The organism is Bacillus cereus group sp. BfR-BA-01524, assembly GCF_022662595.1.
Taxonomy (GTDB): Bacteria; Bacillota; Bacilli; order Bacillales; family Bacillaceae_G; genus Bacillus_A; species Bacillus_A thuringiensis_S.
Window position 1 is genome coordinate 1 of sequence record NZ_JAKUDW010000028.1, and the last position, 57,671, is coordinate 57,671.

Consider the following 57,671-nt stretch of genomic DNA (forward strand, 5'->3'; position numbering starts at 1 on the left):
ACCATCTAAATATCGTTTCACCGCTTGGATTTTTTCTTTTGAAGAAAATTTAGCTATAAAAAATGCACCTCCAATTGTTAGACTGTGTCTAACAATTGGGGTGCACTTCAACTGGAAGTGGCTTTTTGGAATATTTATTGCAATTATTTCTTTTCCATTATCATTTTTCATTACAACTTCTTTATTTTCATTATGTTCATCAACAATGCTCTTTATCTTAAACAATTCCCAACCTAAATAAATCACTTCCACCCCAAGAGATACAAGAGAAGGACCTTTCATCGTGTAATCCTTCATAAATTTCAAGAAAAGTATTACCTGAACTTCTTGTAATATCAACATCCAATATTAATTTACATCACATAAATACTTCTTTTCTCCATTTTCCCACCGACAAATTCAACTTAATATCGTAAGATTCTGCGCTTTTTTAGTCTAAAAAGAGTATTAATATCTTCTTCTTTTAACTCACCGTCCTCAAGTAATTTCTGATGAATACTAAACACTTCTGGCTCATTTGCCAATGATATAATTGGATGATATTCAGTCCCAATAAAATAATATTGCGGTAAAAGGTTTCTAATTCGATGTTCTGCCGCTCCCTCTAATAACACGCTTTCCCCATCAATATTAGCAACCCCATCGTCGTACTCAGCGTCTGTGATGTATCTATCCCTAAACCATGCCGCTTCTTCCATAGTATCATCTTCCCTTTCTTCATAAATTCCAAAGCGTGGCATTGTCTTCGTCTTTATCAATAAACATTGTTTATCAATTGAGCCAGAATATTTTAATGCCCATAATTTATCAATCTGAATTTCAATCCCATCCATTATCCACGTTTCATCATCCAGCTTAGATAAATTAGAATGAATTTGTGAACTGCTAAAACCTTGCGTCCACCAAAGATTTATATTATCCCTTACAGCAATTAACTGATTCATAACAAAATCAATCCGTTCTTGATTCCCCGCTTCTACTAAACCATTCTTTCCAGGGAAAGAGACTCTTAATAATTTATCAAATACACTTAAATTATTATTTAATATATCTATTTCATCCTCAACACTATTCGGTTTCTTCAACCCTTCAATCAATGCCCTCTCTATTTCTTCGATTGTTTGAAAACGCTCTTTAGGAGAATGGCTTAACATTTTCTTTACTATCGGTTCAATAACTTCATAAGATGAATCTTGAGCCGTAAGAGAAGCTCTATCTCCTCTAGCAGCACTTCCTATAATAATCCATGTAATAATTTGTCCTAAAGCAAATATATCCATTGTACAATGCGGAGTATTTTCTTTTTGAAACTGTTCTGGTGCTGAAAAATCAAAATTAGCCATTCTGTCACCTTTTTTTGTTTGGGCATGTCTTTCATAAAATTCAGGGTCAAACCACGAAATGCCAAAATCCGCTAAAACCATCTTCCCATCAGTAGCAACCAAAATATTTTCTGGTTTCAAATCCCTGTGCACTATGTTTCGCTTATGGATAACTGATACAATTTTAAAAAGATTATATAATATAGGGTTTAAGGTATTGAAATTATTAATTTCCACGGTTTTTAGCCATGATTTTAATGTATAAGGATACTTTTTCATCAATATGTATGGAAATTGTTTTTCCTCAATTGTCAAATGACCATAATAATATATTGGGACTACCGCTCTAGTTTCAGCTAACTGTACAATTTCTTTAAATTCCGTTAAAAACCGTCTATATTTTGTAGAGTTTTCTCCCACTTCTTCTGCCAATATTTTTATAGCTACTTCATTTTTTCCGAAGTCGGCAGTATGAACAATTGCGTTTCCTCCTTCACCAATTTCTCTCTTTACTTTTATATCTCCCATAGGCGTTTCAATTTTCCTCTCGGCCTTCAAAAAACTTCTAATTACTTTTTTATTTTTATCAATCATATTTTATCCTCTACCCCATTTGTCTATTAATTCTTAGATATACATTATTGTTTTAAATCTGCTATTTCTTTATGTTCATCAACAATTCTTTTCTTCTTAGAAAATTCTATTCCTAGCAAAAAAACCGTATCTTCCATAACTCTCATCCTTGGTAAATTCAATATAATTAATTTTCTCTTTAATTTTCCCATTAGGTTCTTTGTTTTCAAATATAATTACCTGCATATCTTTCTTTATTGAAGATAAATCCTTAAAGAACGCTGATTGAATATCCATTTTAACTTCTTCACTCAATTCATCATTTTTAGTCAACTTTTTCCCCTGATAAGGAGTTAATGGCGAATCTAGAACAACAAAACCAGGGTGTGGTTTATTATTTTCCTTACAAAATTCCATTAGAGAAATGGCAAACGCACTATAAATAATAGAACGATATCCTTTTCCATAATCTTTAGCTGGTTTTGAATCTACATAAAAATGGCCTTTTTCATAAGTAACAATTGGTTTCTTAGAGAATTTCCATCTTTTCAAGGTATTAGACATATACTCACAAAAATCTTTGAGAGCCTCTAATATTAAGCCTTCGTTCTCATCATTCGTTACTGTTTGCGATGGCTTTTTGAGTTTATCTTCAATTATTTTCTTTTCTTTATTCATATCGGCTACTTTAGCTACTCTTACTTCATAATTAGCTAACAAGTCTCGTTCAAGTATATAGTTATTAAGAAGCTCTTTAAGATTCGTTTCTCGCGGTTCTAGCATCAAATTAATTCTATCATTAGTTTGATTGTACCTATACTTCTTCTCTTCTATTTTGTTATATAACTCCCCCTGCTCACTTTCAGTTTCCTTAATTGTAGACTGTAAATCCGATAAATAAAGTTTTATTTTATTCATTTCTGCTTCTATAGATTCGGCTAAATTTGTATCTGTTTGATTAAAATCATGCTTTCCACCATTACAATAGGTATTCTCCACTCTCTGATTACAAAAAGGGCATACCGCAAAGTTCAACTGAGAGAAGTAGTAGTTCCCTTCTCTAACAAAAATAAGTCTTTCTAAATCCGAATTATATTGTTCTTCCAGTAGCTGAAATCTCTTTATTAATTCAGACACAGCGATATATTTCGACTTATCTTCCTCAATTTCATTCCAGCTACTTCTTCTAAGCGTAGTCTGATTATTTATTTCTTCATTAATGCTATTTAGCTCATCCTGAATTTCCCGCATTTTATTATCCAATACAAACTCTGTACCTAAATGCCCAATAGAAAAATCTAATAACTCTTTTTCCTCTTGATGTATAAGCCTCTCTAATAATTCCTTTTGTCCTTGTAATTTAGTTTTAGACGAAATATCTTCTTTTTGAATACCTTCTTGGTCACTATCGTCTAAACCAGAAATCATTAGCTTAAAAATAGACTGTTCTACCGTAGTTTTCGTGTATTGTCCCGATAAAATAGGCGAGACCTCTTTAATAATTTTCCCCTCACTAATAGCAATATAAGTAGGAAAATCTCTAAAACTTAAAGTTCTTATTTCCCCACTTTTCTTCTCTTTAACATAACTTGGATGATTAAATCCCGATTTTTTTAATAGAAAAGCAGATATGTTATCTTTTTTTTCCTTATGGTGTTTGCACTTTAGAGAAATTGGAGTAGCTTTTTTAATATCACAAATGGCTGTTTTATATACATTCACTTCATTCTTCCCAACGACTCTTTTAAGAGTATATGTATCCCCACTATATGTTTCAATCTCCATAAACACCGAGGAATAACCTATACTCTCATCAATTTCCTTTGGCTTATCTGATGAACCTAACATATAGTTTATGCATTGAAAAATGTAAGACTTACCTGTATCAGAAGGTCCTGAAATAATGTTGAGCCCTTTTTCAAAATCTACAGCAGCGGCCTCCATATTCTCTCCATATACCATTATCTTTTTAATATAAAAACCTACATTATTCACTAAATCCACCCCTTACCAATGATTCTTTGGTAAATTCGCTACCCCATTTACTAATATTTCTATTAATATATTCATATAGCTCCATTTCTGAATATCGTTTAAACTGTTCACTTATCTTTTGTGCATTTTGAATTACATTTTGTGCATAAGTAGAAGCTAAGTGTTTAATGAAGTATACAGTTAATTCATTAGCTTTATAGTAAACACCGTTTTTCGTATATTCGATATCCAGCAACTCTCTAGAATACATTAAATTAATTCCTTCCTGCATAACCTTTCTTTTTATAACAATTTCACCAGAGCGACTTGGAATAGAAGGGTGCAAACTTTCCGTACTATCATCTACATCATTACTATGAGTTACCATATAATCATAGATAACCAATTGATTTAAATCCATAGGCTTTCCGGATAACTCATTTAGTATTATCAAAGCCCTTAATCCAACCTCAATGGGCGTATTAAATACATCTACATTTCGTTTAGAAACAAATTTATTCTTCATCATCCATCACCCAAACTATTTCTTCTTCTAAATTTTCTTCATTAGCAAGATGATGACAAATTCCATTTTTATCATTTCCATTAATAAGACTACTAAAAATGTTCTCTCCGCTAATGATAAGATTTCTAGCTTGTTGCGTTGCCGCTTTTATTCTCTCAAATCCATCTTGATAATTGGTATATACAGTGTCGACGATTCCATGAAATACTTCCGTTTTTAATTCATCAAATGCATTAATTCCATTAGGCATGGAATCCCTCTCGAATACCTTTAAAGATTCAGCTTGATAAAAATAAATGCGTTGCCTGTTAAAATGATTCAATAAAAAATTATATGATTTTAAATCCTCTAAACTAGTTATTTTCTTTTTTTTGTGATTGGCATAAGCATCAAAGAGTTTCCGAACATATAGTATTTCTTCTTGCTTTATCTCGCTAGGAGCCTGTTTAGGACGTTCAGGCATTTTTTTCAGTCCCCCACCGAATCTAAGCGGAAAATAATTTGTTTGTTGGTATTGTTCAATTAACTTAATTGGGTCAATTACATCCACGATTGAAAAATCGAAATTTTCAACATATTTATAGAAATCTCCTATCAGCTTAACCTCTTTTGTACTTGTAATCTTTTTTAAACAATGCCTATCCCATTCTTTTATTAGTTCTTTTCTTAAAGTTTTTGGCTTCATAATAAAATCATATAATTTCCCGCCAACTCCCTGAGGAGCTACAAGGTAATATCTTCTGGGGATGTTATATGCATTTATATATGTATAATAGCAAAGCTTTCCAAATTCTACCCATATTTGACTTGGCGCTAGAGGTGCATTATAGTGCTTACATTGATAATTATCCCATACTTCATTTCCATCTTTTGAATATTTTTCAAATGCTATTACATCTCTACCTTTATCTCCAGCCCCACCCACACGTACTACCTTCTCATATTTCGTACGAAGATAGCCATATATCCATTCTTCTATCAATTCTTCAAAATCATTCGGAGAAATAATTTTCAACCTATCAATTGGGGCAATGTAGTTTCCTACCAATAATTGATAATTTGTAGCCCTTGTATTATATGTAGGTTCCTCAATTTCTACCAATTCTTCATTTTTTATATTATCCATTTTAAAATCACCTATTATAGTTTGGTTTATTGTTCCATATTACCAAAAAACCAGGTCTGTTTTTGTCGAAAAAAGAGGAACTCAGCAAACTTTTTATTTTAAATAATGGCTATGTTAAAGTGTTAATTTTTTGTAAGAAATAAAGAACCTCTTTTAAAGGTCCATTTTTGTTTGTAAAAAGTATATTAATCCAGCAATTCCTAAGGAAATTAATCCATTCAACTCAAATAAATTAGAGTGTTGTATTTGGTTTTGTTGGGGAAAATACATACCAAGAAAAGGTAGGTGAGCTTATTTGAAAAAATATTATGTATTATTTTCAGTATTTTATTTTTAATGACTACTTCTACTGTTTTTGCAAAGAAAGAAGCGCCGAGCCAAGAATTTATCAATAAGTATTATTTCGATACTGATTTAAAAGGGGTTAAAGATATCTACTTCTTCAGGGAATTTCCCTTCTATAAAATGATAAAGAAGAAGTTTCACCTTTAGGTAAGGAGCTTTTATCTGTATTACAGGATGATATATGGACATGGGTTAGGGAACCAAGGATTTATGTTAAAGAAAACATTGCTTATATACACGCAGTCAAATTAGATGGATTAAATCTGTTATATACACTAAAAAAAGAAAGTGACATCTGGAAAGTCGCAAAAATTGAGAAGAAGAAACTTCCTACGGGCGGTAGTGCAACTATACTCGAACAGGCATTTTTGAGGGCTATCGAACTAGAGATACTCAAAGCAACAAGAACGTATTATCCTCATGGAAGACTCTATACTTCCCCAAGGATTATAGATATTATTCGAGATGAATTTAATGATACATACAAAATAACTGTTCAAATTGTAACTTTTGAGAGTGCACATAACTCACCATATGGTTTTGATACAATCACTTTAGAAATTCCTGACTTTAAAGTGATTAAATATGAACATGTGGGTGTTTCGGATATTGGGAAGATACCATTAGAAACACATTGAAATATAAAGCTGGTTCTTTAATTCTTATGGTAGAACGCCCCCCCTAATTTATGGTGCCGCGTGTGAAATAGGTGATTAGCGGGTTCGTTGAACAAGAAAAAAAGTAAGTATATATTATACATGACTAATATGTACTTACCTTTTTTAAGGATTTTTAGTTTTTAGGTCTTGGTAAATAAATGAATTGCATTGTTTTTTATGAGAATCTGGAAGAATACCTAAGTTGATTGTTTTTTTCAATGGAAATCAAAATTTGCACATTCCCCTAATTTTGGTATACGAAACAATATGTTTCTAACTAGTCGAATGAGAAAGATTCTTTTTATTACATACTTGATACATTTCTTTCCAAAATATTGATGGATAGTGTCTAAAAGTGAATGTTCCTTTTGATGTGTCTTTTGTATAATTTTTTGACATCAATAAATAACATTCTCGCTTCGCTCTTGTAATACACACATAAAAAACTCTACGCTCTTCATTGAGCTTTTCTGTATCTTGTAAATTTCTGAAATCTGGAAATACCTTTTGCTCCATTCCTAGTATTACTATAACCTCGAACTCTAAACCTTTAGAACTATGTCTGGTCGATATTGTAACTTGATTTTCAGGCTTACCAATCTGAGAAAACTGTTTAATACTGTACGATTTAAATTCACCATTAGTGGCGAATTGTAGTAGTTTTTCTAAAATATGAGCTTCTTCAAAGAACTTTTCAGATTGTTTTAAAACACAATGTAAATTTAATCGAGCCACTATAAACGTTAACCAGTTATTTAATGAATCATTAGATTGTTTACTCACAATTAAAGTATCATACAATTTCTTCTTTTCTTTTATTTTTTCGTTTTCAGACAATATTCCTAGATGGCTCTCTAGTAATTGAATCCAAAAATCTGAAATACTAGTAAAGAAACCTGAAAAGTTATTTACTAACCAGATTGCACAATCTTTTAACCATAATACAATTTCACTCTTAGAAAATTCAAATTTTGCAATATAGTAAGGAATGCTCTTTTCTTCCATTACTTTACGTAAACCTTCAACCACATATTTATCTTTTACTATAATACATATTTCTTCTAAAGGGATTCCTTGTTTTTGAGAATTAGGAATTATAGTATCTACAACATATTTATATTGTTCATCAAGTTCATTTTCACATTGAATAAAATGAAAAATACCTTTTTCCTCTATTCTAGCACCTGCTTTATACTCACGGTCATCAATATTTAATGTTATAGAAGAAGCATCTATTATGTCTTGATTACTTCTGTAGTTTGTTTTCAAGTCTATAGATAGCAGCTTAGTAGAATCATAAAGTTCAAGGAAATAAGATGGATGAGCACCATTAAATCCGTATATGCTCTGGTCGGGGTCTCCGACTGCAAATATTTTAATATTAGTTAAATTAATAAGAGATAGAACCATTTCATGAAGGGGTTTTCCAAAATCTTGATATTCATCGATGAGAATCCAAGGGAATTTGGCTTCAAGGCATTTACGGACATATTCCTCTCTAATAATTAATTGGTTTGAATATTTAACAATTTCAATGAAATCTGTTTTCCCTAACTGTTTAAGCCGTTTTTCATATTCGATTGCCACTTTTTCCGCTATGTGATTCTTATCTATTTTTACTTTACTAAAGCCCGTGACAGAATGACTTCTCTCTGATTCCATTTCTTGAAATTTTAAGTTGTTTGGATTAATATTAAAATCCTCTAAAATAGAGAGAAATAACTTATATTTATCACTATCTGCAATTAAGTCTATAGGTAAAGGAAAATCATCTTTAAAAAGATGAGCATATGGCATAATGATTTGAGAAATGCAAAATGCATGAACAGTACCCAAGCTTACATTTGCTCTTTTTTGATATCCCATCTTTTTTAATCGACTAGTAAATTCCTTTGCTGCTTCTTTACTATATGTGATGCAACCTAAGCCTCTCGGTACATGTATTCTTTCGTTTAGCAACTTAAGTATTTTTAGTGTTAATACAGTTGTTTTACCACTACCAGGTCCAGCTTTTACAACTGTGCTAATATTGGAATTGAATGCTGCTAGCTGGTCTGGGTCTTCTTGTATCTGCGTTATTTTTTGTAGATATAAGTCCATTAGAGTTCATCCACTCTTTTATAAATTGATTCTATTGCTAACCGTATATAGTCGGGTATATGGTTTTCAGTACATTCAATAGATAAATGTTGTGCAAATCTTCCTTTACCAATCGCAGAATGGCTACTTTCAATTTTCTTTAAGCAATCAACATACTTTCCTTGTTCTAATTCAAGCTTGAAGTTTTGCTGCTGTCTTTCTCCTCCTGATGTAAGTTCACAAAAGATTGTATTTATAATATCCCTTTCAGGTTTTAAATTTTTAATTTGGGACATAATGTCAATTTCCATAGTATGATATCCTACAAAAAAGCCAAATGAAGAAAACAGGGTACCTTGGTCAGCATAGTCTTCTGGAATTTGTTCCTCACTAAGTTTATTTAAATCAATTAGCAATTCTTGCATTCTATCATAGCCATCAAAACCAAAACTTTCATGGCTATCCTCTTGTAGTTTACCAAAATCTTTTTCAACCTTTTCTACTTTTTCAACCTTTTCTCCTTTTTGCACTTCTTTTACCGTTTTCACGTTTACATAGTAATCTCCATCGGTTATAACGACAAAAGGAATATCTAAAGCGTCAAGAAATTTAACGTATGGCTTAAAGTTTGTTGAATTAACGTTACAACAAATGATTCCTTTTTTATCTAAAGGCATGCCCATTTTGTTTGCAAAACTCGGAATTAAATATTCTTCTGCAACACCTTCTATTAAAATTACACCCCTGCCAAAATATATTTCTCCTCTTTTAATATCTATATAACGTTCTAAATCTTTTCTATCCCTTGTTTCAAGTTTTAAGGAAGCAGTAGTATTTATACTAGTCCCCTCACTGGTATGGCGTAAATGTACCATAGAATCTATAGGCGCAACCGACGTTATGTGAGGAGAATGAGTTGTCATTAGAATAGATGTATCTTTATTTATTACATCTTTATAAATAACTCTTTGAAGTGCAGGATGTAAATGAGATTCCGGTTCTTCAATTGCCAAGATTGTACAGCCATTATTAGAAGAATAATAAGTATCCATAAAAGTATAAAGTTCTGCCTGCATTTCATCGGATAGTTCTGTTTTTAATATGTAATTTTGCTTTTGATTTTGTTCATAGCAATCTTTTAAAATTGTACTACTTTCTTCTATTAATAATTGCTGAAATTTATCTGCTTTGATAATTGAGGGAATAGTATTATCCTCTAAGCTTAATAATATTAGAGAAATATAAAGGATATTGTTAATTCCTAAACTTGTATCACCTGTATGTCGTTTTTTTTCTCCAATCATTAATTTTAATGTATTTAAGATTCTGTTAGGATTAAAATCTATAGTTTCTAAAGAAACTGTTGAATCAACTTGATTACCGATAATGCTTGAAAATCTTGAACTTATTTTATTTGTTAAATCTGTTAGCTCATCAATTGAAAGCACCTCGTCACTTTTTTGCTTAAGTGCAGAGGCTATTTCTGCTAGTTCTTCTTTTCTGATATCGTATTGTTTTAATAACTGGTTAACAGGGGACTTTCTTATATGTTTCATTTCAGATTCAACATCACGCATTGCATGTATAACATTTATATTTAAAAATCTCCGGTGATAATGTGTGAATGGTATCTCTTCTTTTTCACCTTGGAAAATAATAAATTGATAGTCATGTGTTCCATCTTCTTTTACCTTTGGAAAATACCTATATGTTAGCCTAAGAGTTTTTGGAGATATTGAAACTGTAGCTGCATCTAAGGTAGATAAAATTGTTTTTTTGCGGTCATACCCTTGAATTTCTATTGAGATTTCAATCTGTTCACGATTTTTCATTGGTTCTGACAATCCATCAAAAAAATCTGTATCTAATAAAAAACGGTCTTCATCAGAGAGTTTAGGGTCTAAAATTATTTGTATGGCTCTTAAAAAATTTGTTTTTCCTATATTATTTTCACCAATAATAATTTGTTTATGATTTAAATTAACATCAATGTCTTTGAAGTTTCTAAAATTTGTTATTTTGACTCTTGAGATATACGGAGATTTTGAATTGTGCATAAGACCACCCTTTTATAATATTTTCATATAGTTATCTTAAGGTATATTTTATGAATTTACAATGTTTAACAACGTTCATTCATTACATAAACGTTATATACAGGATTATTATATCGAGGTGATAGATATGTACATATTTAGTATAGAATAGCTTTTTATGTACAATTGTTAAATATGTCCTGATATACTTACAAAAAATATATTTTAACAACCTAAAATTAATTTTTTAATTGATATATTCATTTGTCACCATCTTATAATTTACTTAAGTTTAGATAAGCAAGGTTAGTTTCTTATCTCAATCTTGAATCTTTGATGCATTGCATTTTCACAAAAAAATATTGTCTCAAACTTAGCAAAAGATGATAACCAAAGAAAAAGAACCCATTCAGAGTTCTTCCTTAGGCACCTTATTCCCCTAACGCCCTATTTCTTTAATTAGCTTTCCAGTTTTTTTGTTTCAGTCATTTTGGAGATGTTTGGGTTCCAAATACCCATCCATGAGCACCTCCATTAAAAAGTGTTTCACTTTATAAAACCCAGTTCTAATGATTCTTTCATAGCTGTTAAAGCGGCAAATCCGTTGAATTAACAATATGAATTCCATATGTTAGTTTTAATTGCTCAAATGCTTTTTTTGTTTCCTCTTCATAACTAGGAATAGAGCTCATACAATCATCTAATAGATAAATATTGGAGGTTACAGAACGGTCATCTGTATAATGTTCCACAATTTGCTTTACTGATTCTAAGACACAGTGAGATTTGGCTTCTCCTGCAATAATAATTTTTTGGTAAGATTTTAATGAATTTAAAAATTCATAATTCCCTTCATCGCCTACTGCATATTCAGGCTTAATCATTCCATACATTTCACTTAAAGGATTTTGTCCCTTTACGATTTTTTCTATTTTAGTGTTTCGAGCAATAGAGTGGAAATGAATCATATTAGAAAATTGGCCTTCTAATGCCGCCCCATTAGTTCCTTCAATGCAGTGATACGTCCAAATACACAGTTGCTTCTTACCTATTTTTTCGAGATTACGCAGATAGTCTAAGCTTTCTTTTTGCTTTTCCACCGCTATCCAAATTCCCTTCTCTACATCATCTGTTGTAATAATAGTAAATGGGACTGGGTGATTCCCTTCTCTATCCACCCACCAACTAGGGTGAAAAATTTGATGTAAGTCATGGGTATCTAATGACACTGCGATAGTGGTAATTTTATTTAAGTTCTTATAGATAAAATTTGTGATATTTCGAATATCCCGATGAGAATTTGGAACCCCTAATTCTCCGTTTTCCATAAAATCATTTTGAAAGTCAATCCCAATAACCATTACTCGTTCCTTATCTTCGCTCGCAGGAACTAATTCCTCTGCCTTTGCCAAAACAAGTAATTCATTTAGTTTCATTCTGTTTGTTCTACCAATTTCACCAATCCTAACAATGTCTTCAAATCTTGTCTTCAACTTAATTCATCTCCTATCTCAATGTTTTTTAATTTGCAATTTAGGATACTACTACTGTGTAAAAAAGAAATGGTTTCACCGAATGAACATACGTTCTGTTTAACTACGAAAAAAATAGCTCATTCTAGAGTCTGTTTTTATGCATATAATATCAAGATTTTGTCACGCCCCATTAAACTACAACAAGATACAAAATACTAATTAGTTGTTCTAAAGAATCTTTTCAGATTCTGTTATTAGCTAAATAATTTCTTTGCTTTCACATACATATTTTAACATTAGTGATTAATAAATGCTAACCATATCCTTCAATTGCAAACAGATAGTTAATTGAAGGATTATTATGAGATATTACTGTAATAATAAGCTTTAAACGGAAAGTGGATTCCTAATATTCATAAACAAATATCAGTACAAACACCTACAAGATGAACTTCTTCTATTCCTCTTTCTCTTAACTTCATTTCTAAGTCGGTTCCTGCAAATGCACTATATCGTGTTTTATCCATGTAATATACATTTTCAGCATTTTTATATGTTTCGTATACATCTTGTAATTCCCCAAACAAATCTCTTCCACTTGTACCAGCTATATTATGGGGTGGGAATAATTTTGATTCTGGATGATATACATCATTTTTTTCATGTTTATCAATCGCAAAGACAACGTAATCTCCATTTTCAATATATTGCGTCGTTATATGTACAATTTCCTTCTCAATTTCTTGGCCTGGTTTTCCGCAAGTTAAAGCACCTTTTTCCGCTACAAAATCATATGTATAATCAATATTAATAAGAGCTCGTTTCATAACTACTATCTCTCCTTCTTCTGTTTCACAGTAAACAATAGAAAATTTGTTATTACGACATCGTATGTACTATTCGACATTTCAAATGAAATACCTACATTTTTCTTGTAAAACTTACCTTAATTCGAGTTTATCATAAAGTGAAACTTTAATCATTGGAGAGTTTGTTCATCTCCAATGATTATTAGTTAAACCAATCGGACAGTTGATCTCCCACCTAATCTCCTCACATATACCCCGAGTTTTAAGGCGAGGTCTTACTGCCCATTAATGCGGGATATAATAGATACACAATGGTAAAACAACTAGCTCCTATTACGAAATCACAAACTCGATAATTAAGCATAATTTGAATAACTTCTTGGATCGTAAACTACATTACTTACAGTATTATACTAATCACGAAGAAAAGAACACACCGATTCACATCTTCAACCTCTTTCTCTGTGATAGTAGAAACAAGTGATTTCTTCCTTCTTAATCGTATTAGAAAACGAAACAAGTTAGTCACTCTTGCACACTCTAGTCCAAACAAAAAAGCACATTACTTTTTGAGTAATGTACTTTTTATTCATATTAAGACGCTGGTTTTGTTTCAAACGTCGCTTGATTAAAACTAATAACTTTTCCTTTCGGATCATTATTTTCATACTGAACTGCAGTAATTGTATGACTACCTGTTTCTAGCGTCTTTTCTTTTAATTGTACTGTTGTCTGCGTTGTACTAGTTACTTGATGTTTATCTGTATACATTTGATCTACAAATATGAATGTTTCTTTATCACCTTGAAAATTAGAAAGTTCTAATTCAACTTGCTGAATTAAAGTATCCTTTTTGATGAATACAGTCGGTATATTGCCATTTTCAGAAGTACCATCTGGAGTAATAACTTTTACTTTCCCTTCTCCAATTGACATTGCACCTTCAGGAAATACAACCATATTCTCATCACTTGCGTTTACAACTTGTTCTTCCTGTTTTGATTGCGCGTCCTCTTTTTCCTGTGGAGCACCGCAACCTACTAATAACAATACAGACAATCCAGTGATTATGAATTTTTTCAAAATCCATCCCCCCTGTCATTTGATTATAATTTATTATACAAAAATAACTTTTAAATTTTAAGACAACATTTAAAACTTTTATGAACATATAGAAGCTTGCTCACGATTAATGTATCATACTTTCCTTAATAGAACATTAATTTTTTTTATGAAATAAATAGTAATTCCTTCTTATTTATCATTTTAGCCCAACAAATCGATATAATACCCGCTCAAAAATAAAAAGACATTGATATGTCCAATGTCTTTTCTATGTAGCACTTTAAAAAACAAATGTTGTGATTTCTTCTACTTCTTTTCTTGGAAGCTTTTTTGGCTTATCTTTCGGAAATCCGAGTGAAATAACCATATTTATTTGTTTTTCAGGCTCAATTTGTAAATATTGGCGCAGTTCATCTTGAGCTAACAATACTGGCCCTGTCATTGGACAAGTACCAAGTCCCTTTGCATGTGCAGCTAACATTAAGTTTTGTGCAGCTAAACAGCTACTCTTAATCCCTTCTTCTTCCCAGACTGAATCTGGAACAAAAGCAATTGGATCAAATATCTTTTCACGAAACTTTGATTCATATGGTGTTGCCAAACATACGATTAATACTGGTGCCTCAGAGAAAGCTGTCGCATATGGTCCGAAAGAACGTGTAAGTAATTTCCCTGCTTTCTCTTCTCCATTTTCTGCTGCTTTTGTCGCAAGTTTATGTAATGCACCCCATGTCATTTGTTCAATTTCTTTAATCTTCTCTCGATTCATAATAACCAAGAATTCCCACGTTTGTGAATTCGTATCACTCGGTGCGTAACGAGCACAATCAATTATTTCTTTTATATCATTAATAGATACTTCTTGATCTGTAAACTTTCTAACACTTCGTCTTCCGTGAATTACTTCTTTAAAATCTTCATAATTCATATATTAAATCCCCTTTTTACAGCGTTTTCAAAACTTGTCCTACGCTTGAATTATATCATGAAAAAAAGCCGGAAGAATACCAGCTTTTTTCTTCATGATTAATTTGTCACTTTAAACAAACGAATACTCTCTTCATATGCAACTTGTAATTTTTTCGTAATTGGTCCTCTTTCACCAGCTCCAAACTGTTCATCACCAATTTGAACGACTGGGAATATTTCAAGTGGCGTCGCTGTAAAGAAGTACTCATCAGCTTCATATACTTCTTGTAATGAAAACTCTCGTTCTTCTACTTCGATATGTAACTCTTTCGCTAATGTAATCACGTAGTGACGTGTAATACCATGTAAAATTAAATGATCCGCTGGATGTGTAATTAACTTATTATTTTTCACGATAAAGAAATTGGAATGACACCCTTCAGTCACAATGCCATCCCGTACTAATATTGCTTCTTGATACCCTTGTTCATTTATTTTATTTTTGATCATAATATTAGGAAGCAAATTTAAAGATTTTATATGGCAAAACTTCCACCTAATGTCCTCTTCTACTGTTACCTTAATCCCTGCCTCCATTGAAGCCACTGGTCTTGGGAACGAAACAAGATTTGCAAAATATGTCGGTTGTAAATCTGATTCATATACATGATTGCGTGGTTGTGCACCTCTTGATATTTGTAAATATACATTCCCATCTTCTTGAAATTGATTTTTTTCAATCATTTGATGTAACTCTTCCACTAATTCTTCCTTCGTAAATGGTGGAATTAGTTTTATTTCTGCCATAGAGTTAAAGAATCGTTCCAAATGTAAATCTAATAAATGAGGCTTTCCATCGTATAGTCTAAATACTTCATAAATACCATCACCAAATTGGAAACCACGCTCTTCTAATGCGACCATCGGCTGTTCTTCCTTCGTATTAATTATTCTTCCATTAAACAAGATCCAATCTTTGTGAGTAGCTTTCATTCTTCCCCACTCCTTTATCACATGATTGATTTTATTGTACAACTTATGTCACCCTGAAAGAAGGAATTTTCTGTATTTTCACAAACAAAAAATACATCACTTCGTAAAAGTGATGTATTTAATCATTTATTTAAGGAAATATTTTTCAATGTCATCTAACATAAGGTTCGCAGCTTTAATACCGCCTGCTGTATTCCAGATTACCTCATCTACTTGGAATACTTTATTATTTTTAGAAGCCTGAAGTTGCTTAAAGAGTGGATCTTCTGTCCATTCCTTTGCTAACGAATTTCCTTCATTATTCTTATCTGCATCTTTATCAGACGTGAAATAGAATAAGTAGTCTCCGTCCATATTTGGAATTTGCTCTTTTGTAATTCCTTTTATCGCAAAATCATCTTTATCTTGTAATGGTGGTCGTTTAAATCCAATATCATTTAAAACAACTCCCGAGAATGAGTTTTTTTGATAAATACGAACATCACCTGGCACGAAACGAATAATAGAAACTTTAGAATTCAATTTATCGCCTAACTTCTCTTTCATTCCTTCAATACGTTTTTTATAATCATCAAGAGCTTTTTGCCCTTCTTTTTCTTTATTTACAGCTTTTGTATAAAGCGTAAAGTTTTCTTTCCAATCACCGCGTAATGTTTCTGCATAAACAGTTGGTGCGATTTCTTTTAGCTGATCATATATTTTTTCGTGACGCATTTTATTTCCGATAATTAAATCTGGCTTAAGCTTCATTACTGCTTCTAAATTAATATCACGTTCAGTTCCTACAACTTCCGTATTTTTCAACTCTTTCGCTACATGAGGATACCATTCATCACCAGCACGTGGTTTCGTAGTCCCCACTGGCGTTACACCCACAGCTAGGAGAGCCTCTGCACCTTCATTTGTTAAAACAACAACTTTTTTAGGTGTACCATTTACTGTCGTTTCGCCCATTGCATGCTTTACTGTATATGAATCTTTTGCTTTCACTGATATATCATTTTCTTTTTTCTCTTCTTTACTACATCCTGCAATTACAACCATGAGTATCATAATGCAGAACATAATGAGTTTTTTAGTATGTATCATATGTCCTCCCTAGATGAAATCGATTATCATTAACAATTAAAGGTTAATGTATACTACATACATTGTCAATGTATATCAGAAAACTTTTTTAATATATACCATTTCGATTCTATCCGCTTTTCTAATGTTTCTTTTTAAAACATTGTGTATAAGTATAAAAATTTATGTTGTTATTACAATGCGTATCTGAGTTATACATAACAAAGATACGCATCCATATTGTATTATCGTTTTAATTCCTAATATTGAGTATATTTAATATAAGATGGATCATTATATACCCACTGATTTCCACCAAGGTTTAACCAACTATTTTCATTTATATATACTAAATAAGATTCTGGAGGATTTAATTGACGGATAACTGCAGATGTAGTTGATGGACCACTTCTTAAATTTACATTCATCCCTTGTATATATGCAACCCCAATCGGACTTCCATCACTATTGCTTGTCTTTACAAAATTAATGTAAGAAGGATCATTATACACCCATTGTCCATTCCCCAAATCTAACCATCCGTTACTTTCCTGATATACAACGTAAGATTCTGGAGAATTTAATTGACGAATAACTGAGGAAGAAGTTGATGGACCATTTCTTAAATTCACATTTTTCCCAAGGATATAAGCGATTCCCTTCGTTTGAGGTGTCGGTTGTGGGTTAGGTGGTTGTGGATTTGGAGCTACTCCAAAAATAGCTGCTATTCCATTTGCATACGCTTGACTTAGATCTTCAATAAATTGTGGATTTTTTAATAAATTTGCATCAAACGTTGTATCAATAAAGGCAGTCTCTGTTAAAATTGCATCCATTGCGGTTTCTCTTAATACCGCATAATTTTCTTTTTTTGCTCCTCGATCACGAAGACCGTATTTTGTTAATACAGGATTTACTGCTGTATGCATCTTTTGTTGCTTTGCATATGCAGTGCTGCTGTTGGATAACGCATTATAAATATAGCTTTCAAAACCTGTACCCCCGCCGCTATTAATATGAAATGAAATAAAATAATCCGCACCAAAAGCATTAGCAATATTAGCACGTTCCGATAAAGAAATAAACACGTCACTATCACGTGTCATTTTAATTGTAATTGGGTAATTTACCGTTAAAATGTCTCGAACGCGTCTCGCAATTTGAAGTGTTAAGTTTTTTTCTACTAAGCCATTACCAACAGCACCAGAATCATATCCACCGTGCCCTGCGTCTATAACAAGTTTCATTTTACTACCCCGCCTCTTTCTTGTAATATGTTAGCATTGCTACTCGTCCTATTTTATGTGAAATGTACAAGTTCTGTTACAATCGCAAATTAAAAAACCGCCTTATGTAAGGCGGTTTCTATCATCTTGCTTTAACCAATTTAAAATAAATATATACGATTGATAGTGAATATAACGTATGCAAAATAAAATAAATAAAAGTGCTATTCCAACACCACTATAAAGTAAACCAAACTTTAAAAAAACATTCACAAGTGGTGGAAAGTTCATTATATTTTGTAATGTACTAAGCATACAAAATATAATGAAAAAGACAGGGACGTATTGTAATTCATACGGCTTTCTTTTTTTAATCATTCTTTTTCGAATGATTATATGACATAGTTCTGCTACTATAAAGCACCCTCCAATTAAGACAAGACCAGCAGTCATCGTCATACATCCACCTGCCTTATATTTATTGTATTACATAAATAATCATCGTTATATTTTCTTCACATACGCTTCATCTTCTGAAGTAAAGCCAAAACTCTCTATGAAAGACTTCGCCTTTTCTGTTAATCCCTCTTGTAGCACTTTTATTTCTTTCACATTTCTTTGTTTCATCATTTCTTCAAATGTAAAATACGTATTTGTACCATAACCGTAACCTTGGTAATCAAAATGAATAATTAGCTGTGATAAAACAGCTCGTTCCTCTTGAACACTATAATCTATTACACCAATATATGTATCATCAACTTTCACACAGTACTGTACCTTTTTCTCACCTAAACTATGCGATTTAAACATTTCTTTAACAACGCTTTCATTTTCTACAGAAACTTTCTCAAACGTAATCATATGTTGTCCATCCTTTTACTATTATTGTATCAATAATACTTCCTATTTATGAAAAAAACCTTAAGACCGTATGCGATCTTAAGGTTTTTCTAATTAAACTAAGCTATACGCACGTTTTGTTTCTTCATGGAACTTATTCGTATCGTATTTATGCTCAACATAAATTTGGTGCCATACCATAAACGCAAGTACAGTCCAAATTTTACGGCTATAATCGCCTTTATCTGCACAATGTGCTTCCAGTAAGTTTAATACATACTGTTTGTCGATTAAATGCTCTGTTTTACTCTCGTTTATAATATTGATAGCCCAATCATGCATTTCATCTTTTAACCAGTGACGAATTGGTACTGGGAATCCAAGTTTTTTACGATCTAATACGTGATCTGGAACGATTCCGCGTGCGGCTTCACGTAAAATAGCTTTCGTAGTTCCGTTAGCAATCTTAAATTCAGTTGGAATTTTAGATGCAACATCGAATACTTCTTTATCTAAGAACGGTACACGAAGTTCTAATGAGTTTGCCATTGTCATTTTATCAGCTTTTAATAAAATGTCACCGCGTAACCATGTGAACATGTCAATGTACTGCATTTTGCTTACATCATCATAATCTTTAATCTCGTTATACAATGGTTTCGTGATATCCATATAGTTAACACTTTCATTGTAATACTTCATTAATTCAACTTTCTCTTCTTCACGGAAGATTTTCGCGTTTCCATAGTAACGCTCTTCAATTGGCGTACATCCACGCTCTAGGAAGCTCTTACCTTTAAATCCTTCTTTAAGAGCACCACTTAATGCTTTTAGAACGCTCTTACCTGGGCTAGGAATGTAAGAGAACATTTTTAGTGAGTTTGGCTCACGATAAATGTTATAACCACCAAATAGCTCGTCTGCACCTTCACCTGAAAGAACAACTGTTACATGCTTACGTGCTTCTTTTGCAACGAAGTACAATGGTACAGCTGCTGGATCTGCTAAAGGATCATCCATATGCCAAATGATTTTTGGGAACTCATCCATAAACTCTTTCGCTGAAATGAATACGTTATGGTTTTTAACGCCTAATTTCTCTGCAGTTTCTTTGGCAACATCAACTTCACTGAAACCACGTTGCTCAAAACCAATAGAGAATGTTAAAAGGTTTGGATTCATTTCTCTTGCGATAGAAGCGATAATAGATGAATCGATACCACCAGATAAGAATGAACCTACTGGTACATCACTGCGCATATGCACTTTTACTGAATCGTATAACACATCACGAATTGCTTGGATATGCTCCTCTTTCGTTGCGCTTGAAGCGTTGAAATAAGGTTTCCAGTAGCGATGGATTTCCATCTCTTTACCGATTTCTTTTACGAAATAATGACCAGGCTCAATTTTATTAACATCAATTGTTAATGTTTCTGGCTCTGGACCATATTGGTACGTAAAGTAATGTTGTAGTGACGTTGGATTAACTCCTTTATCTTCCATCACATGCATAATACTTTTCTTCTCAGATGCGAAGAATGTAGTATCACCTTGTTGTGCGACGTATAAAGGTTTAATACCGAAGTGATCACGTGCACCGAAAAGTTTCTTCTCTTCACGATCCCAAATCATAAATGCAAACATACCACGAAGATAGTCTACACATTTTTCTTTCATATGTGCATACAATGCAATGATAACTTCTGTATCAGATTGTGTTGCAAACGTTGCACCTTTTTCAAGTAACATTTCACGTAATTCTACATAGTTGTAAATTTCACCATTAAAAATAATTACATATCGATCATTTTCATAAGTTAGCGGCTGATGTCCTGCCTCTAAGTCAATGATGCTTAAACGGCGGAAGCCAAATTGTACATGTTCATCACGAAAATATCCTTCGTCATCTGGACCGCGGTGGAAAATCATCGTGTTCATATTTTCAAATTGATGTTTTTCTGTTTCTGAAAACTCTCTAGGGTTTTCACATAAACATCCTACAAAACCACACATACTTCTTACCCTCTTTCGGTTTTCATTCTGTTTCTATACTACTATATCAACCCTATTTATACTAGCATAATCAACTGAATATGGCGACCAAAAACTATAAAAAAATCACTCCATTTCACATTTTTAACAATTTTTTATGAAAACATGAAAACTAGACACTCACCTTTCTCCGCTTTTGTCATATGATATTGCAAATTGATTTCTAGGAGGGAATACCATGAGTGAAGAAAAAAAAGATTCTTCTCGCCCACCGGTTCGTAATTACTTAAAGCAAATTGATGATTTCTTCGAGCAAACACCTCTTCGCAATGTAATCGCTGATTTAAATCATTTTTTCCAAAAAGGAAACCGTTTATTAACATTCCCTGTAGATTTATATGAAGTTGGTGAAGAACTCGTCGTTACAGCTGAACTACCAGGTATACAAAAAGAACAAATCCAAATTGAAATACAAAGTGAATACTTAAAAGTCTCTGTAAAAGAAGAGATACTCGAAGAGGAAGAAGAAGAACAAACATCCCATAACTATTATCGCCGAGAACGTTCCATTTCAGAAGCATCAAGATTGATTAAGTTGCCGTATTCAATTAATAAAAAAGCAGCGAAAGCTTCTTATCAAAACGGCGTATTAGAAATTCGGGCGCCGAAACTTCCCCAGCAACATGACATTTTATCCATAGACTAATGCAAAAAAAATAAGGGTGCTATGCACCCTTATTTTTAATCCACTAATCGCTTCATATCACGTATAATGTCTTCGTATGGCGTATTACTAATGCCACTATACTTTTTCATTACTTTTCCGTTTTGATCAATTAAATAAAATGATGTACCATGCATGACCTGACCGTTCTCCGGCTTATCCACAAGTGATTGGAAATTATCTTTTGAAAACTTTGTAATATCTTCTAACGAATATCCCGTTAATAAATTCCAGTTACTAGTATCCTCTGTAAACTTTTGAATAAAAGCTTTCAGATTTTCTGGTTTATCAAGGTCTGGATCTACACTAAATGAAACAAACTGAACGTCTATCTTCTCTTCTTTTGCCATCTTTTGCAGCTTGGCCATATTTGCAGTCATTGGTGGACAAACTGTTTGACAATTTGTGAACATAAAATCTGCAACCCAAACTTTCCCTTTTAAATCTTTTGTACCAAATTGCTTTCCATCTTGATTTGTAAATTGGAAAGTTTCTAAATCCCAATTTAATGGTTTACGAAGCTTTGAACCTGATTCACTACATCCAGCAAGTACAAAGAGACAAAATACAACCATAAGACCAATTATTTTTTGATAACGCTTCATTTATAAACCTCTTTTCTCTATCCTAAATTTAAATAGGTTATGTTTATAATAACAAAAGTTAACACTACGAGAAAATTGTTTACTACATTTGTTCACGAAATCGTACGAATTTACGTATGTTACTTCTTTATTTCAAGCGAATTACTAGACAAAATATATTTTTTTACTATTATTTCTATAAATCGAAGTGATAAAACTAATTTTATTGTTACTTTTGTAAATATCTCTCCCTATTTTTTAACAATTCCTTAAACATTAATCCATGTTTTACACTGTATTCCTTAACAACATTTCGGTACAATACAAATACAACGATTTTAAATGAGGTGATGTTCATGGCAAAGCGCTATGAAAATATGGATAATGTTAGTACAAAAAAATCAATTCGCTCTTTTTTACGCTGGCGTAAAGAGCGAAAGCAAAACAAAAAAGATTTTTCTTTCTTAGTAGAACAATCACCCGTTAAACAAAGTGCATTTTTGCAAAGTAATGTTGAAAAAACGACTGTCACATGGATTGGGCATTCTACTTTTCTAATCCAAACGAATGGACTTAATATATTAACAGATCCAGTATGGGCCAATAAATTAAAGCTAGTTCCAAGACTTACAGAACCTGGACTCTCTATAGAAGCACTACCTAAAATTGATATTGTCCTTATTTCACATGGTCATTATGATCATTTAGATTTTTCAACTCTTCGTCAGTTGAATGATGATGTTCTATATCTTGTACCTATTGGATTAAAACAATTATTTACTCGTAAGAAATTTAAACATGTAGAAGAGTATAAATGGTGGGAAAGTACGAAAATTAACGAAGTTTCTTTTCACTTCGTACCTGCTCAGCACTGGACGAGAAGATTCTTATTTGATATGAATACGTCTCACTGGGGCGGATGGATTATTGATAATGAAACGACTATGGAAACCATATATTTTTGTGGTGACAGTGGCTATTTCCAAGGTTTCAAAGAAATTGGTGAACGCTTTTTAATTGATATTGCTCTTATGCCCATTGGCGCTTATGAACCAGAATGGTTTATGAAAGTATCTCATGTTTCACCTGAAGAGGCTGTGCAAGCTTATTTAGATTTAAACGCTACGCATTTTATACCGATGCATTACGGAGCTTTTGCACTCGCCGATGAAACACCTCGTGAAGCAATAACTAGACTTCGAAATAATTGGAATTTGCGCATGTTACCATGGGAACAACTGCATGTACTCTTTTTAGGCCAAACTTTTATTTATAGTAACGCAACAAAAGATAAGCAAGTAAATGAAAAAATTGAAATTTTACATGTGTAACGTAACGACTGATTTCCTATATCCAACATATAATATAGAAAATCCTATAAAGAAACTTTAATCAGTGGGAGTTTCTTTATCCCCACTGATTATTAACCTTCACCAATCGGGCTTTTACGGACAGCCCGCCACCTAACCTCTTTGCTCCAGCTAAATTTTGAGGTGGGAGTTTTACTGTCCGCAAATAGCGGGATAAAGGGTGTTTTCTATGAATGAATATTTACAGACTCGCTATATCATTAGCGGTAGTGCCTGTATAGCTCTTCTTATTTCTTACTTTCTATTTACATAAAAAAGCTACTTGAAATATATTTTCAAGTAGCTTTTTTATTACTCTGCTAAATACATAAACCCGATTGCACCCGGACCTGTATGAGTACTAATTATAGGCGTTGTATAGAAAATTTCTGATTGAGCAAACCCACTCACTTTTTCAACCGCTGCTTTCATACTTTCAGCTAAAGGAATTGCTTTCGCATGCGGAATTGCAACAGCCTTTACAACTTTTCCAGCTGTATCTTGCTCAAATAACTTAGCTAATGTTTTTACAATTTGGCCTTGGCTACGAACTTTCGTTACAGGATTATAAACACCATCTTCAAGACTAGCAATTGGCTTTATATTAAGTAGCGAACCGATAAACGCTTTTCCTTTACCGATACGTCCACCCTTCACTAAGTTTTCTAATGTATCTACTACTACATATAAACGAGTATTCTTTCTTACTTCATCTACACGTTTTAAAATTTCTTCTAGTGAACGTCCTTCATTTGCCATTTTTGCAGCTTCAATCACTTGATATGCTAAAGCATGTGTAATAAATTGAGAATCAACAACTGTTACTTTTGTATCGGTCATTGATGCAGCACTATTTGCAGTTGCTACAGTACCACTCATTCCACTTGTCATATGAATGGAAAGTACTTCACTTCCATCTTCACCTAACTTGTCGTACATTTCTACAAATGTACCCATTGCAGGTTGTGATGTTTTTGGTAGTTCCTCTGATTTAATCATTTCTTCAATAAATTCATCTGGTTGTAGATCAACGCGATCTAAATATGTTTGTCCATTTACAGAGATTGATAATGGTAGAACATGAATGTCATACTTCTCGATTACCTCTTGTGATAAATCTGCCGTTGAATCTGTTACAATTTTAATTTTTTGCATATTATATTCTTCCCTTTCCAATACGCTCTCCTTGTTATTATACTAGTATTCCCACTGCTTTCAACAATTTGGAACGAAATTTCATCAAATTAATTATATTTTTATATCTAAAATGAAAAAGACAGAGCTCCTAACCCTGTCTCTACTCTATATCATGCATTTTTTTCAAGAGTATTTGTTTTATATACATTTAAATAATCATTCCACTTCAAACAATTTTGTAAATATTCACGGAAAGAATATGAAAATCTTGGATGTTTTTGTTTTTGAATTTTTGCAATAAATAATTGAAGACGAGACTGAATTAGAAACGATAATGGATGCTGTGCCTGTAGGACAGGGATTTCGAATATTTTAATACAATCCCCTGTTGAATGAGTGAAATAAAAACTTTTCGTAATCACAATATCAATCCTCTTTTTCATTGGATTTTTGAACTTCCTCTACTTTGCGCTGTAAGACGTTGTTTAAAGTGGAGTAAAATCAGACTTATATGATTTCTGTAGTCCTTATGGCTAGAAGATTTATACTCTATTCATCTCCACCTAATCCATCTTCCCGTCCTAAATATCGCTGAGACGGGAATCTCATTATCCATCAATTGTTTAATACATTTAGTATAAGCTTATAAAAGCGCAAAGTTTGTCTAAATTTTGGAGATTCTATAATTTTTTTCTTCTATATATTGTATACGTTTATAGCTATAGTATAACAAATAAATAAAAAAGTGCCTTTATAACGAGGCACTTTTCGACTGCATTTCTTCTCTTTTCTTTTTCCTCTTACTTACAACCTTTGATAAAGCAATACTTACTTCATAAATACAAATAAGCGGCACCGCAACTAAACTATGAGATAAAAAGTCAGGCGGTGATATACAAGATGCAATGATAATTAATGCTACGTAAGCATACCTTCTTATTTTTATTAAAAATTCCGCCGTAAGTATTCCAATACTAGTTAAAAACATTACAACGACTGGCAATTCAAAAATCACAGCAAATGGAACTGTTAAATTAAGTACAAAATGAAAATACTTTTCTGTCGTAAACATCGTATTAAACATTTCATTACCTATTGTAGTTAAAAAGTGAAATAGAAACGGCATTACAATAAAGTATCCAAAACATAAACCTGCGATAAATAATATAGACAATACCGGTATATACATTATTGTCATCTTTTGTTCATTTGGATGTAAACCCGGTTTTACAAATAACCAAATTTGTATAGCAGCAAAAGGAATTGTACAAACGATAGCAAATACTGTAGCAATCGAGAAAAAAATCCACAATACATCACTTGGACCGAGAACAGTTAATTTCATTGGTAAATCTTTTACAAGCCAAAAATAAATATCCTTTGTAAAAGTAAATCCAATAATTAAAAATAGTACAAAGGATAACACTGTATATATTACTCTTTTTCGAAGCTCAACAATATGTTCTACTACGCTCATTTCCCGATCTTCCATCTCGTTCACCACACTTTATTTATCCATTACAAGGAAAATACATTACAGTTTTTCTTTCTTTTCCTTTTCTTGAAATGCGTCATCTGTCAATTCTTTCGTTGATTTTTTAAACTCTTTTAACGTTTCCCCTAAAGCCTTCCCGATTTCCGGCAATTTTTTAGGTCCAAATAAAATGAGTACTGCTACTAAAATTAAAATTAACCCTGGAAAGCCAATATTTGAAAACATTTCCCCATCCCCTTTATTAGTAGTTTCCTTGTCCTACTATTACATAATTTTATTTTGTCAAAAAAGTTTGAAAACGTCAACAAATCCATTGCCTTTTGTCAAAAAAATTCAAAAATATAATCAATTATACAAATTTCATTTTCTATTGCTCTTGTGTATGATATGGTAAGGGAAATGACATATTATTTTATGATAGTAGAAAGGATTTGCATTATGACTGAAAAAATGACACGAATGACCCAATTTGTAAAAGAAGAAATTGCAAATGCAATTACACATGGTATCGGTGCCATTTTAAGCATCCCTGCCTTAATCATATTGATTATTCATGCTTCTAAGCACGGTACCGCATCAGCTGTAGTCGCATTTACTGTTTATGGTGTAAGCATGTTCTTACTGTACTTGTTTTCAACATTGCTACATAGCATTCATCATCCTAAAGTAGAAAAAATATTTACTATTTTAGATCATTCAGCCATTTACTTATTGATTGCTGGCACGTATACTCCTTTTCTACTTATTACACTTCGTGGCCCATTAGGATGGACGTTGCTTGCTATAATTTGGACACTTGCAATCGGAGGTATCGTCTTCAAAATCTTCTTTGTACGTCGCTTTATAAAGGCATCAACTTTATGTTACATCATTATGGGCTGGCTCATAATCGTTGCCATTAAACCACTTTATGAAAATCTAACTGGACATGGTTTTTCACTGCTTTTAGCTGGTGGAATTTTATATTCTGTCGGAGCTATATTCTTCCTTTGGGAAAAGCTACCTTTCAACCATGCCATATGGCACCTGTTCGTTTTAGGTGGTAGTGCGATGATGTTCTTCTGTGTACTCTTTTACGTCTTACCTACAGCATAATAAAAAAGGTTTCAGCTTACTATAAGCTGAAACCTTTTTTATTACTTATGTAATTGTGATGCGATAACTTCCTGTGTATGCTTCGTTAATTCTTTAATATCCATATTCGCATACTCTTCAGGTGTAATCGGCTTAGAAATTGTTACTGTTGCATGAGCTGACTTCATACGATTTCCATTCGCTTCAAACATCTTATATGTACCATCTAACGTTACAGGTAAAATTGCTACACCTGACTTTACTGCAAGATGGAAACTACCAGCCTTAAACTCTCCAACTTCGCCACCTTTACTTCTCGTTCCTTCTGGGAAAATTACGATAGAATGTCCATTCTTTAATAGTTCGATTCCATCTTTAATTGCTTTAAGAGATTGACGACGATCGCTACGATCCATAAATACACAATTCATAAGTTCCATCCAAGTTGGTACAACTGGGAACTTTTTAATCTCTGCTTTTGACACGAATCCAATTGGTTTATTTAAGTAACCTAGTAAAACAGGGATATCCATATTACTTTGGTGATTACTTACAACTAGTACCGGCTTGTCTTTCGGAACATTTTCAAGCCCTTTCACTTCTACTGTCCCTCCAGCTACACGTACCATTTTCTTACCAAACCAATTTGTCGTTTTGTACACAGCATTATCTTTTTCTTTTGGCGCCATCGTATTTACTTGTCTTTTAAGACGCCACATTCTCGGTGTAATCGCAATTACAATTAAAATTAAATAAAAGATTTTAAAAAACGTTTGAATCATACAGAACCCCCACCTATTATCATTCCGACCTTCATTATACTAGACAAACGAAGGAAAAAGAAGAAAAAAAGTCCAAACATCAAGTGTTCGGACTTTTTAAGCATTCTATATTAGAAACGTTTTGCTAATTCACGAGCATTAGCAATTGCCGCTTCTTTAATTTCTTGTGCTTTTTCAGGGTTTGCATTCATACCTTCAACTGCAATATAATCAGTATCATTTACACCGACAAATCCTAATACAGTTTTTAAGTGATTGCGTCCGAAGTCTACAGCTGCGTATGCTCCTTCAGAATATACGCCACCTGTTGCTTGAATGTGAAGTGCTTTTTTACCTTCTAATAAGCCGACTGGACCATTTTCAGTATATTTGAATGTTTTACCTGCGATTGCTACGTTATCTAAGTATGCTTTTACTACTGGTGGATAGCTAAAGTTCCACATTGGAGTTACGAATACATAACGATCTGCATGCATAAATGTTTCTAAGTTTGTGTTCATTGCTGCTACTTTTTGTTGTTGAGCTTCCGTTAAAGTTTCAAAGCCTTCACCTGCTGCAAATTTACCCCAAGCAGCAAATACATCTGCATCGATTGCTGGTACAGTAGTATTGAATAGATCAATTGTTACAACTTCGTCTTGTGGATGCTCGTTTTTATAAGCCTCGATGAAAGCTTCCCCTACTGCCATTCCGAAAGAACCTTCTGCTGAATTTGGATTTGCTGTGATAAATAGTACTTTTGTCATTGTATTCTCTCCCTTTTCTCTCTTTATCTTCAATTCAAGATTTGTTTTTTAAAAGTTAATAACTTACCTTATGTAAGTATAATACAAAAAGTTTTAATCAATGTCAATAAAAAATAGCTACTTTTTTTTCGTAAGTTAATGATTTATTTTGTTTCTCTAAAATTTAGTATACAGATATTAAGAATTCTCATACAAAAAGGCTACCTCTATAAATTATAGAGGTAGCCTTTTATTACATATTATTTTTGAAAAACATGTTTTACTTTTTCAGCTGGAATGTTACTTCCGCCTCTACCTTTTACATCTTCAATCATCATTGTAATGACCATATCTGGCGAATTCAAATCAAATGCAGCGAACCAGCCTAGTTCTTTTCCTTCGGCTTCTTTAGATACTTTTAATTCCGCTGTACCTGTTTTTCCAGCAAGAGTCATTCCATCAATCTTAGCAATTTTCCCTGTACCATCCGGATCATTAATTACTTTCGTCATAGCAGTTTTTAATATATCCTGATTTCCTTTAGAAATTACATTTTCTTTCCAAGCTTTTGGTTGTTTATCTGTTTTAATAATATACGGTGATGGAATCGTTCCATCATTTACAATTGGCGCATACGTTAAAGCTAAATGAAGAGGAGTCATTAATACTTGTCCTTGTCCATATCCTGTATCTGCCATTTGAATATCATTTTTAATACCGTCATTTGCAATTTTAGAAGCAGGGAATCCATATTCAATTGGTAGTTTCTCATCGAATCCGAATTTTTTCGCTTCACTCATAAACTTGTCTTTTCCGATTTTCAACGCTTCTTGTGCGAAGTAAATATTATCCGAGTATTTCATCGCCTTATCAAAATCAATCGGATTTGCATCTTTCACACGCGTTACATAATAATTACCCCAAGAAGAATCTTTTGTCCATTTTAACCCTTCAATTTTTAACTCTTCTTTCGGATCGATCGTTTTCGTTTCAAGACCAATTGCAGCTGTAATTGGTTTAAATACAGAACCTGGTACCGATAATTGTGTAAAGCGATTCGTCATCGGTTTTTTCGGATCATTATTCCAAGCTTCGCGTTGCGCTTTCGATGTTCCTCGTGCAATTAAATTAGGATCATATGCTGGACTACTTACTAGTGCAATTGTTTCTCCACTTTTCGGATTAATTGCTGCACTTGAACCAGCTTCGCCCTTCATTTCATTGTAAGTTTTTTCTTGAACAGCACTATCAATAGTTAAAGTTACGTTTTCTCCATCAACAGCATCTGTTTTTGCCAAGTTTTTAATTTCTTTTCCTTGTGCATCTTCTACAAAGACACGGCCACCTTTTTTACCGCGTAGCTTTTCCTCTAATACTTGCTCTAAACCAGCTTTACCAACTGGATCATCAGCTTGATAGCCTTTCTTTTGAAGCGTTTTTAAATCTTCAGCATTTACCTTTCCGATATAACCAGTTAGATGAGCTGCCGCTTCCCCTAATGGATATGTACGAACATTTACAGGTTTTGTTGAAACACCTGCTAAATCAATATACGTATTTTGCGTTGCCCCTTCAGGCAAAATTCCAATTGGTACGAGATACCCTGGTTTTACCCATTTAGCAGCTAATTTTTGATCAATTTCTTCTACAGTCATATTTAACAACTTCGCTACTGTCTCTTTCGTTTGCGGAGCAGTATCGTCTAATTTTTCTGGAACTATTCCAATTTCAGAAGCTTTCCCATTTGTTGCAAGACCTTTTCCATTACGATCGTATATTTCACCACGTTTTGGCTGTGTCGTCTGCATACGCACTTTACTATCTTTCGTCATGCCAGGGAAAATAAAATCAGGAGTCCAATCTATTTTCCAAGATTCTTTATCTCCATCTTTTTCTTTCACCATTTTTGCTTCATGGCCAAAAGTAATTTTACCACCAACTGTATCCATGCTTACTTTAAAAGGAACAGGGCCTTCATCTTTTTTATCTTCTTTTACTTCCCCTGTTTCTACCTTTAAGTCGTTCACTTCGATACCAGAATAAATTTTTTCATATTTCTCAGTAAACTCTTTCTTTGAAATATCTTTTTTTGCATTTTTTGATAGTTGATCATACATATCTGCAAATTTTTGTTTATTCCATGCTTTTACATATGTATCAAACGCTTCTTGTGGTTTTTCTTCTTTACCGCATCCAACTAACATGAATGCTAAGCAAAGAAAAAGAATCCCCCATATCTTTCTCAATCCATTCTCCTCCTCTTTCTATATTAGTACTTTTGCAAATTTTAGCATTTTTTACATGCTACCTATCATTATAGCACTATCGAATCTCATCTATAAACTTATATTGGTGAATATAAATAAAAAGATTGATGCGAATTCTCACATCAATCTTTTTATTTATTGTTGTTTCTCATATACGTGGTAATAATACGTATACGGGTTTTTTTCATCCGTTAAACCTTTTTCTACAAAAATCTCTTCCCAATTTGTCATATCTATTTCTGGGAAGAATGTATCTCCTTCAAATGCATGATGGATTTTTGTTATATATAACTTGTCTACATAAGGTAAAAAGAGATCGTAAATTTGCGCTCCGCCAAAAATAAAAATCTCTTCTTCATTTTTACATAGTTCGAATACTTCTTCTACAGAATGAACAACTTCACATCCTTCAACGTGATATCCTTCATTACGAGTTACAATAATATTACGTCTTCCAGGCAGCGGTCTACCAATCGCTTCATAGTTCTTTCTTCCCATAATAAGCGGGTGACCCATCGTTGTTTTCTTCACGTATTGTAATTCACTCGGTAAACGCCAAGGTAAATTATTATCTTTACCGATTACTCTATTTTCGTCCATTGCGACCATAAATGAAACAATCATTTTTTCATCTCCTCTACAATTATACTGCAACCGGTGCTTTAATTGCTGGATGTGGATCATATCCTTCAATCGTTAAATCTTCCATTTCAAAATCGAAAACAGATTTCACATCTGGATTTAATGTAAGTTTCGGGAATGGACGTGCTTCACGTGCCAATTGCTTTTCTACTTGTTCAAAATGATTTGTATAAATATGTGCATCACCAATTGTATGAACAAATTCCCCTACTTCAAGACCACATTCATGTGCAATTAGATGTGTTAGTAGTGAATAACTTGCGATGTTAAATGGTATTCCAAGGAATATGTCACCACTTCTTTGATATAGCTGACAAGAAAGCTTTCCGTCCGCTACATAAAACTGGAATAATGTATGACAAGGGGGTAATGCCATACTTGGTACGTCTTCAGGATTCCAAGCAGAAACGATTAAACGACGTGAGTCTGGTGTTTTTTTAATCATTTCAATTACATCTTTTAATTGATCAAGTGTCTCACCAGCTGTCGTTTTCCAAGCTCGCCACTGTTTACCGTAAACGTCACCTAAATAACCATATTTATTTGAGAAATCATCATCTTCTAAAACTTTCTTTTTAAACAATTCCATCTGCTCATCGTACTGTACTTTAAATTCTTCATCTTGTTGTGAGCGAAGACCAAAATCCGTCATGTCAGGACCAGTATACTCATCACTTTCTACCCAGCTCTTAAACGCCCATTCATTCCAAATGTTATTATTATGCTGCAATAAATAGCGAATATTTGTATCACCTTTCATAAACCAAAGTAGTTCACTTGCTACAAGGCGAAATGGTACTCTTTTTGTCGTTAATAAAGGAAATCCTTTACTCAAATCAAAACGCATTTGATATCCAAATACAGATACAGTTCCTGTCCCTGTACGATCTTCTTTCTTCGTACCATGTTCCATTACATGGCGGCATAAATTTAAGTATTCATTTTCAGCATGTTTCATATGTAGGAAAACCTTCTTTCAATCGTATATGCAATTTATCATAACATGAAAAATGGTAAATTTAATAATCCTAATTAATAAAATTTCTTCCGCTAATTCTTACAAAATTATTAACTTTCCAAATTTAAAAAGGTTTTCATTTTCTATTACCGAAAGTATAGTGCGGTAGAACAAAATTTATATTTGGAGGTTAGAAGTATGTCTAAAATTGAAACGCCTGTTATGACTTCTTTACAAACAACGGTTGAAAAAATGATGAAGAATTTAAATGTTCCTGGTGCTGCTGTAGCTGTTATAAAAGACGGTGAAGTTATTATTTCAGAAGGTTTCGGCTATCGTAATATAGAAACAAAAGAGGCTGTTACAGCGAATACCCGGTTCGCAATCGGTTCCTCAACGAAAGCGTTTGGCACACTTTCATTAAGCTTGTTAGCACAGCAAAAAAAGTTTAATTGGGATACTCCTATCCATTCTTATATACCTAACTTTACTTTATCTGAACTACTTGCTAGCTCACAAGTTACAGGACGGGATTTAGCTTCTCATCGAACTGGAGTGAGTCGTCATGATGCTCTTTGGTACAACTCTTCCTTATCTCGACAAGATCTCGTTGAAAAAATAAAACATTTACCACTTGATACACCGTTCCGGACTGCATTTCTATATAACAACTTAATGTATGCAACAATTAGCTGCATTGTTGAAAACATTACAAATCAAACGTGGGAGCAATATACTACAGAACATATTTTAGAACCTTTAAATATGAGACATACAAACTTCTCTGTTAACGATTCACAAACTACAGATGATTACGCTTTACCTTACATTGAAAATGACGGTGAAATAAAAGTAGTTCCATTCCGTAACATCGATACAGTTGGCGCTGCTGGGTGTATTAATTCTACAATTGAAGATATGGCAAATTGGGTACTTCTCCACTTAAACGAAGGAAAATTTGGAGATCATGAATTAATCTCCTCTGAATTATTACAACAAATGTATACACCACACAATTCAATTCCAGACCAACCCGTTTTATCACTCCCTGAATCTCCATTAAATAGTTACGGTCTTGGTTGGTTTATTAGCGCTTATCGTGGTAAAAAAGTAATTCATCATGGCGGTAATATCGATGGATTTTCAGCACTTGTTTCATTCATACCAACAGAAAACATAGGCCTTGTCATTTTAACGAATGCTGGAGGAACATTACTTCCTACTTATCTCGCTAATCAAATTTATGACGAACTACTTGAATTAGAATCCATTGATTGGCATAAACGTGCTGTAGAAGATACTAAAAAAATGAAGGAAATGATGAAAGAAGCAACTGAATCGCTCCCTGAACAAATTAAAGGGACTACACCTTCGCACAAGTTAGAGGATTATACTGGTACTTTTGAACATCCTGCATACGGAACATTACAAGTATACAAACGAGATGATTCGTTATATGTACAATTTATGGAAATGGATATTCAATTAGGGCATCATCATTACGACATCTTCTCTGCAAAAGTTGACTTATTCCAAATAAAAATGAGCTTATTATTCGCTTATGAAATGAATGTAAGTGGTGAATTCCCATCCCTTCAGTTACATGTACCAGCTACATTAAGTACTCAGCCGCTTACATTTAAGAAAATTAAATAATTATTTTAATAGAGGGAAGATACACTTCCCTCTATTTTTATATTCTCATCCAAATAAAGGATTTTACGTATAGAACAAGGAATCCTTTTATTTAGTTATTTAAACTATAAGGAGGAAAAGCATTGTACACAGAAATCTTCAAAGAAGTTGTTTCGATTACTCATCACGATTATTCCGGTTTTATTGATAAAAAAGGATGGGATGATCCTACTACATATTTACAAACAATTGAGCAACTAGAGAAGCAAAGAGATTTAACACCAGTACAATTCACTGAAATTGTAAATGATTACTTATTAGACTTCAAAGACAATCATATGTTTTTCAAAATGAGCTCTAACGATCAACCTCTTAACAGTGTTGGCTTCCAAGTGAAAAGATACGAAGATCACCTATATATTACATCTACTTCACAAGAAAAAAGAGTAAAAAAAGGACAAACTATCGTTGCATTAGATAATATGAAAATTCCTAAGCTATTAATAAAGTATAAAAAGTATGTAAATGAGAATACATATGAGCGTGAAAAATGGGCCTATGTTTTATTAAAATCATCAAATTGTACACTTATAGATAAAGATGGAGTAACCGAAACCATTTCTTTACAAAAATATAAACAAAGCGAATACACACCTATCTATTCATTAAAAAAGTACAATAAAGATACACTCTTAATTACTTTAACTGACTTTGCAAATGCTGCAGCTATTAATCAATTAATCGACTCATACAAAAACGAGCTGGATTCTTTTCAAAACTTAATTATAGATGTGCGATTGAATCGTGGTGGAAGTGATGATGCATTTTTCAACATACTTCCTTACTTATTTGAAGACAAAGAAATTTCTCTTTTCGACTCTTCAAATACAATGCAATTAAATCATACAGAACGAAATTATTATTTACGAATGCAAGACTTCGAAGAAGATTATGATTCTTCAGACGACCTTTCAAAGTTAGTCACCGATATGTTTATTCACGATTTAAAAGAGAATTATAAAAAGGGCCTTGTTACATTTGATACATCTGGACTACCAAAAGAACTTCAAACTTTGAAAATACACGGACGAACAACACCAAGTAGAGTAGCCGTATTAACAGATGTTACATGTGGAAGCTCTGGTGATTCTTTTGTAGAAGCAACAAAAAAATCACCGAAAGTAAAAGTAATAGGTCGTCCTACTGCTGGTTTAAATGATTATTCTAATTTAGCAGTAATGGAATGGGCTGGTACGTTCGCTCTTTACTATCCTACTTCACGGCTTTCTATTATAGATAAAGGCAAAGGAATGTCCGGAATTGGAATACAACCTCATATACATATCCCATGGACTCCGGAACATATACAAGAAGATGTGGATTTAAAGTTAGCATTACAACTACTTCAAAATGAAGAATGGTAAAAAATAAAGGTAGGTGCGAATCACACCTACCTTTTCTATTTCATATCAATCTTATCTGGTTGAAACCAACTTGGTTTTAATAACTCAAAGTTTTTATGATCTTCCAATACAATATGAAGACGCTCTAACGTATCATCCAACATATGTGGTGCTGCTCTTAATGTCCAGACAACTGATGAGAAAACTGTCATGCCAACGTACACCGCATATAATTTCCAGAACTCTTCTGGTATTCTCCTATTAAAGTATCCTTCTATTTGTCCGATTGAATACGGAATACTAATGTCCCTTGCAAATAGTGCAATTTTCACGAAATCATGCAGTGGATCGCCCCAGTCATAACCATTAAAATCAACTACACCTACATAATTCCCATCCCGTACAATTATATTTTCTAAATGAAAATCATCGTGTTGAAATCGATTTGGGCGATCCTTTACATACATTTCATTTTCATCTATAAACTTAATAATTTTATTATCATTTTTTATTTTTATTCCGCATGTTTTGTATGCTTCTAAATATTTACTATGTTTTTTCATTGCTCTTTCATACCATGGAAGTATATCATTAGGCGCTTCATATGTATGCATTTTCGCTAAATCTTTTCCTGCCTCTATGCCAATATCATATTGTTCTTTTGGTGAATACGTAGGCAATAGCTTCTTCGCATCTTCCCCTTCTAAATATGAAAAAATACTATAGCATACACCTTCTTCTTCCAATATACCTATTTCAATTGGCCTTTGTGCCTGTACGTTACGTTTTACCATTTCATTTAAAATTTGAAACTCTATTTTCTTTCTTTCATACTCTTTTATATCTCCTGTCCGAAATAAATATTTTTCATTATTTGCATTCGTAATTACATATTTCTTATCTGGAGAGAAACCTTTAGAAATTTCTTCAATATTCGCTGCATCTTTTACAATTTGTATATTGTTTTGCCGTGCTGTAATTATCTTCATATCTATTCCCCTTACATTTCTGCATTTGGTGTATAGGCTACTTCTACAATAAATCCATTCGGATCGTAAAAATCAATCGTATAGTACCCTTCTGAATAATGATTCATTTCAATTGGACCACGTATTACCTTCACTTTCATACTAGAAAGAAAATCTGCTACTTCATCAACTACTTCTCTATGAATAGCTTGATAACAAATATGTCTAGGCCCTAACGTCCTTACGATTTCCTCATCTACTTCTTTAAAGTATATTTCACTTTCTCCCGTGCTATATGCTACTTCATTTAATTTTCTCCATCCAATTATTGAAAACAGCTTATTATAAAAAGAAATGGATTCCTCTAAATTTGCTACCCAAAATTCAATATGATGAATACCTGCTCGAAGTGTATTCATATTAAGAATACGCTCCTTGTACTACTTGCACAATTTCCATCGGCTTATGAACCATATAATCGGGTGCGTCTTTTTTCACTGTTTCAATAACATCATATCCCCAAGATACCCAAATTACGTTTACCCCAGCCTTTTTACATGCTACTACGTCTCTCTGTTCATCACCGACATATAACATATCTTTCTCAGTTATTTTTTTCGATTTTAAAAATCTTTTTATCATCTTGTCTTTACCGAACAAATTTTTAGAACAATACACTTCTTGTATATTTTCTATATCATTCTTTTGTAAAAATGCTCGAATATGCTCTTCTGAGTTAGATGATATAACCGCAATACCGTATTCTTTTTTATGTAGTTCATCTAATACATCCTTCATTCCATGGAACAAAACGAGATCTTTTATAGCAGGCTGGTATAATTTATAAAACTCCAACGCTAATATCGGTAATTTATACAGTGGTACATCGAGTTGTTTACATCTCTCTGGCATCGTTAATTTACGTAAATGTTCAATTTCTTCTTCCTTTACTGCTTTATACCCATGTTTTTCAGCAAGTTGATTATAAATCGGTACAAATATATTTTGTGAATCTACTAATGTGCCATCAAAGTCAAAAACAATATATTTTTGCATCTCCATACTCCTTTTGCTTCTTTTTCTAAACCTATGTTATTCAACAACATAGTTGTCTGTCCCTTCTATAAAAATAAAAAAGAACAAGATTTTCTCTTGTTCTTTTTAAGAAAGCCATTTTGGCGGTACATTCGTATTCCAATAAATATTCCCTAACTCATGATGTCCAGAGTATCCATCATCAAAACGATGATAGTGGAAATTAAAATAATAACCATCTTGCGGTGGATGATCTCTTCTTACATGGAAACGCAATAAGTCATTTCCTGTTTTCGTATCGTAGACGTGAAAAATCTTTTCATTATTTCCACCAGCTGGTCTTTGAGAAATCGCTAATGATTGCAATGACTTCTCTGGTACATCATTGGCAAGTTCAGCAATTGCCTCTTCAATCTTTGGTAATATTACATCTTTAAATTCATCTTCAATTACTGGGCCAATTTTAGTACCAAACTTTTGCATCGACTGTTTTTCTGCTTCTTGCATCGCATAAGTAATAAAAGTATCGGTGGTTAACCTGTCATTCGTTTCTTCATATGTATAGGACGTACTCTCCAAATTTTGTTGCCCAGCTGTGCTCGTAGGCTTGTCCGCAGCTTTGGCATTATCAAGCAATATGGAAGGAGGCGTCACTAAACCAAATGTAAATACGGTAATTAATGCGACTAAGGTTTTTCTAAACCAATTTGGCATTTATGTTCCCTCCCCTTTCACTCATTATTTTTTTATATAACGGTGGTTTCTTCTATTATACAAAATGATTATAATTTTTGCACTTTACAATTTTGTTAACGTTCACATATTTTTCACTTGAATATGAAATTGTAAGATTTCATACAATATTAATACCACAATATTGAGGAGGCACTTGAATGACTTTAGATGTCATGTATTCCGCCGCAAGCATACTCGTTTTAGTATATTTTATTTATCAATGTATTACAGACTAGAAAAAGAGCCGTCAATGGCTCTTTTTTAATGGTAAAAATACAATCCATACAATTAATAAAATAAAAATAATGCCACCGATCACAGCTGGCAATAAATAAAACTGGAAAAGTATAACTATTACATATAAAAGTATTGCTGGTAGTAGTAAATAACGATCTGCCTTCCATCTTAACAAAAGTAATTTCCCTTCATCACAATATAAATGAAGAAACATCTTATTCGTAAATTCATTCCAATAATCACGTGCATAGCGAGAAATTGCAACTACAGCAAATACGAGAACAATAGCTGTAATCCACCTTGGAGTCATAATTATACTTGCAGTACTGATACATACAATTTGAATATAAAATATTCGTGCAGTACTTGTACGGAAAAATTCTTTCAAAAAAGATTCGACAATACGAGAATCAGCTTTTTTTCCTAATAGTCTTTTAGAGCGCGGAAACATCCACGGTTTTTTATTCGAACTACTCGGTTTAGCCGCATGACCACCAACTTGCATAATTCCGCTCGTCCAGCGCATGCTTTCCTCCTTTTCTTTCTCGATTTCTTTAAAAAAGAACTTTTTATAATTCATTTTCTCTTTTACTAATACACTACTTAAGAAAATTACTAAACCGATAAATAGAATTGAATAAAATGGATTTTTATAAATAAAAAATAAACTAATTCCCAAAAAGGACACGCTCATAGAAAATACTACATTTTTTATAATCCATAAAACCCATCGTTTCCCCACATGTACATGAATAAATCTCGTTAACAACGACAACATAAATCGAAATATAGTAAAGAATACCCAAAATAATAGGACTTGTATCTCTGTTACCTCGATACTTTTCATCAACACCGGTAACATAATAACGACCACTATTATATTCGTTATCGCTATTCGAATAAATGTGTACATCATGCCATACTGGACTAATTTTCGCATATGTGTTGCATACGAAATTAAAAATAAACTATCCGCTTGCTCAAAAAATGAACGAACTCCTCTCGGATATGTTACTAGATAAAATGCTAGTAATCCTAATCCGAAATAAATCGTCTCTTCCATTGATAATTCATTTATCCATAGTGACCTATAATAGATTCCCATAAATATAAGTATTGGAATAATAATATATAACGCGACTGTCCAATCTGTTACCGAACGTATAGACTTCCACTTCCGCCGGAGCTCATGGCGTAATCTTTTATAAAATTGTTGTTTAATCATGTTGTTCACGCCTTACAATTATATCAAAGCAGTCTAGTAATGAGCTACCAGGCATTTCCGCTAACATTTGAATAGATTCTAAATGTCCATCTGCGACTAATGTACCTTGTGAAATGAGTAAAAATCTTTCACAAATTTTTTCAGCCGTATCCAATACGTGCGTACAAAGTAAAATTCCTGCCCCACGCTCTTTTTCTTTATATAAATAAGTTAAAAACTCTTTCGTAGCTACTGGATCTAAACCGATAAAGGGTTCATCAATAATATAAAAATCTGGCTCAGTTAAAAACGCCAATATTAGCATCGATTTTTGTTTCATACCTTTTGAAAACTTTGATAAATACTCATGTTTATGCTTATCCATTCGAAAAGTATGTAATAATTGTTCCGCTCTTTCTTCCCAGTTTCCCATTTCACTTCCACGAGCAGCCATTAATAATTCAATATGTTCCCAGAGCGTCAAGTAATCATAGTATGTTGGATGTTCTGGCACATATGCATACGGATTTTTCTTTTCACCGAATGATATTTCACCGTCCATATTTACAAGTAATCCGAGCATCGTTTTTATCGTCGTACTCTTCCCAGCACCATTTGCTCCAATAAGAGCAACTAGTTCACCTTTTTCGATAGAAAAAGCTATATCATGAATTGTTTCTTCGCCTATTTCATATCCAGCTGAGCGGATATTTACTTCTAACATGTCTTTCCCCTCTTTCCATTTCCAATACAATCAAGGAAAAGAATAACATATAACTATCTATATATCATTATAAAATATTTATTTTCATAGCAGGAAAAAACATTTTTTAACAGAATATTAAATGTTTGATTACATTTTATTGGAGTGGATAATATGTCTTTTCAAATTCGTGAAGCAACGATAGATGATATAGACGCACTTTGTTCTTTAACGAAAGAATTAAAAGGTTCCTCTATTTCCTATGAAGATATGAACAATCGATTACAATTCGTACAAATGAGTCCGTTTGATTTTTTATATGTTTACGAAGAAGAAGAAGCTATATTTGGATTACTTGGATTTCGTATACGTGAAAATTTAGAAGATGTAACACGTTATGGAGAGATTTCAATTATTAGCGTCGATTCTAACATACGACGGAAAGGCATTGGACAAGTGTTGATGGATTATGCAGAGCAATTAGCAAAGAAACATAATTGCATTGGCACATGGCTAGTTAGTGGAACAAAAAGAGTAGAAGCTCATCCTTTTTACAAAAAATTAGGTTATGAAGTAAATGGCTACCGATTTGTAAAACATTTCTAAACTACTTATAATTGAAGGGACTATAACTATGACAAACATTAAAGCAATTTTCATTGATCGTGACGGTACAATTGGTGGTGACACTACAATACATTATCCGGGATCTTTTACATTATTTCCATTCACAAAAACATCCTTGCAAAAACTAAAAGCTAAAAATATAAAAATTTTCTCTTTCACAAATCAACCTGGTATCGCAGATGGAATAGCAACTGTAGCCGATTTTGTACAAGAATTAGAAGGCTTCGGTTTTGATGATATTTATGTATGTCCTCATAAACACGGTGATGGTTGTGAATGTCGTAAACCAAGTACAGGCATGCTGCTTAAAGCAGCAAAAAAACATGGGCTTGATTTAACACAATGTGCTGTAGTTGGTGATCGCTGGACTGATATTGTTGCAGGAGAAAAAGTAAATGCGACTACGATTCTAGTCCGAACAGGAGCTGGGTATGATGCTTTGCATACGTACCGAGACAAATGGGCACATATTGAACCAAACTACATTGCAGATAACTTTGAAGATGCAACAAACTGGGTTTTAAATCAACTATAATACAAATGAAGATTTTGATGCACTCAAAATAATTTAAATCATAGTTAAAATATCCTTTTTGGCAAATAATTTTCTTCCACAAAACGGATTACCTCAAAAGGTAGCAAGTTCCCTTTTGATACGCAAACATTGCAATTCAAATTATATTTTTTATTACTAACAGCAATTAACATAAAGAAGGAATAGCTTAGTGGCTATCCCTTCTTTATTGACTTCTATTATTTACATTTGTTATCTTTTTTTATTGAGTATTCTCATCGTTTTTATACTCCAAAATATCCCCTGGCTGACACTCCAAAGCTTTACATATCGCTTCCAATGTTGAAAAACGAACCGCTTTTGCTTTCCCATTTTTCAAAATAGAAAGATTCGCCATCGTAATTCCAACCTTCTCCGAAAGTTCCGTTACACTCATCTTTCGTTTTGCTAACATGACGTCAATATTAATAATAATTGTCATATCCGCCACCTCAGACCGTCAAATCATTTTCTGATTTTATGTTAATTGCTTCTTGTAGAAGGCGTTGAAGAATAGCAGCAAAAACAGCGATAACGAGCGAAGCAAAAACGATAATAAGTCCCACTAACCCAATAGGAGGGTCCATTTTTTTCGCTATAAAATGAAAAAGTGGCATACCCAATACATACAAACCACTGATTGTAACTGCACAGCGCTTTATATTCTTTAACGCCTTTACAGATAATTCCGAGAACGCTGTGTTCTCGTCAATATACTGTAAAAGATTGAAAGCCTGATAAAGAGCAACGTAAAAAGGCACAGCTGCTCCATACATCACAATGAAAACAAGATATTTTATCAGAGTAATATTAGGATACAAATTCGCTGCGAAATTCGCCATTTCCGGCACTAAAAATATGCATAAAGCAAGTACTGCAATTCCAACAAGAAAAATAATTACTTTTAAGAACGTTGTTGAACTTCGTTTAAGATTCATTTACAATACCTCATTTATTTAATGATAACATAATTTTATCACATTATTTATTGTTTAACAATAAATAAATATCGTTTTCGTTGCGTTTAATTTAGGAAAAAATAAAAAAGAATTTCTCATTACAAAGAAATTCTTTTTCTTGAAAATGTCTCTTTCAACTTAATTTTTTAAAACGTTAATTCGTAATGGAAATAACGATTATCTCTCAAATAACCATTTTCAGCATATAATCGTTGTGCTGATAAATTATCAATCTCTGTTTGCAATTTTACACCTTTTGCTCCATTCTCTAATGCGTATTCTTTAGCAGCTTCTAATAATTTTTTACCTGTTCCGGCTCCACGCTTCGCCGCTTGTACAAATAAATCATTTAAAATCCATAATTCTTTCATTGAAATGGAAGAAAATGATGGATATAGTTGTGTGAACCCAATATATTCGCCGTCTTCAACTGCTACGAAAATAACGGACTCTTTTTTCTCAATTCGATTTCGTAAAAATACTTTTGCACCTTCTAAATCAGAATCCTGCCTATAAAACATGCGATAGTTATTAAAAACTGATGCTAGTCCATCTAAATCTGCAATTGTTGCCTCATATATTCTCATTTTACTCCATTCCCCTTCCAATACTGTCTCATTATATCCGTTGCCCATTTAGGCTGGTGTATTTCTTCTTTCGGCATAAACTCTTTCATTATTGGTTTTATATCCAATATAGGAGTACCATTAATAGCATCTAATCCCTCAACAATAATTGATTTACCTTCTCTTTTGATCACCTTTACAATTGTTACACCTATGCGATTCGGGCGATTTTTTCCGCGCTGTGCAAAAATACCTACTTCAGGATAATCTTTATTATTTCTAGGATGTCTAGCAAAATACTGAATTTGCTCGTCAGTTACTTTATGAAAATAAAAAACAACTTCAATATGGGAAAAATCTTCAATCCCTTGTATACTTTCTTCTGCATACATTTCAGTTAAAGTTATACGGGATCTTACTTCTCACCACTCATCATCTTTTATTTCCTTTCTTTCATTATGTACAAATGCGATTGGTTGAACTGAAAACATACGCATTCCCCCTTAAATGTAACCACTTACATTATAAAATATTTTCTGAATGTTTTCCAGATATATGAATTAAGTTTACATAATATAATTATAATCTATTTATCTAAAGCTACCTTGACTGCTTCAATTGCATGTATATGGGTCGTATCAAATATCGGGACTGATACGTTTTCTTGTTTTATTAATAAACCTATTTCCGTACAACCTAATATAATTCCTTGTGCTCCTTCTTGTACTAATTCTTCTATAACCCTTTTATAATACTCTCTAGATTGAAATACTATTTTTCCTAAACATAATTCTGTATATATTACTTCGTTTACTTTTTCTCTATTTGTTCCTGATGGTACTATTACTTTTATATCATGCTCTTCAATACGTGACTTATAGAAATCTTGCTCCATTGTATATTTAGTTCCAAGCAGACCAACCTTTTGAATGTCTTTTCTTTTAATTACTTTTGCAGTTGCATCGGCAATATGTAAGACTGGAATATCAATTTTCTCCTTTATTTTTCCAACTACCTTATGCATTGTATTTGTACAAATGATTATAAAGTCTGCTCCTCCCTTCTGTAATGAATACGCCGCATTCGCTAAAACTTCACCTGCTCCATTCCAATCTCCTCTAGACTGGAATCTTTCAATCTCTTCAAAGTCCACACTATTAATCAAACATTTTGCTGAATGTAGCCCTCCTAATCTCTCTTTTATTTCTTCATTAATAATTCGATAATATTCAGAAGTTGATTCCCAACTCATACCACCTATAAGACCTATCGTTTTCATACAAACACCTACCTAAACTATTTTTATGAAACTAATAACAATATTTTATTATGTATATTATATATAATAAAACAAGACTTTAAGTTTGGAATATAAAGTCTTGTTTTAACGGAAATATGGAAATAATAAAGAATAATTCTACTTTCATTTCCAAGGAAATTTTTTATAGAATATTCTGAAATTAATAATCTGATGTTTTTATAAATTCTTTATACTTATAATTAAAACACTCTCGATACAGCTCTTTGATTTCATCATATGATGGAACACGTGGGTTATTAGCTGGGCTACCACTTTCAATTGCATCTGATGCCATTTTAGAAATAGCATTTTCAAATTCAATTTCATCGATTCCGTATTCTTTTAAATTTGGAATACGAAGATCAAAGCAAAGTTTTTTTATTTCACCAAGCGTGTAGTCTGCTACTTCCTCATCAGAATTCGAATACAAATCCTTATTTAAACTACGTCCAATTTTTGCTAACCTTTTCATTGCACTTGTTTTTGTAAACTCTAACACTGTAGGTAATAGTATGGCATTTGATATACCATGCGGTACATGAAATAATGCTCCCACTGGCCTTGACATTCCATGAACTAATGTAACTGATGCATTAGAAAATGCAATTCCAGCTTGTAAGGAAGCAATCATCATCGCTTCTCTTGCCTCCATATTACGTCCATCTTCATATGCTATACGTAAATATTTCATAATACTTTCAATAGCTGAAAGAGCAAGTACATCTGTAAGTGGTTGTGAAACTTTAGAAATATACGCTTCAATCGCATGACATAATGCATCTATTCCTGTTGCTGCCGTAATTTGTGGTGGTAATGAACTTGTCAAAACTGGATCTATAATTGCTACTTTCGGTATAAAACTAGGATGCTTCATCATCATTTTTACATCTGTTTTTTTATTCGTAATTACTGCTACACTTGTAACTTCCGATCCAGTACCAGAAGTTGTTGGAATTGCAATAAGTGGTAGTGGATTGTTTTCTATATCAATATCCTTTTGGACATAATCCTCAACTTCTCCACCATTTGTATATAAAACCGCTACTGCTTTCGCAGCATCAATACAACTTCCACCACCAATACCGATAATAAAATCACACTTTTCCTCTTTACAAAGAGATAACGCTTCTAACACGTGTATATTTGTAGGCTCAGCATCTACTTTATTATATGTACTAACAGTAATACTTTTCTTATTTAGTTGTTGTATACACTTTTCAACATATCCTAATTTCTCCATAATTGTATCAGTAACTATAAAAGCTCTTTTCCCTAACTTTTTTGATTGTTCCCCCAGTTTTTCAAGCGAATTCCTTCCATATAATACCGACTTTGGCATACGAAACTCAGAAACTTCTTGCAAGTACTCCACCCCTTCTTATCCTAATTAATATTTTATGATATAAATTATCGATTTGATGAATCTTTACGATTCGAATGTTTAATAGAGTCCTGTTAAAGTATAGAACGCGATAACTAAAAATACAGCAACCGTTTTCAAAATTGTGATAGCAAATATATCTTTATAGGACTGTTTATGTGTTAATCCTGTTACTGTAAGAATAGTAATAATAGCCCCGTTATGCGGTAGTGTATCCATTCCTCCTGATGCCATTGATACGATACGGTGCATAACTTCTAATGGAATATCAAATTGATTGGCCGCTGCAATAAATTTATCTCCCATTGCGCTTAAAACTATTCCCATACCTCCTGATGCAGAGCCTGTAATTCCAGCTAAAATATTCGTCGTTACTGCACCATTCACTAACGGATTTGTGAAAGTAGCAGAGATACCATCTCTCATAATTGCGAAGCCTGGAAGTGCTGCAATGACACCACCGAATCCAAACTCAGCTCCTGTATTCATCGTTGCAAGTAGCGCTCCACCAATACTTGTATTCAATCCAGCTTGGAAACCTGTTACTACTCGCTTCCAATATAATAATAACGTTGTTAAGATCCCTATAATAAGTGCCAATTCTACAGACCAAATTCCTACTACTGCACTTAATTCTACTTTTCCAAATGCTTTCATACCAATTGCAGAAAAATCAAAACCGCTTGGATACCACTTCGGTATCATAATAGTAAACAATTTATTCATTACACCTACTAAAATAAGTGGTATAAATGCAATAAGTTGTTGTGCTCTTGTGATTTCAATGTTATTAATTAATGGCATATTTTTTTGTTCTAATTGCAAAGATGCTGCCATTTCAGTATTTCCGTCATTAAAACCAAAATATCCTTCACCTGCCGCTTTTGCCTTCTTACGTCTACTCTCTAAATATAGTAAACCTAATGTAAGAACAAAAATTGCTCCTACAATCCCAAGTATCGGTGCAGCATAAATATCCGTTTTAAAAAATGTTGTAGGTATTACATTTTGAATTTGTGGTGATCCAGGTAGTGCATCCATTGTAAACGTTACTGCTCCAAGAACAATCGTTCCAGGGATTAAACGTTTTGGAATATTAGCTTGTCGAAACAACTTAGCTGCGAACGGATAAACAGCAAACACTACTACATACACACTAACACCACTATACGTTAAAATAGCACCCATTAATACAATCGCTAATATAGTACGTTTTTCACCAACTAACTCAATAATCGTTTTTGCAATAGAATCCGCAATTCCTGACATCTCTACTACTTTTCCAAATATTGCTCCTAATAAAAACACAGGAAAATATAACTTTATAAATCCAACCATTTTCTCCATAAAGATATTAGAAAAGAAAGGTAATACATAACTAGGTTCTGTCAAAAATACTGCAAATAATGCAAATATCGGTGCGAATAAAATAACAGAAAAACCTCTGTATGCTACGAACATAAGTAAACTTAGTGCTAATAATATAATAACTAACTCCAATTTTACCCCTCCATTAAACAGAATATTCTAAAATTTATTGATAAATTTCTACTAATCTTTTAATTCTGACACCCCTCCTCTTATTCATACAATTTTTTCATGCTAAAAATGTCTAATTATAAATATTCGATTACATATGAAAAATCCCTTTAAACAGAAACGAATTCCTCATCATAACGTTATAAAGGGATTGCTAGCATCTATATTTACTAATTTATTAAACTTTTTTCTACACAAAAATGATACAGTTCTTCAACATCTTTCACTATGTAAGTCGCACTAACTTCAGTCAGTTCTTTCTCACAGCCATAGCCATATAAAACACCAATTGAAGCAATTCCATTCTGATTCGCACCTATTATATCGTGCTTTCTATCACCAATCATTATCATTTCTTCTTTATTTAGTTCTTCATTTGTCTGTAAAATATGAGCAATTATTTCTTCTTTTTTTATTCTCGTACCATCTAAATTACTTCCAATGATATCTTCGAAATAATTCGTCAATTGAAAATGCTCTATAACTTGTTTCGCAAATACAGTGGGCTTTGAAGTTGCTACAAATATGCGATTCCCTGAACTTTTTAATTGTTGCAAGAGCTTCAGAATCCCCTCGTATACATTATTCTCAAACAATCCACGCTGCTTTAAATACTCACGGAAATAAAAAACAGCACGTTCAAGCTCTCCTTCACTCATATTATATCTCTCTATGAATGATTGCTGAATAGGAGGACCTATAAATGAATCTAACTCACTTATATGTACTTCTTCAATTCCTACTTTTTTTAATGCATATAAAACCGAGTTTACAATCCCTTCTTTCGGATTCGTTAAAGTTCCATCTAAATCAAATAAAAATGTTTTATACATGTTTCATTCCTCCACTTAATTTGCTGTATAAATAAGTGCTAACATCTCTTCCACTTCTACCTATTATACTATCATTATCTATTTTTTCGAAAAATCAATTTCCATATGTCACATACTTTCAGTTACAAAATACGATAGATATGATACAGTAAAAAAGTTACAATTATTTTAATAGAAACTGGTGAAACAAATGTCAATTACGTTAATTTTTATAATGGCTTTCACAATTGTGATCCACGCAGTTGAAACAAGCTCTTATAGTATTCGATTAGCCGGGGTTCGTTTAAAGAAGATTGCTGTCGCATTATCCGTCGTAGGAATCGTATTACTCATTTCAAGAACATCAAACTTACTACAAGCCTTTTTACTTGGCGGGATTGTTGACGAAGCAAAACAAGATCCTTCTATTGATTTAGAGCATATTATACGTCTTGTACTATTATCTGCTTCTATCGGTACATTGCTTGCGATTATACTGTATCCAACTTTGACAAAACTATTTGGATATGTCATTCAAAACTTTGAAACAGACGGTTCTTTCATTCGAATGATGAAAACGAATAACATTCAAAAATTAAAGTACACAAAAAAATATGTCCGCTTTCCAAAGTTAGAAATGATTCATAGATTGCGTATCGGCGGTATTCCAAAGCGTATAATGCTTATTAACATGTTCGCTACTGCAATTTATACAGCGGGGGTTCTTTCCGCACTATATGCTTCTTTTTTAATTCCAGCTTTCGCAACAAAAGCCACTACAGCTTCTGGTCTTATTAATGGTTTTGCTACTATTTTATTAACAGTGCTACTAGATCCACGTATTGCTCTTTTAACAGAGCGAGCTCTTCAATCAGAAGAAGGTGCTGAAGCAATGAGTAAAATGTATGCTTGGCTAATGATTTCTAGACTTTTTGGTACATTACTAGCTCAACTGTTATTCATACCAGGTGCTTACTGGATCACATGGATTATAAAGCTTATGAATTAAATCCACACTCTAAAAAAAGCAGGTGAGATAACAAATGACTATACAAACAGAACAAGATATCATTCGCTTAATAGAAAACGACGAATGGATGATGACTGTATTACAAATGGCAAAATCACTAGAGCTACCTGATTGGTGGGTTTGTGCCGGCTTTGTTCGTTCTAAAATTTGGGATACTTTACACAACTACGAAATAAGAACAGATACGCCTGATGTAGATGTTATTTATTACGATTGTCTACATAAAGACGAAACATATGAAAAGTTATTAGAAACGAAACTAATGAATATGGATGCCACTATCCCTTGGTCAATAAAAAATCAAGCTCGTATGCATGTAATGAATAACATGCCGCCATATTCTTCTTCTGTTGATGCTATTTCTAAATTTCCTGAAACAGCAACGGCATTAGGAGTTACATTAGATGACCAAAACAATATTATATTAGCATCTCCATGCGGAATCGAAGATGTACTTTCACTACAAGTGAAACCAACAGCTCATTTTCTTGAAACAAAAGAACGTATACATATGTACAAAAATAGAGTTATAAAAAAGAATTGGCAAATTAAATGGCCTAACATAACAATCGCTTATCCAGAAATTTAAAAAGGGTGCTTCTCATTTATAGAAGCACCCTTTTTAAATTTCAAAAAATGAATAATTGTTTCTGCGAATCTATCTGCTTCCTCATAGTGAGGTGAATGACCACTCTCTTCAAATACGATACACTTACCGTTTTGAGCATCTTTATTAAATGTTTCAATTTGTTTTTCACACGTTACTACATCATGTTTTCCTACAATTAATAACATTGAATTCTGTACTTCTTTTATTTTATATAATAATGATTTATGACATGCACCCTCTAATTTTAATCTGTCAAAATGAATTTGAGAACGATTTGAAAATACTTCCCACTCTTCATCACTATATAAACTATAGTCTGTTTCATCTTCCTTATAATTGTAAATCTCCATTCTTTTTTCTTCTAATTCAGCGCTTAATCTTATATAAGCTTCTAACAACTCTTCTGAACTAGCATTGCTAGATGAATAAGCAAAGCACTCTTTTGCTACTTCTTCTTTTCCATGCTTTTTTAATAAATGCCCTGTCTTTTGCAACAAAGCTCTACTTGTTAATGCAAAGTCGAAAGTTGGCCCTTCAAATATTATTTTCTCTATTGAACTTGGATATATCGACGCATATAACAATGCTAAATAGCCACCGAAAGAATGTCCAATTGCAGACCACTTCTCAATTTGTAATACTTTTTTTAATTCCTCACAGTCTTCAATCAAATCATTTAATCCAAAAGCTTCGTCTTCAGTAATTTTTTCTGAACGACAAACACCTCTTTGATCTATCATAATTACATATAAAGAATCTTTTAAACGTTCCGCTTGGTGAAATGAAAAATCATAACAACTCTCTCCTGGACCACCATGCAAGTATAAGACTGGCTTATTTTTAGGATTTCCATGTGTTTCAACGTATAGCTTTTTCCCTCTAATATTCATATACTCTCCTGTTTCTATCAAATTCGCCATAAACATCACCATCTTCTTTTTTTTACTGAATATTATAACATTTAATGTTAAATAATCCCTATTACATTTAAGAAGACGATAATTATTGCAAGTGGTGCTACAAATCGAAGTAAAAATGCCCAACAAGTAAATACTTTCTTTCCATAATTTCCACCTACAAAAAACTCCGCTTCTAGTACCTTCTTCTCCATTTTGAATGAAACGAAAATACTAATAAATAGTGCACCAAGCGGCATTAATATATTACTAGATAAAAAGTCTACTGCATCAAAAATATTATTTCCAAAAATCGTAATATCACTCCATACTCCAAATGATAACGCAGATGGTATACCTACTAAGAAAATGCAGAAACCGATCATCCATGATAATTTCGTTCTTCTGTCTTGTTCACCATTTGCTATTGCTGAAACAACAGTCTCTAGTAGAGAAAACGCTGATGTTAATGTTGCAAATGTAAATAGCGCAAGAAATACTGTTAAGAACAATCCACCGAGTGGAATTTGACTAAATACTGATGGTAATACGATAAATAGTAATCCAGGTCCTTCTGTTGGCTCCATTCCTAATGAAAATACAGCCGGAAAAATAGCAAGACCCGCAAATAAAGAAACAAATAAATTCAATCCAACAATTGTTATTGCTGATTTTGGTAAACTTTCTTTTTTATTTAAATAGGAACTATAGGTAACCATAATTGAAATCCCGATACTAATCGCAAAGAATGATTGCCCCATTGCGAACAAAATACTTTCCGAAGTAATCTTTGAGAAATCTGGTTGTAAGAAAAACTTCACACCTTTCATTGCGTCATCAAGTGTTAACGAACGAATAATAAGAGCGACAAATAAAACGAACAATGCTGGCAACATATATTTACTTGCTTTTTCAATTCCATTTTGTACACCTTTTGATACAACCCATATCGTAATGAACATAAAAGCGAAATGTCCCATAATAGCCCAAGCGGGATTCCCAATTATTTCAGTAAATAACGCACCGTAATTTTGTCCTGGAGTAATCAGTTGTCCTGTTATTCCTCTGAATAAATAAATTAATACCCATCCACCTACAACACTATAAAACGAAAGTAATATAAAACACGTTCCAACGCCAAGGCGTCCGATCCAGTGCCATCCTGTATTTGGTGCGATGCTTTTAAATGCTCCAACTGCTTGTTTCTGCGTACTGCGTCCAATCATAAATTCAGCTATAAGTAGCGGTAGTCCAATTAAAACAGTAAATAATATAAAGATTAAAAAGAACGCTCCTCCCCCGCTCTTCCCAGCGATATAAGGAAACTTCCATATCGCACCAAGTCCAATTGCTGATCCGGCTGCTGCCATTATAAAACCTAATTTCGAAGTCCATTGCTCCGTCTGTTTCATCTCATTTTCCTCCTAATTAAATCTTTTTATATAAATAAATAAATTTTATAGACCTATCCAAATAAACCCTCCATTTCTTCTTCCATATAATAAAAAAATGGCCTAGCATCTCTATATAAAGAGACGCTAAGCCATTTACTTAACGCGGTACCACCCTTATTGATTCCATTATGAATCCACCTTAGTAGTAATCGTTTGATTACAAACCTAATATCGAAGGTTAACCGTTAAGATTTACTAAGAATGTGATTCCGTTCCACCTTACTGCTCCTAGGCGAGTTCAGGATGTCATTTGACTATGTCGCACCAACCCATAGCTCTCTGTACAAATACATGACCTTACTACTCCTATTCAACACATTTTAATATTTAGAATATATTTTCTTTTGAAATTAATATGAAGTATATCGGTTATATTTGTAACTGTCAAGGGATATATTATTTTTTTGTCAAAAAAGATTTCTCAAGACGTTAATATTGGTCTAATAGCTCTAACATGCCATTCACCAAAAAGTCATTTGGATCATGTGTAAATACTATAGATTGTTCAATCGCCTTCACATCTACTTCATATTTCTTTAGTTCTCGTTGTATTAATACTTTCGCCATATCGGACAATAGCGCTTGTAGTCCATCACGTACTTGTCCTTCCGTTAAAACGTACTTTACGATGACTTCAAAAAATAATACACCCCTTTAGTTTTCCCTCTACTATCGTCGTACACTGTACATAGCCATTACAATCTATAAAACAACAATAAAAATTTAACACTTAATGCACTAATAAAATTATAATGCTCTTTTAAATTTCTACGCTAAAACGCAAAAAAGCACTTGTTTCCTTTAATTAACAATCAAGTGCTTTAAGTTCATATGTTTTTAAGTAGCGTAAATTTGTAAGTTTTGTAGTAACAGTATGACGCCTTTTGTACATCATGACAAATACTATATTAAAACTTACGAGTTTGTACGAGCTTGTTAGTTTAATATACATTCCATGTGTTTATATTTATCGCCCGGTAACTTGCCACTTTTCCAACAGGAACAAAGTTTAGGAGTGTCCAACCTGCGGCGATGAGTCTTTCTTTTGTTGATAATTCTTTTCCTGTAATAGGGTCTTTACCGGTAACTGCACGAATTGCATCATTTACTCCGATGAATTCAGCTGCTCCTTCTAATCTATTTTCTTATACTATTTGCTGAACAACATATGTACTTATTATTTATTATACTATCCTCTCTTCTATCTTAAAATGCAAAAAGCACTTGTTGCCTCTCATAGACAATCAAGTGCTTTAAGTTCATATGTTTTTAAGTAGCATAAATTTATAAGTTTTGTAGTAACAGTATGCCAGCTTTTATACATCATGACAAATACTATGTTAAAACTTACGAGTTTGTACAAGTTCGTTAGTTTCATATACAGTCTATGTGGTTTATATTTATCCCCCGGTAAAATATCATCTCGCCTAAACTCGTACTTCTTTTTCTACTCTATCATTGCACATAGTACTCCATGATGGTACAACTTTCATGAGTTATTAATTCAATTTAGATATATCTATTACTGTAAATTTTTTAGAGGTTATTATTTTTCACTTCCTCAAACCACTCATCAGCAAAATCATCAGCCATTTTTATATCCTCATTTGTATGTATTAAATCATACTTATATTCAGCTTTAAACTTACCACTCTTAGCATCGTATATTAATTTCATCTCAGTTGGCATATCTTTTTCGTATTCTTTGCATAATGTTTCAATTTCTTCGATATCTTCACCTATAATTTGTAGCACCTAAAACATTCGTTCTGGAGATACATCATATTTTTCTTCTCCATTTTCCAATGCATCATTAACCTTATGACACTCTACATACTTTTTGTTAATTAAATAAAAGAAACTACTAGATATCATATCAGCTTGCAATTCAATAAATCTATCTTCAAATTCTTTCATACTATCTTCTCACTCCTTAGATTAATTTTTAAGAACTTTAAGACCAGGATTACCATTAATAAGGTAATTAACTATAAATTTTTCTGGAAGTATATCATTCAGTACTGAGTAGCCTCTGAATATACGCATTTTAACATTGGCTTTTCCCTCTTTTTATTTTTTAGCATGATGCAAAAAAGCTTACTCCTCCTCAAATTTCGAGTTAGAATAAGCCTTCTACGTATGTCGATCAAGTCTGTTCAGCAAGTTTACACAGAATTCAAAATAAACCTCTATATCATTTGCAATACTTGTTCCTTAACACCTTCGTCAAACTTAGCACCTTCCACATTTGCTCCCTTCCAAACTACATTGTCAAGTTTGGCTCCGGTAAAATCTGCATTTGTTAAATCCGCATTTCTAGCATCTACTTCTGATAAATTAGCATTTTCCAAATACGCTTTTTCGAAGTTACCATCAGTAAGATTGGCACTACTAAAATCCGTCCCAGTGCACTCTGCTTGTTTAGCATTGATTCCAGATAAATTTGCATGGCGAAAAGTAGCATGATTTAAAATTGTTCCAACTAATTCTCCATATGAAAAATCAACTTCGTCAAAACATGTTTCAAAACAACTACTTATATTCAATTTTGCATATTTCATATTCGATGTAGAGAAATCCGCTTCACCAAACCTACAATCTGCAATGTGTATTTCCTCTAAATTACAACTTCTGAAATCAGCAAACTCAAAATCACAATCAAAAAACGATGCTCTCATTAATGAAGAAGCTCTTAACAGAACTCGTTTTGCCATGATACGCTCTGCCATTACCTCTGACAAATCTGAAAAAGTAAGGTCTAAATCACTCATATCTAACTGATCTATAACCTCATCATTGTATTGAGATCTATTTAATATTTCCATGACTCTTATTCTATCATTACCATTACCATTCTCATTCATTATTATGATCTCCTTTCATTTAGCTTTTCAGATAGTCCTTCCAAGCAACATTTGGAGAATAAGTTACCCCCATCTGATCTTCATCAAAACTTGGTATAGCCATTACTTGTGCTTGTTCCAAATACTTCATTACTTGTAGCCAATTATCAAGTAATGTATCACTATCACTCTCTAATGGATTATTTAAAATATCAATACAAAGGCCACCCCAATCTAGCTCAGATACCACAGCTGGACTATTTTGTAATAATTCCTTATCAAACATTTCTAAAATATGACCGCTAAAGTATGTTCTAGCCCCTATCCCTAAGGGACCGTTAGGAAGAAACCTAACTGGTATTGGTTGGGAAGATATTTCCATCCACATTTGTAATCGCTCACGTTGGGTATTCCACGGATATGATAAAGGCCAAAAAATTTGAGTTACTCCATAACTTGGTTTCGCAATTTCTGCAATTTGGTCAGATAACTCAAAAAAAGCAGGCCATAATTTTTTAGGTATCGATTTATGAAACTCAAACTTTAAAAATGAGCGATGACTCCAGTTAACTTCAAAACTCCCACTATAGTTCACCGATTTATCACGATAAAGGTAAACTTCTGATACTTTATGCTCTGAAACTACTTTTTCCAGGATTTCCTGACGATTATATTCTACTCGTACCATTTCACTGTTACCCCAATGAGTAGGAGCAAATTTTTCATTTGACTCAAACACATCCAAAAGACGACCTAATACTTCTTCTTCGTTAAAAGATACTGTAGGATACATTGTAATTGAGAAAAAATCAGGTTTCATGTATATCCCCCTTAATACTAAAAAATATAGTCACATAATAATTTTTATTCATAGTTTTTTCCATCGGCCTCCACCAGGTAAACGTGAATTGCCCTCCCATTTATGAGTCACTTTTCCACTACTTGGGTCAGTATAGTAAATCTCACTCTTTTCTCCTAAAGGCCCACTTGGTCTTGGCTTAGGAGGAGTCCCATTTAAATCGGGTTTGTCACTTGATATTGTCACAACATGACTCCCATTTTTATCTTCGAACATTTCTCTTTCAGCTCGCATTTGGCTGTCGTTATGAATAGTTTGCTCTTTTTCACCCATTTTGTGTTTGTGATCATGAACTAAATCAATTTCCCCCTTATCATTACGCCCAATGCTATCTGGACGCGTAAGATGCCCTTCACTAGATGTATATGTAACAACCTCACCAGCATTATTGTCCTCTAATTGGCGATCAAGATGTTCTCCCAAAGCTTTTCTCCCTTTTATTTCTTATTCTCTTCCACGCTCTTGGCTCTTTCTTAAATTTTCAGTCCTAGCATCCCAATCTTTACGCTCTAAAGGTTTTTTCGTTTCTTCACAATGACGATCATATCTAATATCATCTGCTGCTTTATAATCTCCTCGCGCTTTAGCTTCATCTATTTTCTTTCGATAGTATTCTTCTCGTTCTGAAGTTAGTTTAATTTTGTTTGGGTTTGTATTACTACCTTTACCCGTACCCTTAGTTAAAACAAAAAGCGGTAACTGGGTTACCAATTACCGCTTACTCTTCCTTACTTACAAGTATTCTCCCAATTAAAGTCAAATACTTCTTCAACATCATTTTTCATTAACTTTTGTAATTATATTACATCTTTCTATAAAAAACTGCAGTCCAATTGTATCTAACACTTGGGCTACACTTCATATCAGACATTTTTTCATATAAATGTTCTTAGTATATTATTTTTGTAACTTTAAACTAGCAATTAACTCATCTAAACTATCCGAAATCTCTTCAAATGAACCTCGTTCAAAATCCTCCAATTCAACCTTACCACTTACATTATCTAAAACAACTATCAAACCGTTCCCCTCTACACCTATTGGAGTCTTATCAACCTTATTATGATTGTTTTTATACCCTTCTAAATTACTTTCGAAGGAATCCAATTCAATATTTGGTAATACAGGTTCTAGCCTAATATAATGATTACCAATAAATCCATCTAAATCAGCAAACCAATAAGAATTAAAATAATCATCAATTGAAGTGTGCAGTTTAATTTCAAATCTTTCCTCAATCTTCGTTAAATCATTCTTATTATTTTTTTCAATAGGTTTCCATGAAATTTCTTCTTCATCATCCATTTCACCCTGATATATAAATGAATCAACTTCTTCGTTATATGGCGTTTTAAATAAAAAATCTAACCCTTTATCAAAATATTCTTTTCTTAATTTAAAATATTTGCTCATAGCATCCTTCATTACCAAAATAATCACCCTTACTTTTCTAAGAATTTTTCTAATAGTTCAGCATATTTTTGGTCATTTCCCCAAACTCCTGCGCTTTTCTCAGCATTATGAATCCCTCCTAAACCTGGATGTAGCTTTGAGGGTACAGC

54 protein-coding genes, 7 pseudogenes and 1 other annotated feature (1 of these 62 running past the window's edge) are annotated in these 57,671 nt (G+C 32.9%); of the genes and pseudogenes, 10 read left to right on the forward strand and 51 right to left on the reverse strand.

Annotated elements, in window-relative coordinates:
• The 5 genes from MR170_RS12270 to MR170_RS12290 form a co-directional block, all read right to left on the reverse strand.
• Positions 1 to 282: hypothetical protein (locus MR170_RS12270; protein WP_242308345.1), on the reverse strand; the 282-nt coding region annotated here is incomplete at its 3' end.
• Positions 283 to 404: 122 nt separating this feature from the next.
• Positions 405 to 1,916, reverse strand: coding sequence for a protein kinase domain-containing protein (locus MR170_RS12275; RefSeq protein ID WP_242308346.1), 1,512 nt, complete (start codon positions 1,914 to 1,916; stop codon positions 405 to 407).
• 96 nt (positions 1,917 to 2,012) lie between these two features.
• A complete protein-coding gene (locus MR170_RS12280) occupies positions 2,013 to 3,890 on the reverse strand; it encodes an AAA family ATPase (protein ID WP_242308347.1) in 1,878 nt (625 codons plus the stop codon).
• Positions 3,883 to 4,395, reverse strand: coding sequence for an ABC-three component system middle component 2 (locus tag MR170_RS12285; RefSeq protein ID WP_242308348.1), 513 nt, complete (start codon positions 4,393 to 4,395; stop codon positions 3,883 to 3,885). Before MR170_RS12285 ends, MR170_RS12280 begins: the two co-directional genes overlap by 8 nt.
• A complete protein-coding gene (locus MR170_RS12290) occupies positions 4,385 to 5,521 on the reverse strand; it encodes an ABC-three component system protein (protein WP_242308349.1) in 1,137 nt (378 codons plus the stop codon). The genes MR170_RS12285 and MR170_RS12290 overlap by 11 nt, the downstream gene beginning before the upstream one ends.
• A 713-nt stretch (positions 5,522 to 6,234) precedes the next feature.
• Between MR170_RS12290 and MR170_RS12295 the strand changes: the two genes are divergently transcribed.
• Positions 6,235 to 6,504 (forward strand): DUF3888 domain-containing protein, encoded by a 270-nt coding sequence (locus MR170_RS12295; RefSeq protein WP_242308350.1) that lies wholly within the window; start codon positions 6,235 to 6,237, stop codon positions 6,502 to 6,504.
• Positions 6,505 to 6,798: 294 nt separating this feature from the next.
• Here MR170_RS12295 and MR170_RS12300 read toward each other — a convergent pair whose 3' ends face one another.
• From MR170_RS12300 to asnB, 12 genes and pseudogenes are all read right to left on the reverse strand, one after another.
• On the reverse strand, positions 6,799 to 8,625 hold the full coding sequence (locus tag MR170_RS12300) for an ATP-dependent helicase (RefSeq protein WP_242308351.1): 1,827 nt from the start codon (positions 8,623 to 8,625) through the stop codon (positions 6,799 to 6,801).
• Positions 8,625 to 10,661: an ATP-dependent nuclease gene (locus MR170_RS12305; RefSeq protein ID WP_242308352.1), complete on the reverse strand. Its 2,037-nt coding sequence runs from the start codon at positions 10,659 to 10,661 to the stop codon at positions 8,625 to 8,627. Before MR170_RS12305 ends, MR170_RS12300 begins: the two co-directional genes overlap by 1 nt.
• Positions 10,662 to 11,227: 566 nt before the next feature.
• Positions 11,228 to 12,133 carry a cysteine hydrolase family protein gene (locus tag MR170_RS12310; RefSeq protein ID WP_242308353.1) on the reverse strand — a complete coding sequence of 302 codons (906 nt, stop codon included), beginning with the start codon at positions 12,131 to 12,133 and terminating at the stop codon, positions 11,228 to 11,230.
• 398 nt (positions 12,134 to 12,531) lie between these two features.
• Positions 12,532 to 12,942, reverse strand: a pseudogene (locus MR170_RS12315) (cysteine hydrolase family protein); the annotation flags it as partial.
• A 576-nt stretch (positions 12,943 to 13,518) separates the two neighbouring features.
• Positions 13,519 to 14,007 carry a putative periplasmic lipoprotein gene (locus MR170_RS12320; RefSeq protein WP_242308355.1) on the reverse strand — a complete coding sequence of 163 codons (489 nt, stop codon included), beginning with the start codon at positions 14,005 to 14,007 and terminating at the stop codon, positions 13,519 to 13,521.
• A 262-nt stretch (positions 14,008 to 14,269) separates the two neighbouring features.
• A complete protein-coding gene (locus MR170_RS12325; RefSeq protein ID WP_016081776.1) occupies positions 14,270 to 14,917 on the reverse strand; it encodes a nitroreductase family protein in 648 nt (215 codons plus the stop codon).
• Between the two features lie 98 nt (positions 14,918 to 15,015).
• A complete protein-coding gene (dat, locus tag MR170_RS12330; RefSeq protein ID WP_242308357.1) occupies positions 15,016 to 15,891 on the reverse strand; it encodes a D-amino-acid transaminase in 876 nt (291 codons plus the stop codon).
• A gap of 126 nt (positions 15,892 to 16,017) precedes the next feature.
• Positions 16,018 to 16,980, reverse strand: coding sequence for an ABC transporter substrate-binding protein (locus MR170_RS12335; RefSeq protein WP_088114344.1), 963 nt, complete (start codon positions 16,978 to 16,980; stop codon positions 16,018 to 16,020).
• 239 nt (positions 16,981 to 17,219) lie between these two features.
• Positions 17,220 to 18,206, reverse strand: a complete 987-nt coding sequence (locus tag MR170_RS12340; RefSeq protein WP_029442216.1) for an N-acetylmuramoyl-L-alanine amidase — start codon at positions 18,204 to 18,206, stop codon at positions 17,220 to 17,222.
• A gap of 102 nt (positions 18,207 to 18,308) precedes the next feature.
• Entirely contained in the window at positions 18,309 to 18,638 is a 330-nt protein-coding gene (locus MR170_RS12345) for a hypothetical protein (RefSeq protein WP_029442215.1), read from the reverse strand.
• A 51-nt stretch (positions 18,639 to 18,689) separates the two neighbouring features.
• Complete coding sequence (locus tag MR170_RS12350; RefSeq protein WP_016081781.1) at positions 18,690 to 19,049, reverse strand: GNAT family N-acetyltransferase; 360 nt, start codon at positions 19,047 to 19,049, stop codon at positions 18,690 to 18,692.
• 93 nt (positions 19,050 to 19,142) lie between these two features.
• Positions 19,143 to 21,044 carry an asparagine synthase (glutamine-hydrolyzing) gene (asnB, locus tag MR170_RS12355; RefSeq protein ID WP_000333826.1) on the reverse strand — a complete coding sequence of 634 codons (1,902 nt, stop codon included), beginning with the start codon at positions 21,042 to 21,044 and terminating at the stop codon, positions 19,143 to 19,145.
• Between the two features lie 217 nt (positions 21,045 to 21,261).
• Between asnB and MR170_RS12360 the strand changes: the two genes are divergently transcribed.
• Positions 21,262 to 21,729 carry an Hsp20/alpha crystallin family protein gene (locus tag MR170_RS12360; RefSeq protein ID WP_016081782.1) on the forward strand — a complete coding sequence of 156 codons (468 nt, stop codon included), beginning with the start codon at positions 21,262 to 21,264 and terminating at the stop codon, positions 21,727 to 21,729.
• Positions 21,730 to 21,764: 35 nt separating this feature from the next.
• Here the strand turns inward: MR170_RS12360 and MR170_RS12365 are convergent, their stop codons facing one another.
• Positions 21,765 to 22,352, reverse strand: a complete 588-nt coding sequence (locus tag MR170_RS12365; protein WP_000833332.1) for an SCO family protein — start codon at positions 22,350 to 22,352, stop codon at positions 21,765 to 21,767.
• 335 nt (positions 22,353 to 22,687) lie between these two features.
• On the opposite strand from MR170_RS12365, the gene MR170_RS12370 reads away from it, so the two are divergent.
• A complete protein-coding gene (locus MR170_RS12370) occupies positions 22,688 to 23,662 on the forward strand; it encodes an MBL fold metallo-hydrolase (RefSeq protein WP_029442214.1) in 975 nt (324 codons plus the stop codon).
• A 330-nt stretch (positions 23,663 to 23,992) separates the two neighbouring features.
• On the opposite strand, the gene MR170_RS12375 is transcribed toward MR170_RS12370, so the two are convergent.
• From MR170_RS12375 to MR170_RS12390, 4 genes are all read right to left on the reverse strand, one after another.
• The gene (locus MR170_RS12375; protein WP_029948540.1) at positions 23,993 to 24,835 is read right to left on the reverse strand and encodes a DegV family protein; all 843 of its coding nucleotides are present in this window, start codon (positions 24,833 to 24,835) and stop codon (positions 23,993 to 23,995) included.
• A 152-nt stretch (positions 24,836 to 24,987) separates the two neighbouring features.
• Positions 24,988 to 25,239: a DUF2535 family protein gene (locus MR170_RS12380; protein ID WP_000629012.1), complete on the reverse strand. Its 252-nt coding sequence runs from the start codon at positions 25,237 to 25,239 to the stop codon at positions 24,988 to 24,990.
• A 329-nt stretch (positions 25,240 to 25,568) separates the two neighbouring features.
• On the reverse strand, positions 25,569 to 26,309 hold the full coding sequence (gene tatC / locus MR170_RS12385) for a twin-arginine translocase subunit TatC (RefSeq protein ID WP_000390119.1): 741 nt from the start codon (positions 26,307 to 26,309) through the stop codon (positions 25,569 to 25,571).
• Between the two features lie 42 nt (positions 26,310 to 26,351).
• Positions 26,352 to 26,537, reverse strand: a complete 186-nt coding sequence (locus MR170_RS12390; RefSeq protein ID WP_000492442.1) for a twin-arginine translocase TatA/TatE family subunit — start codon at positions 26,535 to 26,537, stop codon at positions 26,352 to 26,354.
• Between the two features lie 213 nt (positions 26,538 to 26,750).
• Between MR170_RS12390 and trhA the strand changes: the two genes are divergently transcribed.
• Positions 26,751 to 27,407 (forward strand): PAQR family membrane homeostasis protein TrhA, encoded by a 657-nt coding sequence (trhA, locus tag MR170_RS12395; RefSeq protein ID WP_000136889.1) that lies wholly within the window; start codon positions 26,751 to 26,753, stop codon positions 27,405 to 27,407.
• A 41-nt stretch (positions 27,408 to 27,448) separates the two neighbouring features.
• Here trhA and MR170_RS12400 read toward each other — a convergent pair whose 3' ends face one another.
• The 5 genes from MR170_RS12400 to MR170_RS12420 form a co-directional block, all read right to left on the reverse strand.
• A complete protein-coding gene (locus MR170_RS12400) occupies positions 27,449 to 28,168 on the reverse strand; it encodes a lysophospholipid acyltransferase family protein (RefSeq protein WP_000616582.1) in 720 nt (239 codons plus the stop codon).
• Positions 28,169 to 28,278: 110 nt separating this feature from the next.
• Positions 28,279 to 28,914, reverse strand: a complete 636-nt coding sequence (locus MR170_RS12405; protein ID WP_000170028.1) for an FMN-dependent NADH-azoreductase — start codon at positions 28,912 to 28,914, stop codon at positions 28,279 to 28,281.
• 239 nt (positions 28,915 to 29,153) lie between these two features.
• Positions 29,154 to 31,139: a penicillin-binding protein 3 gene (gene pbpC / locus MR170_RS12410; RefSeq protein WP_098472047.1), complete on the reverse strand. Its 1,986-nt coding sequence runs from the start codon at positions 31,137 to 31,139 to the stop codon at positions 29,154 to 29,156.
• Positions 31,140 to 31,295: 156 nt separating this feature from the next.
• Positions 31,296 to 31,784, reverse strand: coding sequence for a dihydrofolate reductase (locus MR170_RS12415; protein ID WP_016081787.1), 489 nt, complete (start codon positions 31,782 to 31,784; stop codon positions 31,296 to 31,298).
• Positions 31,785 to 31,803: 19 nt separating this feature from the next.
• The gene (locus MR170_RS12420; RefSeq protein ID WP_016081788.1) at positions 31,804 to 32,760 is read right to left on the reverse strand and encodes a thymidylate synthase; all 957 of its coding nucleotides are present in this window, start codon (positions 32,758 to 32,760) and stop codon (positions 31,804 to 31,806) included.
• Positions 32,761 to 32,958: 198 nt separating this feature from the next.
• On the opposite strand from MR170_RS12420, the gene MR170_RS12425 reads away from it, so the two are divergent.
• Positions 32,959 to 34,416 (forward strand): serine hydrolase, encoded by a 1,458-nt coding sequence (locus MR170_RS12425; protein ID WP_242308359.1) that lies wholly within the window; start codon positions 32,959 to 32,961, stop codon positions 34,414 to 34,416.
• Positions 34,417 to 34,538: 122 nt separating this feature from the next.
• Positions 34,539 to 35,819: a S41 family peptidase gene (locus MR170_RS12430; protein WP_242308360.1), complete on the forward strand. Its 1,281-nt coding sequence runs from the start codon at positions 34,539 to 34,541 to the stop codon at positions 35,817 to 35,819.
• Positions 35,820 to 35,854: 35 nt separating this feature from the next.
• On the opposite strand, the gene MR170_RS12435 is transcribed toward MR170_RS12430, so the two are convergent.
• From MR170_RS12435 to MR170_RS12460, 6 genes are all read right to left on the reverse strand, one after another.
• On the reverse strand, positions 35,855 to 36,787 hold the full coding sequence (locus MR170_RS12435) for an aminoglycoside phosphotransferase family protein (RefSeq protein WP_016081792.1): 933 nt from the start codon (positions 36,785 to 36,787) through the stop codon (positions 35,855 to 35,857).
• Between the two features lie 11 nt (positions 36,788 to 36,798).
• A complete protein-coding gene (locus tag MR170_RS12440) occupies positions 36,799 to 37,185 on the reverse strand; it encodes a VOC family protein (protein WP_029442206.1) in 387 nt (128 codons plus the stop codon).
• A 1-nt stretch (position 37,186) separates the two neighbouring features.
• Entirely contained in the window at positions 37,187 to 37,822 is a 636-nt protein-coding gene (locus MR170_RS12445; protein ID WP_016081793.1) for an HAD family hydrolase, read from the reverse strand.
• A gap of 105 nt (positions 37,823 to 37,927) precedes the next feature.
• Positions 37,928 to 38,515 (reverse strand): YpjP family protein, encoded by a 588-nt coding sequence (locus MR170_RS12450; RefSeq protein WP_016081794.1) that lies wholly within the window; start codon positions 38,513 to 38,515, stop codon positions 37,928 to 37,930.
• 268 nt (positions 38,516 to 38,783) lie between these two features.
• On the reverse strand, positions 38,784 to 39,998 hold the full coding sequence (locus MR170_RS12455) for an ABC transporter permease (protein WP_029442205.1): 1,215 nt from the start codon (positions 39,996 to 39,998) through the stop codon (positions 38,784 to 38,786).
• Positions 39,991 to 40,701, reverse strand: coding sequence for an ABC transporter ATP-binding protein (locus tag MR170_RS12460; RefSeq protein WP_000895232.1), 711 nt, complete (start codon positions 40,699 to 40,701; stop codon positions 39,991 to 39,993). The genes MR170_RS12455 and MR170_RS12460 overlap by 8 nt, the downstream gene beginning before the upstream one ends.
• 153 nt (positions 40,702 to 40,854) lie before the next feature.
• Between MR170_RS12460 and MR170_RS12465 the strand changes: the two genes are divergently transcribed.
• Positions 40,855 to 41,286, forward strand: a complete 432-nt coding sequence (locus MR170_RS12465) for a GNAT family N-acetyltransferase (RefSeq protein ID WP_000009776.1) — start codon at positions 40,855 to 40,857, stop codon at positions 41,284 to 41,286.
• Between the two features lie 28 nt (positions 41,287 to 41,314).
• Positions 41,315 to 41,842, forward strand: a complete 528-nt coding sequence (locus MR170_RS12470; protein WP_000181784.1) for an HAD-IIIA family hydrolase — start codon at positions 41,315 to 41,317, stop codon at positions 41,840 to 41,842.
• Positions 41,843 to 42,083: 241 nt separating this feature from the next.
• Here the strand turns inward: MR170_RS12470 and MR170_RS12475 are convergent, their stop codons facing one another.
• The 8 genes and pseudogenes from MR170_RS12475 to MR170_RS12510 all read right to left on the reverse strand — a co-directional run bounded on the left by MR170_RS12475 (position 42,084) and on the right by MR170_RS12510 (position 48,438).
• Positions 42,084 to 42,302: a helix-turn-helix domain-containing protein gene (locus tag MR170_RS12475; protein ID WP_000152534.1), complete on the reverse strand. Its 219-nt coding sequence runs from the start codon at positions 42,300 to 42,302 to the stop codon at positions 42,084 to 42,086.
• Positions 42,303 to 42,312: 10 nt separating this feature from the next.
• On the reverse strand, positions 42,313 to 42,798 hold the full coding sequence (locus tag MR170_RS12480; RefSeq protein WP_016081797.1) for a DUF2975 domain-containing protein: 486 nt from the start codon (positions 42,796 to 42,798) through the stop codon (positions 42,313 to 42,315).
• A gap of 167 nt (positions 42,799 to 42,965) precedes the next feature.
• Positions 42,966 to 43,406, reverse strand: coding sequence for a GNAT family N-acetyltransferase (locus MR170_RS12485; RefSeq protein ID WP_001223866.1), 441 nt, complete (start codon positions 43,404 to 43,406; stop codon positions 42,966 to 42,968).
• Positions 43,403 to 43,876, reverse strand: a pseudogene (locus MR170_RS12490) (SAM-dependent methyltransferase). The gene MR170_RS12485 and the pseudogene MR170_RS12490 overlap by 4 nt, the downstream one beginning before the upstream one ends.
• A gap of 95 nt (positions 43,877 to 43,971) precedes the next feature.
• Positions 43,972 to 44,664: an aspartate/glutamate racemase family protein gene (locus tag MR170_RS12495; protein WP_043936555.1), complete on the reverse strand. Its 693-nt coding sequence runs from the start codon at positions 44,662 to 44,664 to the stop codon at positions 43,972 to 43,974.
• Between the two features lie 181 nt (positions 44,665 to 44,845).
• Positions 44,846 to 46,048 (reverse strand): iron-containing alcohol dehydrogenase, encoded by a 1,203-nt coding sequence (locus tag MR170_RS12500; RefSeq protein WP_029442201.1) that lies wholly within the window; start codon positions 46,046 to 46,048, stop codon positions 44,846 to 44,848.
• 78 nt (positions 46,049 to 46,126) lie between these two features.
• Positions 46,127 to 47,566 carry a GntP family permease gene (locus tag MR170_RS12505; protein ID WP_242308362.1) on the reverse strand — a complete coding sequence of 480 codons (1,440 nt, stop codon included), beginning with the start codon at positions 47,564 to 47,566 and terminating at the stop codon, positions 46,127 to 46,129.
• Between the two features lie 209 nt (positions 47,567 to 47,775).
• Positions 47,776 to 48,438, reverse strand: a complete 663-nt coding sequence (locus MR170_RS12510) for an HAD family hydrolase (protein WP_029442200.1) — start codon at positions 48,436 to 48,438, stop codon at positions 47,776 to 47,778.
• A 190-nt stretch (positions 48,439 to 48,628) separates the two neighbouring features.
• On the opposite strand from MR170_RS12510, the gene MR170_RS12515 reads away from it, so the two are divergent.
• Complete coding sequence (locus tag MR170_RS12515) at positions 48,629 to 49,426, forward strand: lipid II flippase Amj family protein (RefSeq protein WP_016081802.1); 798 nt, start codon at positions 48,629 to 48,631, stop codon at positions 49,424 to 49,426.
• 34 nt (positions 49,427 to 49,460) lie between these two features.
• Positions 49,461 to 50,036, forward strand: coding sequence for a nucleotidyltransferase family protein (locus tag MR170_RS12520; protein ID WP_016081803.1), 576 nt, complete (start codon positions 49,461 to 49,463; stop codon positions 50,034 to 50,036).
• On the opposite strand, the gene MR170_RS12525 is transcribed toward MR170_RS12520, so the two are convergent.
• The 10 genes and pseudogenes from MR170_RS12525 to MR170_RS12570 form a co-directional block, all read right to left on the reverse strand.
• Positions 50,033 to 50,977 (reverse strand): alpha/beta fold hydrolase, encoded by a 945-nt coding sequence (locus MR170_RS12525; RefSeq protein ID WP_242308363.1) that lies wholly within the window; start codon positions 50,975 to 50,977, stop codon positions 50,033 to 50,035. The genes MR170_RS12520 and MR170_RS12525 overlap by 4 nt on opposite strands.
• Before the next feature lie 47 nt (positions 50,978 to 51,024).
• Positions 51,025 to 52,365, reverse strand: a complete 1,341-nt coding sequence (locus MR170_RS12530) for a sodium-dependent transporter (RefSeq protein WP_242308364.1) — start codon at positions 52,363 to 52,365, stop codon at positions 51,025 to 51,027.
• Positions 52,366 to 52,481: 116 nt separating this feature from the next.
• Positions 52,482 to 52,730 (reverse strand) — a binding site (T-box leader).
• Positions 52,731 to 52,839: 109 nt separating this feature from the next.
• A pseudogene (locus tag MR170_RS12535) lies at positions 52,840 to 53,004 on the reverse strand (recombinase family protein); the annotation flags it as partial.
• A 383-nt stretch (positions 53,005 to 53,387) separates the two neighbouring features.
• Positions 53,388 to 53,552: pseudogene (locus MR170_RS12540) on the reverse strand (pre-toxin TG domain-containing protein); the annotation flags it as partial.
• Positions 53,553 to 53,943: 391 nt separating this feature from the next.
• Positions 53,944 to 54,324 (reverse strand): annotated as a pseudogene (locus tag MR170_RS12545) (DUF600 domain-containing protein).
• A 272-nt stretch (positions 54,325 to 54,596) separates the two neighbouring features.
• Positions 54,597 to 55,271 carry a pentapeptide repeat-containing protein gene (locus tag MR170_RS12550; RefSeq protein ID WP_242308365.1) on the reverse strand — a complete coding sequence of 225 codons (675 nt, stop codon included), beginning with the start codon at positions 55,269 to 55,271 and terminating at the stop codon, positions 54,597 to 54,599.
• A gap of 19 nt (positions 55,272 to 55,290) precedes the next feature.
• On the reverse strand, positions 55,291 to 56,070 hold the full coding sequence (locus MR170_RS12555; protein ID WP_090976435.1) for a hypothetical protein: 780 nt from the start codon (positions 56,068 to 56,070) through the stop codon (positions 55,291 to 55,293).
• A gap of 48 nt (positions 56,071 to 56,118) precedes the next feature.
• A pseudogene (locus tag MR170_RS12560) lies at positions 56,119 to 56,820 on the reverse strand (ADP-ribosyltransferase).
• Between the two features lie 186 nt (positions 56,821 to 57,006).
• Positions 57,007 to 57,522 (reverse strand): SecY-interacting protein Syd, encoded by a 516-nt coding sequence (locus MR170_RS12565; protein ID WP_016080952.1) that lies wholly within the window; start codon positions 57,520 to 57,522, stop codon positions 57,007 to 57,009.
• A gap of 29 nt (positions 57,523 to 57,551) precedes the next feature.
• A pseudogene (locus tag MR170_RS12570) lies at positions 57,552 to 57,671 on the reverse strand (pre-toxin TG domain-containing protein); its annotated part runs 954 nt beyond the window's last position; the annotation flags it as partial.

Bases quoted from the DNA above. Each gene is read 5' to 3' on its own strand.
- MR170_RS12275 (WP_242308346.1), bottom strand. From the start codon at position 1,916: ATGATTGATAAAAATAAAAAAGTAATTAGAAGTTTTTTGAAGGCCGAG.
- MR170_RS12285 (WP_242308348.1), bottom strand. From the start codon at position 4,395: ATGAAGAATAAATTTGTTTCTAAACGAAATGTAGATGTATTTAATACG.
- MR170_RS12290 (WP_242308349.1), bottom strand. From the start codon at position 5,521: ATGGATAATATAAAAAATGAAGAATTGGTAGAAATTGAGGAACCTACA.
- MR170_RS12300 (WP_242308351.1), bottom strand. From the start codon at position 8,625: ATGGACTTATATCTACAAAAAATAACGCAGATACAAGAAGACCCAGAC.
- MR170_RS12305 (WP_242308352.1), bottom strand. From the start codon at position 10,661: ATGCACAATTCAAAATCTCCGTATATCTCAAGAGTCAAAATAACAAAT.
- MR170_RS12325 (WP_016081776.1), bottom strand. From the start codon at position 14,917: ATGAATTATGAAGATTTTAAAGAAGTAATTCACGGAAGACGAAGTGTT.
- dat (WP_242308357.1), bottom strand. From the start codon at position 15,891: ATGAAAGCTACTCACAAAGATTGGATCTTGTTTAATGGAAGAATAATT.
- MR170_RS12335 (WP_088114344.1), bottom strand. From the start codon at position 16,980: ATGATACATACTAAAAAACTCATTATGTTCTGCATTATGATACTCATG.
- MR170_RS12340 (WP_029442216.1), bottom strand. From the start codon at position 18,206: ATGAAACTTGTTATAGACGCAGGGCACGGTGGATATGATTCTGGTGCT.
- MR170_RS12345 (WP_029442215.1), bottom strand. From the start codon at position 18,638: ATGACTGCTGGTCTTGTCTTAATTGGAGGGTGCTTTATAGTAGCAGAA.
- MR170_RS12350 (WP_016081781.1), bottom strand. From the start codon at position 19,049: ATGATTACGTTTGAGAAAGTTTCTGTAGAAAATGAAAGCGTTGTTAAA.
- asnB (WP_000333826.1), bottom strand. From the start codon at position 21,044: ATGTGTGGTTTTGTAGGATGTTTATGTGAAAACCCTAGAGAGTTTTCA.
- MR170_RS12360 (WP_016081782.1), top strand. From the start codon at position 21,262: ATGAGTGAAGAAAAAAAAGATTCTTCTCGCCCACCGGTTCGTAATTAC.
- MR170_RS12365 (WP_000833332.1), bottom strand. From the start codon at position 22,352: ATGAAGCGTTATCAAAAAATAATTGGTCTTATGGTTGTATTTTGTCTC.
- MR170_RS12370 (WP_029442214.1), top strand. From the start codon at position 22,688: ATGGCAAAGCGCTATGAAAATATGGATAATGTTAGTACAAAAAAATCA.
- MR170_RS12375 (WP_029948540.1), bottom strand. From the start codon at position 24,835: ATGCAAAAAATTAAAATTGTAACAGATTCAACGGCAGATTTATCACAA.
- tatC (WP_000390119.1), bottom strand. From the start codon at position 26,309: ATGGAAGATCGGGAAATGAGCGTAGTAGAACATATTGTTGAGCTTCGA.
- MR170_RS12390 (WP_000492442.1), bottom strand. From the start codon at position 26,537: ATGTTTTCAAATATTGGCTTTCCAGGGTTAATTTTAATTTTAGTAGCA.
- trhA (WP_000136889.1), top strand. From the start codon at position 26,751: ATGACTGAAAAAATGACACGAATGACCCAATTTGTAAAAGAAGAAATT.
- MR170_RS12400 (WP_000616582.1), bottom strand. From the start codon at position 28,168: ATGATTCAAACGTTTTTTAAAATCTTTTATTTAATTTTAATTGTAATT.
- MR170_RS12405 (WP_000170028.1), bottom strand. From the start codon at position 28,914: ATGACAAAAGTACTATTTATCACAGCAAATCCAAATTCAGCAGAAGGT.
- MR170_RS12415 (WP_016081787.1), bottom strand. From the start codon at position 31,784: ATGATTGTTTCATTTATGGTCGCAATGGACGAAAATAGAGTAATCGGT.
- MR170_RS12420 (WP_016081788.1), bottom strand. From the start codon at position 32,760: ATGAAACATGCTGAAAATGAATACTTAAATTTATGCCGCCATGTAATG.
- MR170_RS12425 (WP_242308359.1), top strand. From the start codon at position 32,959: ATGTCTAAAATTGAAACGCCTGTTATGACTTCTTTACAAACAACGGTT.
- MR170_RS12435 (WP_016081792.1), bottom strand. From the start codon at position 36,787: ATGAAGATAATTACAGCACGGCAAAACAATATACAAATTGTAAAAGAT.
- MR170_RS12440 (WP_029442206.1), bottom strand. From the start codon at position 37,185: ATGAATACACTTCGAGCAGGTATTCATCATATTGAATTTTGGGTAGCA.
- MR170_RS12445 (WP_016081793.1), bottom strand. From the start codon at position 37,822: ATGCAAAAATATATTGTTTTTGACTTTGATGGCACATTAGTAGATTCA.
- MR170_RS12450 (WP_016081794.1), bottom strand. From the start codon at position 38,515: ATGCCAAATTGGTTTAGAAAAACCTTAGTCGCATTAATTACCGTATTT.
- MR170_RS12455 (WP_029442205.1), bottom strand. From the start codon at position 39,998: ATGATTAAACAACAATTTTATAAAAGATTACGCCATGAGCTCCGGCGG.
- MR170_RS12460 (WP_000895232.1), bottom strand. From the start codon at position 40,701: ATGTTAGAAGTAAATATCCGCTCAGCTGGATATGAAATAGGCGAAGAA.
- MR170_RS12465 (WP_000009776.1), top strand. From the start codon at position 40,855: ATGTCTTTTCAAATTCGTGAAGCAACGATAGATGATATAGACGCACTT.
- MR170_RS12470 (WP_000181784.1), top strand. From the start codon at position 41,315: ATGACAAACATTAAAGCAATTTTCATTGATCGTGACGGTACAATTGGT.
- MR170_RS12475 (WP_000152534.1), bottom strand. From the start codon at position 42,302: ATGACAATTATTATTAATATTGACGTCATGTTAGCAAAACGAAAGATG.
- MR170_RS12480 (WP_016081797.1), bottom strand. From the start codon at position 42,798: ATGAATCTTAAACGAAGTTCAACAACGTTCTTAAAAGTAATTATTTTT.
- MR170_RS12485 (WP_001223866.1), bottom strand. From the start codon at position 43,406: ATGAGAATATATGAGGCAACAATTGCAGATTTAGATGGACTAGCATCA.
- MR170_RS12495 (WP_043936555.1), bottom strand. From the start codon at position 44,664: ATGAAAACGATAGGTCTTATAGGTGGTATGAGTTGGGAATCAACTTCT.
- MR170_RS12510 (WP_029442200.1), bottom strand. From the start codon at position 48,438: ATGTATAAAACATTTTTATTTGATTTAGATGGAACTTTAACGAATCCG.
- MR170_RS12515 (WP_016081802.1), top strand. From the start codon at position 48,629: ATGTCAATTACGTTAATTTTTATAATGGCTTTCACAATTGTGATCCAC.
- MR170_RS12520 (WP_016081803.1), top strand. From the start codon at position 49,461: ATGACTATACAAACAGAACAAGATATCATTCGCTTAATAGAAAACGAC.
- MR170_RS12525 (WP_242308363.1), bottom strand. From the start codon at position 50,977: ATGGCGAATTTGATAGAAACAGGAGAGTATATGAATATTAGAGGGAAA.
- MR170_RS12530 (WP_242308364.1), bottom strand. From the start codon at position 52,365: ATGAAACAGACGGAGCAATGGACTTCGAAATTAGGTTTTATAATGGCA.
- MR170_RS12550 (WP_242308365.1), bottom strand. From the start codon at position 55,271: ATGAATGAGAATGGTAATGGTAATGATAGAATAAGAGTCATGGAAATA.
- MR170_RS12555 (WP_090976435.1), bottom strand. From the start codon at position 56,070: ATGAAACCTGATTTTTTCTCAATTACAATGTATCCTACAGTATCTTTT.
- MR170_RS12565 (WP_016080952.1), bottom strand. From the start codon at position 57,522: ATGAGCAAATATTTTAAATTAAGAAAAGAATATTTTGATAAAGGGTTA.